This is a genomic window from Herbaspirillum sp. WKF16, from assembly GCF_028993615.1.
GTDB lineage: Bacteria > Pseudomonadota > Gammaproteobacteria > Burkholderiales > Burkholderiaceae_D > Herbaspirillum.
The window spans coordinates 4,929,588-4,986,464 of record NZ_CP118632.1 but is presented as its reverse complement, the minus strand read 5'-3'; the positions used below and the strand labels follow the sequence as shown (position 1 = coordinate 4,986,464).

Genomic DNA, 56,877 nt, shown 5'->3' with positions numbered 1-56,877 from the left:
GAAGCTTTCTTATTGAATGGGGCGCGGCGCCATTGGAGCGGATCCGGAGCCGGCGGCCCGGCCGTCGAACCGCGGCACAAATGAGGGACGCATTTTACCTTGGCGCAGCCAAGTTATCCACAGGCGGCGAGTCAATTTGCCAGAGTAAAAAATAATATCCACAGGCGGTAAACGCCGGATCGGGGCATTAGCTTTTTGACAAGCGACGGCGGGGCGCACGTCGCAGGGGGACAGAGTGTTTTGCTTGCTCCCGGAGCAAGTATTTTTATGGGGACAGTGTTTTTTGTAACTGTCTTGCCGCCTTTGGGGAGACCTGGCGGCTTTGTCCCTTTTAGCTGTCCGTTTACTGACAAAGGCCGAAAATCCCGGCCTTTGAACGCACGCGCGCGACAATCGTGCGACGCGCCTCAGTCCACCACGCTGCCGTCGACGAAGACCTTGAGCTCGCCGGGCTGGTATTGCGTCCACACTTCGTTCTCGGTCAGCGGCTGGGTGACGATGACGGCCACGCGGTCGTTGACGGTGGTGACTTCGGCGAAGTCGACCGAGAGGTCGTCGTCGGAGAGCTTGGCGGTGGCGAAGGGGTGCTGGCGGACGATGTAGTAGAGGTTGGTGGAGCAGTGGGTGTAGAGCGCCGAGCCGTCCGAGAGCAGCATGTTGAAGGTGCCGTGGCCGGCGATGTAGTCGGCGATCTCTCGCAGCGCGGCGCGCAGGTCGGCCAGGAGCGGCAGCGCGTCGCCGAAGCGCTTGCGGATCTCCTGCAGGATGTAGCAGAAGGCCAGCTCGCTGTCGGTGGTGCCGACCGGACGGAACGGGCCGTCGAGCTGCGGGGTGAAGTTCTTGAGGTCGCCGTTGTGGGCGAACACCCAGTAGCGGCCCCACAGCTCGCGCACGAAGGGGTGGCAGTTGGCCAGCGTGACGCGGCCCTGGGTGGCCTTGCGGATGTGGGCGATGACGTGCTGCGACTTGATCGGGTAGCGCTTGATCAGCTCGGCCACCGGCGACTCGACGGCGGCCTGGTGGTCGACGAAGGTGCGCACGCCCGAGCCTTCGAAGAAGGCGATGCCCCAGCCGTCGCTGTGGTGGTCGGTGAGTCCTCCGCGGGTGGCGAAACCGGTAAAGCTGAAGACGATATCGGTCGGGGTGTTGCAGTTCATCCCAAGGAGCTGGCACATGGTGGTCTTACGCGTGAATAGGTGTTGCGGAGGCGCCAACGTTATCACGATTGCCGTCGGCGCAAACGCCGGATCCCGCGCGCGGACAAAAAAAGCCCCGCGAGCTTGCGCTGGCGGGGCTAATCCTTCCTAAAGAGGGAGGAGGAGACACAGTACGTACTACTAAACTCAAGACTACGACTAGAAGCCGGCGGGGCCTCGAACGGCGGTGGGGCGCTTAATCGCGCGCGGCCATGTTGCGCAGTTCGGCGGCGAAACTCGGTTGGGTCATGCTGTATTCGTTGGCCATGCGGTTCAACATGCGCTTGCCGCTGAACTTGTGCGCCAGGATGCGCTGTTCCAGCGACTTGCGGGGCTTGACCAGCAGCATGGCGGCTTGCGCCAGACCCATGATCAGCGGCTTGAACACCATCAGGAAGGTCACCAGCACTCCCAGACCCAGGGCCGGGCGCAGGTAGGCGGCCAGCAAGCCGACCAGCGTTTGCGCGAAGGGAATCGCGGTTTCTGCGGGGAAGGCCAGGTTCAGGAAGGACATGATATTTCTACCTTTGATAAGTCTGCCGCGATCTCTTGCGCGACGTTCAATCTCACTGTTGTTGCATCGCAGTATGCGGTTTTGTCGTTTGTATGACTACTTTAGAGTTCTCATATCAGATATAGCGTTTGTGAATGAGATCATGAGAATTGCGCCGCCCGGCCGGCTGCGGCCCGCAAAGGCAGTGTGGCAGCGGGATTGAGGCGTGCCGCCCGTATCAGTTTTGGCGGCGGGCAAACAGCGTGTCGGTCGGCGACGACAAAAAACAACGTCGCCTTGGCGATTTCCCGCGCGGTGGTGAATATCACTCACAATGCTGGTGGCGCGACCGGCTGCGGGGCCAATCCCAGGCCAACGCGCAGGCGCATAAAAAAACCCCACAGGCCGAGGCCTGCGGGGTTAATCCTTCCTAAAGAGGGAGGAGGAGACAACGGATCGGTGTCCAGACGCGTTGATCGAATCAGCGTCAACACAAGCGCCGTACGCGCCGGAACAACCGAAATCCTTTACTACCAGCGGGCGGCCAGTTGGGCCTTCCGCATAGTTGCGCAGCGAATGGCGCGCAACCGGTAAAAACTTGAATCCTGTACAGCTTGCCAACTTGCCGGCGCCTCAAGTCGCCGGCCGGTCGGTGCGGAGAATCAGCCGCGGGAAGCGATGAAGCGCAGTTCGGCGGCCAAGTTCGGCTGGGTGGCTTCGAACTTGTCGGCCATGCGGTTCAGTTGGCGCGAGCCGGAAGCGCGATCCTGTTCGGCGGCGACCAGAGCGACTGCTTGCAGCTCATGGGCCTTCACGAAGTGGATGAAGATGTTGCGCATGACGGCGGCGAACTTGCTCTTGAAAGTGCTGTTGGTGCTTTGTGCGATGGTTGCCATGATTCGATCCTTGACGTTGTGTGTTATGTTGCATTGCAGTGTAGTGAACTCACATTTGTTTGACCAATTTCCTTTTCGGATATCAGTTATATAATTCGTGAATAGCTATCGACGAACTCTGTTCGCGATTCATTTTCAGCCGCAAAGGCCCTCCCTATGAGCTTCCTGACCCTGGACCTGAACCTGCTGCGCGTATTCGACGCGGTCATGACCGAGCAAAACCTGACCCGCGCCGCCAATTTGCTGGCGATGACCCAGCCGGCTGTCTCCAATGCGCTACGCCGCCTGCGCGACACGCTCAACGACGACCTGGTGATCCGTACCGCCCACGGCGTCAAGCCGACCCCGCGCGCCGAGGAGCTGTGGCCGACCGTGCGCCGCGCGCTGTCCGAGCTGGAAGCGGTGATCGCGCCGGAGAGCTTCGACATCTCGCGCGCCCAGAACACCTTCCGCATGGCCATGGTCGACGCCACCGCCGCCCTGTGGCTGCCCTCGCTGGTGCGCACCATCATGCGCGACGCGCCCCGCATCAAGATCCGCATGATGCCGCTGACCACGCGCGACCCGCGCGCCATGCTGCTGCGCGGCGACATCGACCTGGCGGTGGGCTTCTTCCCCGGCGTGACGGCGCAGCTGGCCGACGGCCAGGGCATGGCCAAGACCCAGATCAGCCACGCGCGGCTCTATACCGGCCAGTACGTGTGCGTGATGAACAAGAACCACCCGCTGGCCGGACAACCGCTGACGCTGGACACCTACTGCGCCGCCGACCACTTGCTGGTGAGCCTGTCGGGCAAGCCGCACGCGGTGATCGACGACGTGCTGGCGGGCATGAACCGCGAGCGCAAGATCCTGCTGACGGTGAACCAGTTCTTCACGGCCGGGCGCATCGTCGCCAGTTCGGAACTGCTGACCGTACTGCCGCGCCACCTGGTGGCGGCGACCGGCATGGCCGATGTGCTGGTAGTCAAGGAATTGCCTTTCCAGACCCCGGAAGAGCACGTGGACATGCTCTGGCACGAGCGCGACGCCCGCAATCCGGCGCATAAATGGCTGCGCGCCCACCTTTCTGCAACAACTCACGATGAATTCGGTCGTATCAACATGAAGCGCTGATGCGGCGCACGCAGGCATAACATCCGTCGATCTTCCACCGCCCTGCGGAGACTGGGGCGGGCGGATGGGCCTGCCCCGGAAGTCTTCGGCGGCCGCGGCATCGGCGCATGTTGATCACCCCTTACGGGAAGACCGAGCCTATGCCGCGCCCATTAAAAATATTCCTGTGGCTGCTTGCCAGCCTTGTCCTCGTGATCGCCGCGGCGGTCATCTTCATCCTTACCTTCGACTGGAACCGGGCCAAGCCCTGGATCAATCACCGCGTCTCGGAGTCGATCGGGCGCGAGTTCGCCATCAACGGCGACCTGTCGCTGAACTGGCAGCGCGCCGAGCCCACCACGCCGCCGATGACCGGCTGGTCGCGCTGGGTCCCTTGGCCGCGCCTGCAGGCCGAGGACATCACGCTGGCCAACCCCGAGGCCTTCAGCCAGTCCGGCAAGATGGCCACCGTCAAGCAGATCACCTTCACGCTCAACCCGGTGCCGCTGCTGGTGCATGACATCTCGGTGCCGACGCTGGAAATCAGGAACCCCGACGTCTCGCTCCTGCGCAACAAGGACAGCGTCAACAACTGGACCTTCAAGAGCAGCGACGACGGGCCTTCGCCCTGGAACCTGAAGCTGGGCCGGCTGATCCTGCGCAGCGGCACGCTGGCGCTCAACGATGCGACACAGAAGATCGACATCAAGGCCGAGGTCGACACCCTCGATCCGGACAAGGAGAAGGTCTACGGCCTGGGCTGGAAGCTCAAGGGCAGCTTCAACGGCGCGCCAGTCTCGGGCGAAGGCAAGGCCGGCGGCGTGCTGTCGCTGCAAGACCAGCAGCAACCTTATCCGCTGCAGGCCAACGTCAAGGTCGGCAAGACCGCCATCGGCGTGCGCGGCACGCTGACCAAGCCGGCCGAGCTGGCGGCGCTGGACCTGCGGCTGTCGGTCTCGGGCGCCAGCATGGGCAACCTTTATCCGCTGACCGGCGTGCTGCTGCCGGAAACCCCGCCGTTCGCAACAGAAGGCCACCTGGTAGGCAAGATCGACGCCAAGCACAGCGAATGGAGCTATGAAGAGTTCACCGGCAAGGTCGGCGCCAGCGACATCGGCGGCAGCCTGTTCTACAACACGGCCGGCGCGCGACCGCGGCTGGACGGCGCAATTACCTCGAACCTGCTGCGCTTCGACGACCTGGCGCCGCTGATCGGCGCCGATTCCAATGAAGAGAAGGCCCACCGCGGCGCCGAGGAGCGCCAGCCGGCAGACAAGGTATTGCCGGTCAAGCCCTTCAGCACCGAGGCCTGGGGTGCGCTGGACGCCGACGTCAAGCTGGTGGCCAAGCGCATCCTGAAGCAGAAGGACCTGCCCATCAGCGACCTGCAGGCGCACCTGCTGCTGAAGGACAAGGTGCTGACGCTGGATCCGCTGAACTTCGGCGTGGCCGGCGGCAACTTGCGCTCGGCCATCCGCCTCGATGGGCAGGACAAGCAGATGAAGTCCGACATCAAGATGTCGGCGCGGCGCCTCAAGATCCAGCAGTTGTATCCAGAGCTGGCCTCGTCCAAGACCAGCTTCGGCGAGATCAACGGCGACGCCAGGCTCTCGGCCACGGGGAACTCCATCGCGGCCATGCTGGGCTCGGCCAACGGTGAGGTGAAGACACTGGTGAGCCAGGGCGCGATCAGCAAGTTCCTGCTGGAGGCGGCCGGCCTGAACGTGGGCAATGTGGTGATCAGCAAGCTGTTCGGCGACAAGGAGGTGAAACTAAATTGCCTGGCCGGCGACCTGCCGGTCAACAACGGCGTGATGCAGGCCAAGACCCTGATCCTGGATACCGAGGACGCCTTGATCGTGGTGGACGGCACGGTGGACATGAAGCAGGAACAGCTGGACCTGAAGGTGCATCCCAAGAGCAAGGGCCTGCGCATCATTTCGCTGCGTTCGCCGCTGTACGTGAAGGGCACTTTCAAGAATCCGGACGTGGGCGTGAATGCCGGCGTGCTGGCCTTGCGCGCCGGCGGCGCGGTGGCGCTGGGCCTGCTGGCCCCGGTCACGGCGATCCTGCCGCTGATCAATGTCGATGGCGAACAGAAAGCCGATTGCGCCAACCTGCTGGAAGAAGTGAAGAAGGCGCCGCAGGCCCCGCCGCCGGGCAAGAGCGCCGGTAACAATGCCGGCGCAAAGAGCGCGCCTAAAAAATAGGCATACGGAAAGTTACTGTTTCAGCCATGCGAGGCCGGGGGATAACTCTTCCGGCCTCGTCGTTTTTCGATCGACATTTCGATCGAATTAAATACTCACAAATATCCTGTTGCGGCCGGAATCGCCTGAAAATGCCGCCCAAATACCCCTGCAGGCGGGAAAACGGCAAGAAAACCGGGCGCAAACCGCCAGAAATGCGGTGTTTCGCAAAGTTGCCCCTGAGCCCACGTTTTCCGCATATCCAAGCTCAGCCTGTGGATAAAGGTCTGGATAACTTTGTTATGGATTGGGGACAAGCCTGAAAGTTATCCAAGGCGAATTTTTTATCCCCGAACTGTTAGCCGGTCATACACGCCTTGCCAAGCGTTTATCCTTTTCCCAACTGACTGATTCTTTTCCGGTAAACCGGGTTATCCACAGAAAAGGGCCTGTGTTAACTATTACCTACTATTTATATATACAAACTTATCCTAAAAGACAGAAAACCCGGAACGCGCACATCGGCGCTTCGCTGCGCTCTGGAAAGCCGGCTCCGTTCCCTGTTCGTCAGGATGGAAAACATGGGAGGCAAGCCCTCCCGATTGACCGTGGATGCCAGGCAGAGGGCTCAGGCTTCATTTCTTGAGGTCGACCGCATCAGGCACCTCGATCACCAGGTCGGAACGCGCCTCGGCCACGCAGGGAAGGATCCAGCCTTCCTGTTTTTCTTCCCGGGTCAATCCCGGCCATTCGATCTGGTAATCCACGTTTCCTGAAACCAACTTGCACATGCAGGTGCGGCAGGCGCCGTTACGGCAGGAATTGGGCAAACGGATCCCCTGCGCCAGCGCCGATTGCAGCAGGGACAAACCGGGACGCTGCTCGAAATGGAGTCCGGCAGGTTCGACCAGGATGGAAAACGGCGGCGTGGAGCTCATGGATGCAGGGGCTTGGGTCGGGATGCCTGTTTATTTGGTCTTTTCGGCGGTTTCAGGCCCGCCTGTGGATAAGTCTTTGCATATCTGCTGCGTGAATTGGGTATATCTCATCGAGTTATCCCAAGCCGAAAATTTATCCAATATTTGTTCTTCAGCAATCCAGAAGCTTACCAAGCGTTTATCAACGGCGTAAATAATTGATTCGATTCGGGTTAACCGGGTTATCCACAGAAAATCGCTGCGTTAACAATCATTACTATCTTTATATATACCTCTTTAATTTAAAGAACAGAAAAAGCGGAACAGCGGGGACAAGTCAAAAAACAGCAAAAACGGCAAAGGCAGAAGGAATGAAAAAAGGACTTGGCCAACACAAGTGTTGAAACGCAAGTCCTTTGGGTTCGGCAATGGGGAAGCTGGAAACAGAACTGCCAGAGGGTTCAGGCAGCTGTGCCTGATCGTGAAGCAAGGAGCATCAATTTTTCCAGACCTCTTGCAAGACCTGGAACACTGCTTTCAACCCGTCTTCGTTCTGGCGTTTCTCCAGGGTAATGAAACTGAGTTCCGTGGAGAGCTCGACCGCGTCGGCAATGACCAGGCCATGGGCGTGCGCCTGGCTCAGCGCGATGGATTCACGCGCCAGCGACAGGCCGACGCCGGATTTCACCAGGTCCAGCATGGAAGATTCCTGGTCCACCAGGGCCACGGTGTTGGGCTGCACCTTGTGCTGGGCGAAGACCTTGGAGAGCAGGCGGTGGTGGGCCGACTCCGGCGGCGTCCAGATCCAGGGCAGGCGCGACAACTCCTTCCAGCCGCGGCCGGCGACCCTGCTCTTCCAGCCGGCCGGGGCGATCACGTTGTAGGTGAAGGGCGTGAGCGTCATGGCGTGGAAGCCCTTGCCCGGGTCGCCCAGGAAAAAGCCGACATCGAGCCGGCCGTCGCGGATCTCGTTGAGCACCGAGCCGGACATGTGGTGCGCCAGCTTGGTGGAGAGCTGCGGATGGCGTTCGACCAGCAGCTTGAGGAAGGCGCCCAGGCGGATGAATTCGGGATCGAGGATGGTGCCGATGGCCAGCGAGCCGGAGAGGTGGGCGGCGCTGGCCTGCAGGGCGGCCGCGTGGCGCCGCAGTTCCTGCAGCTCGGCCAGGATGCGCTCGGCCATCGGCAGCAGCTTGTTGCCTGCCACCGTCAGCACCATGCCGCCGGCGCCGCGATTGAACAGCTGCAGGCCCAGGCTTTCCTGCAGCGCCTTGATCTGCAGGCTGACGGCGGGCTGGGTGACGTGCAGCTTCTCGGCCGCCCGGGTCAGGTTGCCTTCACGGGCGACTGTAATAAATGCGCGTAACTGTACGATATCCATCGTCAATTTCGGTTAATGTGTTCTTTTTGGCGATCAGCGTGAAATAGCCGGGAAGCCAGTCTTATAAATATTGCTTATATTACTGCTGATAATAACTCATTGGATCGTGCCGCTCCGGCGCGATATTCTCCTAACGTCTGTCTTTTTTAGCATCGTTGGCAACCATCACGCCGGGGCGTATGGATCAGGAGACGGATCCGCCCCGGTCTTACGGCAATCACCAAAGGAATACTTATATGAGCCTCCCGCACATCGACCATTTCATCAACGGCAAGCTGTCCCGCTCCGAGAGCGGCCGCAGCCAGGACGTGTTCAATCCGGCCACCGGCGCCGCCGCAGCCAAGGTGTCGCTGGCGTCGGTGGCGGAGGTCAATGCCGCGGTGGCGGCCGCCAGCGCCGCTGCGCCGGCCTGGGCCGAGACTGCGCCGTTGAAGCGTGCGCGGGTGCTGTTCAAGTTCAAGGAACTGATCGAGCAGAACCACGATGCGCTGGCCAAGGCCATCACGCTGGAGCACGGCAAGGTGTTCTCCGACGCCAAGGGCGAGGTCACGCGCGGCCTGGAGATCGTCGAGTTCGCCACCGGCATTCCGCAATTGCTCAAGACCCAGTTCACCGACAACATCGGCGGCGGCATCGACAACTGGAACCTGCGCCAGCCGCTGGGCGTGACCGCCGGCATCACGCCGTTCAACTTCCCAGTGATGGTGCCGCTGTGGATGGCGCCCATTGCGATCGCCACCGGCAACAGCTTCGTGCTGAAGCCTTCCGAGCGCGATCCCTCGCCTTCGCTGATGCTGGCCGAACTGTTCAAGCGCGCCGGCCTGCCGGATGGCGTCTTCAATGTGGTCCAGGGCGACAAGGTGGCGGTCGACGCGCTGCTGGAGCATCCCGAGGTGCAGGCGGTGTCCTTCGTCGGCTCGACGCCGATCGCCGAGTACATCTATCGCAAGGCGACCGAACGCGCCGGCACCTTCCCGCTGCGCGCGCAGGCCCTGGGCGGCGCCAAGAACCACCTGGTGGTGATGCCCGACGCCAACCTGGACCAGGCGGTCGACGCCCTGATCGGCGCCGCCTACGGTTCGGCTGGCGAGCGCTGCATGGCGATCTCGGTGGCGGTGGCGGTCGGCAGCGTGGCCGACAAGCTGGTGGAGGCGCTGATCCCGCGCGTGAAGGCGCTCAAGGTCAAGAACGGCATGGAAGACGACGCCGAGATGGGCCCGCTGGTGACCGCCGCCCACAAGGCCAAGGTCGAGGGCTACATCCAGAGCGGCGAGGATGCCGACGCCAAGCTGCTGGTCGACGGCCGCGGACTGAAGGTGCCGGGCCATGAAAACGGCTTCTTCATCGGCGGCACGCTGTTCGACCACGTGACCACCGAGATGAAGATCTACCAGGAAGAAATCTTCGGCCCGGTGCTGTGCGTGGTGCGCGTGCCGGACTTCGCATCGGCCGTGCAGCTGATCAATGCGCACGAGTACGGCAACGGCGTCTCGCTGTTCACCGCCGACGGCAACACCGCGCATGAGTTCTCGCGCCGCATCCAGGTGGGCATGGTGGGCATCAACGTGCCGATCCCGGTGCCGATGGCCTGGCACTCCTTCGGCGGCTGGAAGCGCTCGCTGTTCGGCGATACGCATGCCTATGGCGAAGAGGGCATCCGCTTCTACACGCGCTACAAGTCGATCATGCAGCGCTGGTCGGCTACTATCGGCAAGGGGGCGGAATTTACGATGCCGGTGGCGAAGTAAGTCCGGCTGGAAAACACTTCCACAGACCACCGTTCGCACAGGGCAGCGCCGCGGGCGCGTATCGAAGGCGCTCATCCCTTGCGTCTTCGATACGCCGCTGTGCGGCTGCTCAGTCCGAACGGGAGGATCAAAATCAAAAACGAAAATCCGGAGACACCATGCAATCGGCAGGGCAATACGACTACATCATCATCGGCGCCGGCACTGCCGGTTGCGTGCTGGCCAACCGTCTTTCCAAGCAGCCCGGGGTGAAGGTGCTGCTGCTGGAGGCGGGCGCCAAGGACGACTACATCTGGATCCACATCCCGGTCGGCTATCTCTACTGCATCAACAATCCCCGCACCGACTGGCTGTTCCGCACCGAGGCCGATCCCGGACTGAACGGCCGCAGCCTGATCTATCCGCGCGGCAAGGTGCTGGGCGGCAGCTCCTCGATCAACGGCATGATCTACATGCGCGGGCAGGCGCGCGACTACGACGAGTGGGCCCGCGTCAGCGGCGACGACAGCTGGCGTTGGGACAATGTATTGCCCCTGTTCAAGAAGAGCGAGGACTACCACCTGGGCGGCGACGAGTTCCACGGCTCCGGCGGCGAATGGCGGGTGGAGAAGCAGCGCCTGCGCTGGGACATCCTGGACGCCTTCCGCGAAGCGGCGGCGCAGACCGGCATTCCCAAGACCGACGATTTCAACCGCGGCGACAACGAGGGCTGCGGTTACTTCGACGTCAACCAGAAGCGCGGCATTCGCTGGAATGCCTCCAAGGCCTTCCTGCGGCCGGCGATGAAGAGCGGCAACCTCGACATCATGACCGGATCGCATGTAAAGAAGCTGCGATTCTCCCAGGGTGAGAACGGACCGGTCTGCACCGGCGTGGAATTCACCGGCGGCGGCGGCGAGTGGTTCGCCGAGTCGAAGCGGGAAACCATCCTGGCGGCCGGCGCCATCGGTTCGCCGCATATCCTGCAGATGTCCGGCATCGGCTCGTCCGAGCTGCTGGGCCGCCACCAGATCCCGGTCGTGCATGAGCTGGCCGGCGTGGGCGAAAACCTGCAGGATCACTTGCAGATCCGCACCGCCTTCAAGGTTTCCGGCGCCAAGACGCTCAACGCCATGGCTTCCACGCTGGTGGGCAAGATGATGATCGGCCTGGAGTACGTGCTCAGGCAGAGCGGGCCGATGTCGATGGCGCCCTCGCAGCTGGGCGCCTTCGCCAAGTCCGATCCCACTCAGGCCAGCGCCAACCTCGAATACCACGTGCAGCCGCTGTCGCTGGAGAAGTTCGGCGATCCGCTGCATGCCTTCCCCGCCTTCACCGCCAGCGTGTGCAACCTGCGGCCGACCTCGCGCGGCCATGTGCGGCTCGCGTCCGTGGACCATGCGCTGGCGCCCAGGATCACCACCAATTATCTCGCCACGCAGGAAGACCTGAAGGTGGCGGCCGACTCGTTGCGGCTGACGCGCCGCATCGCCGCCGCGCCGGCGCTGGCCAAATACCAACCGGAAGAGTTCAAGCCCGGCCTTCATTACGAAACCGAGGAAGACCTGCACCGCGCCGCCGGCGAGGTGGGCACCACGATCTTCCATCCCGTGGGCACTTGCCGCATGGGACGCGGCGACGACGCGCAGGCCGTGGTCGACTCGCAATGCCGCGTGCGCGGGGTGCGCGGGCTGCGGGTGGCAGACGCTTCCGTGATGCCTTCCATCACATCCGGTAATACCAACTCGCCGACCATCATGATCGCCGAGAAAGTCGCTGCCCACGTGCTTTCCGGGCGTTGAGGGCAAATTCCCGGAGCGCCGGCCGATACGGTATATATACGTATTGTAGGAATGGTACGACTCGGCTACTATGCGCCAAATATTAAAACGAGCTTCTCGATTCGCCAGATAAAAACGACGGTCCCTCATGTCACAAGCATCAGGAGATTCGCGGTAGGGCAGGCCTTGATGACCGGATCACCGGCGCGGGCATAAAAGGGAAAGATGAGACCATGACAGACGTCATTCTGGAGACAAAGAACCTGACGAAGGAATTCAAAGGGTTCACGGCGGTAAGCGCAGTCAATTTGCAAATTGAACGCGGCCACATTCATGCATTGATCGGCCCCAACGGCGCCGGCAAGACTACCTGTTTCAACCTGCTGACCAAGTTCCTGGTGCCGACCTCGGGCCAGATCCTGTTCAACGGCAAAGACATCACGATGGACGCTCCCGCGCAGATCGCGCGCCAGGGCATCATCCGTTCCTTCCAGATTTCCGCGGTCTTCCCGCACATGAGCGTGCTGGAAAACGTGCGCATCGGCCTGCAGCGCAAGCTCGGCACGTCCTTCCATTTCTGGAAGAACGGCGAGAGCTTGAAGCAGCTCGACGAGCGCGCCATGGAACTGCTGGAAGAGGTCGACCTGACCGGCTTCGCCAGGACCACCACGGTGGACCTGCCCTACGGCCGCAAGCGCGCGCTGGAGATCGCCACCACGCTGGCGATGGAGCCCGAGCTGATGCTGCTGGATGAACCGACCCAAGGCATGGGCCACGAAGACGTGGACCGCGTCACCGCGCTGATCAAGAAGGTCTCGGCCGGCCGCACCATCCTGATGGTGGAGCACAACATGAGCGTGATCTCCGGCATCTGCGACCGCATCAGCGTGCTGCAGCGCGGCGCGGTGCTGGCCGAAGGCTCCTACGCAGAAGTCTCGCGCAACCCGCAGGTGATGGAAGCCTACATGGGCACCGCCGCCACCGAACTGCAGGGAGCGCACTGATGTCGACCGCAACCATGAACAGCCCCGTGAGCCAATCCACTTCCACCGCGCCGCTGGCGCTGCAGATCAGCGACCTGCAATCCTGGTACGGCGAGTCGCACATCCTGCACAACGTCAACCTGAACGTGCACCAGGGCGAAGTCGTCACGCTCCTGGGCCGCAACGGCGCCGGCCGCACCACCACGCTGCGTTCGATCATGGGCCTGGTCGGCACCCGTAAGGGCTCGATCAAGATCAACGGCCAGGAAACCATCAACCTGGCCACCCACAAGATCGCCCACCACGGCGTGGGCTACTGCCCGGAAGAACGCGCCATCTTCTCGTCGCTGTCGGCCGAGGAAAACCTGCTGCTGCCGCCCTTCGTGTCGAAGACCGACAAGGGCATGTCGGTCGATGAGATCTACGACATGTTCCCCAACCTCAAGGAGCGCCGCAACAGCCAGGGCACCCGCCTGTCGGGCGGCGAGCAGCAGATGCTGGCGGTGGCGCGCATCCTGCGCACCGGCGCGCGCCTGTTGCTGCTGGACGAGATCTCCGAAGGCCTGGCGCCGGTCATCGTGCAAGCCCTGGCGCGCATGATCACCACGCTCAAGGCCAAGGGCTACACCATCGTGATGGTCGAGCAGAACTTCCGCTTCGCCGCGCCCCTGGCCGATCGCTTCTACGTGATGGAGCATGGCCAGATCGTCGAGTCCTTCGAGTCCTCGCAGCTGGAAGCGAAGATGCAGACGCTGAACGAACTGCTGGGCGTGTAAGCGTCCCGGCGTGTCATCGGCGCGGCAATCCGCGGGCAACAGATCCACACCACAAGAACACCAGCATCACCATAAGAAGAAGTACGGCCGACAGGTACGTTCAAGTACGTTCGCGGGGGGAGCGATCCTTCCTCCGCCCTATAAAAAGCTGTCTCGCATCAACACCCATTAGCGGGCTTCAACACTGAGGAGATGAAAATGAAACTTAAGGCAATGGCACTCGCCGTCACAGCTGCGGCTGCGGCTTTCTCGATGGCGCCGGCTTCGGCCCAGATCTCGGGTGACGTGATCAAGATCGGTTTCATCACCGATATTTCGGGCGTGTACTCGGACATCGACGGCCAAGGCGGCGCTGAAGCCATCAAGATGGCGATCGCCGACATGGGCGGCTCGATCAACGGCAAGAAGGTCGAACTGCTGGTGGCGGACCACCAGAACAAGGCAGACGTCGCCGCCAGCAAGGCGCGCGAATGGTTCGACCAGCAGGGCGTGGACATGCTGATCGGCGGCACCAACTCCGGCACCGCGCTGGCTTCGGCCAAGGTTGCGGCCGAGAAGAAGCGCGTCTACATGCAGATCGGCGCCGGCTCGGCCCGCCTGACCAATGAAGAGTGCTCGCCGTACACCGTGCACTATGCCTACGACACCGTGGCGCTGGCCAAGGGCACCGGTTCGGCGGTGGTCAAGCAGGGCGGCAAGAGCTGGTTCTTCCTGACCGCCGACTATGCCTTCGGCCACTCGCTGGAAGCCGACACGGCCACCGTGGTGAAGGCCTCGGGCGGCACCGTGGTCGGTTCCGTGAAGCACCCGCTGGGCGCATCGGACTTCTCGTCCTTCCTGCTGCAGGCGCAGAGCTCCAAGGCCCAGATCGTCGGCCTGGCCAATGCCGGCGGCGACTTCATCAACGCGGTGAAGGCAGCCAACGAGTTCGGCATCACCAAGACCGCCAAGCTGGCCGGCCTGCTGGTGTTCATCAACGACGTGCACTCGCTGACCCTGAAGACCACGGAAGGCCTGTACCTGACCGACAGCTGGTACTGGGACGCCAATGAAGAAACCCGCGCCTGGGCCAAGCGTTACTTCGCCGTGCGCAAGAAAATGCCGTCCTCGCTGCAAGCCGCCGACTACTCGGCAGCGCTGCAGTACCTGAAGGTGGTCAAGGAAATCGGCACCGACGATTCGGACAAGGTCATGGCCGCACTGCGCAAGGCCAAGTTCAACGACGTGTACCAGAAGGGCGGTTACCTGCGCGCCGACGGCCGCGTGATGCACGACATGTACCTGTACCAGGTCAAGGCGCAATCGGAATCGAAGTATCCGTGGGACTACTACAAGCTGGTGCAAACCATCCCTGCCGAGCAGGCATGGACCACCAAGGCTGAGTCCAAGTGCGCGGCGTGGAAGTAAGCAGTCGGTTCTAGGCAGTAAAGGCAATCCGCGAAATCTGCCATTTCCGTCCAAGCGGGAATGGCAGATTTTTGCTGTAGGAAGCGAGGCCCGGAAGAGGGCGGTTTCCGTCGGTTGCGTTCTTCACCCATCTGGATGAACGGGTTTTTATGGATATATTCGGCATTCCCCTGCAAGCCTTGCTGAGCCAGCTGCTGCTGGGCCTGGTCAACGGCTCCTTCTACGCCATGCTGTCGCTCGGCCTGGCTGTGATCTTCGGCTTGCTCAACGTGATCAACTTCGCGCACGGCACGCTTTACATGCTCGGCGCTTTCCTGGCCTGGATGGGCTTGAGCTATTTCGAGCTCAACTACTGGGTGATGCTGGCCCTGGCGCCGCTCATCGTGGGCGTCTTCGGCATCATCATCGAGAAGACCATGCTGCGCTGGCTCTACAAGCTGGACCACCTGTACGGCCTGCTGCTGACCTTCGGCATCACGCTGATGGTGGAAGGCGTGTTCCGCTCCATCTACGGCGTCTCCGGCCAGCCTTATTCGGTGCCGGACCTGCTGCAGGGCGCGACCAACCTGGGCTTCATGGTGCTGCCCAACTATCGCGCGTGGGTGGTGGTGGCCTCGCTGGTGGTCTGCTTCGCAACCTGGTTCGTAATCGAGAAGACGCGCCTGGGCGCCTACCTGCGCGCCGGCACCGAGAACCCCAAGATGGTCGAGGCCTTCGGCATCAACGTGCCGCTGATGGTCACCCTGACCTACGGCTTCGGCGTGGCCCTGGCGGCCTTTGCCGGCGTGCTGGCGGCGCCGGTGATCCAGGTGTCGCCGCTGATGGGTTCGAACCTGATCATCACCGTGTTCGCAGTGGTGGTGATCGGCGGCATGGGCTCCATCCTGGGCTCCATCCTGACCGGCCTGATGCTGGGCCTGATCGAGGGCCTGACCCGGGTGTTCTACCCGGAGCTGTCGGCCACGGTGGTGTTCATCATCATGGCCATCGTCCTGATGGTGCGTCCGGCCGGCCTGTTCGGCAAAGAGAAATGAGAGTGAGACCGGCATGAACAAGAAACTTATAGTTGTCATTCTGTTAATACTTGCGCTGGCTGCTCCGTTCGGCATCTATCCGGTGTTCCTGATGAAGATGCTGTGCTTCGCACTCTTCGCCTGCGCCTTCAACCTGCTGATCGGCTATACCGGCCTGCTGTCCTTCGGCCATGCCGCTTTCCTCGGCTGGGCCGGCTACATGTGCGGCCAGGCGCTGAAGGTGTGGGGCTTGCCGACCGAGCTGGGCCTGGTGGTCGGCACCGCGACGGCGGCGCTGATCGGGTTGGTGATGGGCTTGCTGGCGATTCGCCGGCAGGGCATCTACTTCACCATGATCACGCTGGCGCTGGCGCAGATGCTGTTCTTCGTCGCCCTGCAGGCGCCGTTCACCGGTGGCGAGGACGGCCTGCAAGGCGTGCCGCGCGGCAAGCTGCTGGGCTTCATCGACCTCAGCAGCGACCTGACCCTGTACTACGTGGTGCTGGCCATCGCGGTGTTCGGTTTCGCCCTGATCGTGCGCACCATCAGCTCGCCCTTCGGCCAGGTGCTCAAGGCGATCAAGGAGAACGAGCCGCGCGCCATCTCGCTGGGCTATGACGTGGCGCGCTACAAGCTGCTGGCCTTTGTGCTATCGGCGGCGCTGTCGGGCCTGGCCGGTTCCACCAAGACCCTGGTGCTCGGCTTCGAGACCCTGACCGACGTGCACTGGAGCATGTCCGGCCTGGTGGTGCTGATGACCCTGGTCGGCGGCCTGGGCACCATCGTCGGCCCGATCGTCGGCGCGGTGATCATCATCATGCTGGAGAACAAGCTGGGCGATATCGGCAATTGGTTGGCCAACGTGACGCACATCGAGTGGTTCAACACCCTGGGCGACTCGGTCACCATCGTCACCGGTTTCATCTTCATCGTCTGCGTGCTGCTGTTCCGCAAGGGCATCGTCGGCGAGATCCTGGCGCTGGTGGGCAAGGGGCAGAAGGCCAGCCAGGGTCACTGAGTTCGAGAGAGAACGACGCCATCGTCCGCGATGGTGTCCTTGCCGCCGGCAAGTCACCGCAAGGTGATTTCCCGGCGGTAATTTTTTGTCCGTACGGTTGGCGAGCCATAACAGCGGGCGCTGTTGCGAAACAGCCGACGCACGCATTGATCTGTTGCCAATATGCCTGGGCCGGGCGGGGTAGAATATCGCTCCCGCAGCCGGTGGGGCCGGCCGCAGGTCATCCTTCCTTTCGCTCATCCACTTTCGAAAGTCCTGTAATGCAATCTCGTATTTCCGCTCAGGTGGTCCGCCATGCTTGATTACCTGATCCTGTGCGCCGGCGCGTTTGTCGCCGGCTTGATCGATGCCGTGGTGGGAGGAGGGGGGCTGGTGCTGGTGCCGACCCTGTTCTCGGTCTTCCCCAATACGGCGCCGGCCACGCTGCTGGGCACCAACAAGGTGGCCGGGGTGATGGGCACCAGTGCGGCGGCCATCAATTTCGCGCGCAAGGTGGCGGTGCGCTGGAGCACGGTGACGCCGGCGGCGATCGCGGCCTTCGCCTTGTCCTTCTTCGGCGCCTATGTGGTCACGCACGTGCCGACCGACCTGATCCGCAAGGCCTTGCCCTTCGTGTTGATCGCGGTGGCGCTGTACACCCTGAAGAAGAAGGACTTCGGCACCACCCACGCGCCGACGCTGACCGGCGCGAAGGAGATGTTCTATGCCGCATTGATCGGCGCCGGGGTTGGGTTCTATGACGGCGTGTTCGGTCCCGGTACCGGCAGCTTCCTGGTGTTCCTGTTCGTACGGGTATTCAGCTACGACTTCCTGTCGGCCTCGGCCGTCTCCAAGTTCGTCAACATTGCCACCAACCTGGCGGCCCTGTGCTGGTTCGGTTACAGCGGTCACGTCATCTGGCAGCTCGGCTTGTTGATGGCCGTGTTCAATATTGGCGGCTCCCTTGTAGGTACCCGGTTGGCCATGAAACACGGCAGTGTTTTCGTGCGCAAGCTCTTCCTCGTAGTGGTGGGCGCCTTGATTGTGAAGAGCGCCTACGATGCCTTCCTGAAATAGCGAATGTGGCGCGTACTGTTTCACGTGAAACAGCGCCGCTAACATCGTCATGAAAACGGAGCTTCGGCTCCGTTTTTATTTTTGAACGTGATTGACCGAGGCACATTGGTCATCGCTGTTTCACGTGAAACAACGGCGAAAATGTTTCATTGATCAGTTTCGGCTATCGTCCCGAACCGGTAATAGCGTCGAGCGAGGGGAGGGGGATGAGGCAAACCAGCATCACCCCAGGCTATATTCGCCTTAATCCGATCCGGCCCCCGACCCCTCCCGGCAAAAGACTTTATAATCTCGCCTCTGCTCCCACCACCGTTCCTACCTCTCCAAGAGGCGATCCATGCTATACCCCACACAATTTGACGTCATTGTCGTCGGCGGCGGACATGCCGGCACCGAAGCCGCACTGGCCGCGGCGCGCATGGGCCAGAAGACCCTGCTGCTGACGCACAACATCGAAACCCTGGGCCAGATGTCCTGCAATCCGTCCATCGGCGGCATCGGCAAAGGCCACCTGGTCAAGGAAGTCGATGCCATGGGCGGGGCGATGGCGATCGCCACCGACGAGGCGGGCATCCAGTTCCGCATCCTGAATTCCTCCAAGGGCCCGGCCGTGCGTGCCACCCGGGCCCAGGCGGATCGTGTGCTGTACAAGGCGGCGATCCGTTCGCGCCTGGAGAACCAGCCCAACCTGTGGCTGTTCCAGCAGGCAGTGGACGACCTGATGATCGAGGGCGACCGCGTGGTCGGCGCCGTGACCCAGGCCGGTATCCGCTTCCAGGGCAGGGCGGTGGTGCTGACCGCCGGCACCTTCCTGGACGGGAAGATCCACGTGGGCCTGAACAACTACGCCGGCGGCCGCGCCGGCGACCCGCCGGCAGTGTCCCTGTCGGCGCGCCTGAAGGAGCTGAAGCTGCCGCAGGGCCGCCTCAAGACCGGCACGCCGCCGCGCATCGACGGCCGCAGCATCAACCTCGCCATCCTCGAAGAACAGCCGGGCGACCTCGATCCGGTGCCGGTATTCTCGGTCATGGGCAACGCCGCCATGCACCCGCGCCAGATGCCGTGCTGGATCACCCATACCAACAGCCGCACCCATGACATCATCCGCGGCGGCCTCGACCGCAGCCCGATGTACACCGGCGTGATCGAAGGCGTGGGCCCGCGCTATTGCCCGTCCATCGAGGACAAGATCCACCGCTTCGCGGGCAAGGATTCGCATCAGATCTACCTGGAGCCCGAGGGCCTGACGACCCACGAGTTCTACCCCAACGGCATCTCCACCAGCCTGCCGTTCGACGTGCAGCTGGAGCTGGTGCGCTCGATGAAGGGCATGGAGAACGCCCACATCCTGCGTCCCGGCTATGCCATCGAATACGACTACTACGATCCACGCGGCCTGAAGTCCTCGCTGGAAACCCGCCAGATCGGCGGCCTGTTCTTCGCGGGCCAGATCAACGGCACCACCGGCTACGAGGAAGCCGCGGCGCAGGGCATGCTGGCCGGCATCAACGCCGCGCTGCAGACCCAGGGCCGCGAAGCCTGGACGCCGCGTCGCGACGAGGCCTACCTCGGCGTGCTGGTCGATGACCTGGTCACCCAGGGCGTGCAGGAGCCGTACCGCATGTTCACCAGCCGCGCCGAATACCGCCTGTCGCTGCGCGAGGACAATGCCGACCTGCGCCTGACCGAGATCGGCCGCGAGCTCGGCTGCATCGGCGATGCCCAGTGGGCCGCCTTCGACAAGAAGCGCGAAGCGGTCGCCCGCGAGATGGAACGGCTGAAGAGCACCTGGGTGAACCCGCGCATCCTGCAAGCGGCCGAAGCCGAGCGCGTGCTGGGCAAGGCCATCGAGCGCGAGTACAACCTGCTGGACCTGCTGCGCCGGCCCAACGTCAGCTACGATAGCCTGATGAGCCTGACCGGCGCCGAAGGCGAAGCCCTGGCCGGCCCCGGCATCGAGGATGGCCCGGTGCGCGAGCAGGTCGAGATCCAGGTCAAGTACGCCGGCTACATCGCGCGCCAGGCCAGCGAGATCAGTCGCCAGGACCACAATGAAAACCTCAAGCTGCCGGCCGACCTCGACTACATGGAGGTCCAGGCCCTGTCCATCGAAGTGCGCCAGAAGCTCAACAAGCACAAGCCCGAAACCCTGGGCCAGGCCTCGCGCATTTCCGGCGTGACGCCGGCGGCGCTGTCGCTGCTGCTGGTGCACCTGAAGAAGGGCGGCCTGAAGCAGGGCGTGCGCAACGCCACCAATGAAGCGGCCTGAGCGGCCGCGATCCAACGCAACAAGACGGAATACGGATGAGCATCACGGCTGACCAGAATACCCTGACCCAAACGCTGAAGGAAGGCGCCGCCGCACTTGGACTGGCGCTGGGCGAGCGCCAGCTGGCGCGGCTGATGGCCTACCAGGCGCTGATGATCAAGTGGAACAAGGTCTACAACCTGACCGCGCTGCGCGACCCGGCGCAGATGGTGACCCACCACCTGCTGGACTCGCTGGCCGCGGTCGGCGCCTTCGCCGGCGCCCGCCGCGTGCTGGACGTAGGCGCCGGCGGCGGCTTGCCGGGCATCGTGCTGGCCATCTGGGCGGCCGACGCCGAGCCGCAGATGCAGATCAGCCTGGTCGACACGGTGCAGAAGAAGACCGCCTTCCTGACCCAGGTGAAAGCAGAGTTGCAATTGGGCAATGTCTCGGTCTTCCATGCACGCGTCGAACAATTGCCGACGGAGCAACAATACGACGTCATCACCTCGCGCGCCTTCGCGGAACTCAACGACTTCATCGACTGGTCGAACCACCTGTTGCAGCAAGGCGGCAAGTACATCGCCTTGAAAGGCGTGATGCCGCAGCAGGAAATCGACCGGTTGCCGCCGGGCTGGAAGGTGGAGAAGGTACAGCCCTTGCATGTGCCCGGACTGGATGCCGAACGGCATCTCATCTTTATTGAAAGAGCGTCCTGATGAATATCCCCGCCCGGGCCGTCGCGGCCACACTGATGTCGTTCGCAGTCACCGCCGCCGCCTGTGCGCAGGAAGTCAAGACCGTCCCCGCGGTCGACCTCAAGCGCTACGCCGGCAAGTGGTACGAGATCGCCAAGATCCCCAACGGCTTCCAGAAGAAGTGCGTCTCCGGCACCACCGCCGAATACCGCGCGCGCGAGGATGGCGAAATCGGCGTCACCAACCGCTGCAAGACCGCCGACGGCAGCGACGAGGCCGAGGGTGTGGCGCGCGTCGTCCCGGGCAGCAACAACAGCAAGCTGCAGGTGCGCTTCGCGCCGGCCTGGCTGTCCTGGGTGCCGATGGTGTGGGGCGATTACTGGATCATGGCCCTGGACGAGCAGTACACGCTGGCCACCGTCGGCAGCCCCTCGCGCGAGTACCTGTGGATACTCTCGCGCACGCCCGCCATCAGCGACGAGCAATACGAGAACGCCGTCAACGACGCCACCAAGCAGGGCTTCGACACCGCGCGGCTGGTGAAGAGCAAGCAGTAACAAAGCACACGAAAGCACGCGCGCGCCGGCGCGCCACGGACCGACAAGACAAAGGGAGACGGCAACATGCAGGCACTGTTTCATTCCATCGGCATCACCGACGTCTGGCAACTCATCGCCGCCACCATGGTGTTCCTGCTGTTGCCGGGCCCCGGCACCTTCTGCGTGCTGACCTGCTCGGCCAAGCACGGCCTGCGCGGCGGCTTCTCGGCGATCGCCGGGCTCATGCTGGGCGACATCGTGCTGATGTTCCTGGCCGCCGTCGGCGTGGCGGCGCTGTTGCACGCCAACCCGCTGCTGTTCCGCGGCCTGCAGTACCTGGGCGCGGCCTACCTGGCCTACCTCGGCGTGCGCCTGCTGTTTGCAAGAGGCGAGGGCGGTGGTACAGTCGTACCCTTTTCCAACGCGGCGGATTTCCGGCGCGGCTTTCTGGTGACGCTGATCAACCCGAAGGCCATCGTGTTCTACATGGCGTTCTTCCCGCTGTTCCTGGACCCCGCCACGCAACAGGGCGCGCTCACCTTCGTCACGATGGGCGCGGTGATCTGCTGCTGCACGCTCTTCTACGGCAGCCTGCTGGTCCTGGTGGGCAACATCGCGGCGCGGCGCCTGGCGCGCAACCGCACCATCGCCAGCCTGGCCTCGCGCGCGGCCGGCATTTTCCTGATCGGCTTCGGCATCAAGTTGACGACACAATAAGCGAGTAATCACAACAACATGGCTAAAATTTTTTGCGTCGCCAACCAGAAGGGCGGCGTCGGTAAGACCACTACCGCAGTCAACCTCGCCGCCGGCCTGGCCCAGCTGAACCAGCGCGTCCTGCTGGCCGACCTCGATCCGCAGGGCAACGCCACCATGGGCGCCGGCATCAACAAGGCCACGCTGCAGGGCTCGATCTATGAAGTGCTGCTGGGCATGTCCGACATCCGCAGCGTGCGCATCACCTCCGAGGCCGGCAAGTTCGACGTGCTGCCCGCCAACCGCGAGCTGGCCGGCGCCGAGGTCGAGATGGTCGAACTGGAGCAGCGCGAGGCGCGCCTGAAGAACGCCTTCGCCACCGTCGCCGACGACTACGATTTCATCCTGATCGACTGCCCGCCGGCGCTGTCGATGCTGACCCTCAACGGCCTGTGCTCGGCGCACGGCGTGATCATCCCGATGCAGTGCGAGTACTACGCGCTGGAAGGCCTGTCCGATCTGGTCAACACCATCAAGAAGGTGCACGCCAAGCTGAACCCGGAGCTCAAGGTGATCGGCCTCTTGCGCGTGATGTTCGACCCGCGCATGACGCTGTCGCAGCAGGTCTCCGACCAGCTGGAGCAGCACTTCGGCGACAAGGTCTTCAAGACCGTCATCCCGCGCAACGTACGCCTGGCCGAAGCGCCGTCCTACGGCGTACCGGGCGTGAACTTCGATCCCCAATCCAAGGGTGCGCAAGCCTATATCGCGTTCGGCGCGGAAATGGTCGAGCGCATCAAGACGCTGTAAGCGTCGTTTTTCACCAGGCAATCCAATGGCAACATCACTGAAAAAATCCAAGGGCCTGGGACGCGGCTTAGACGCGCTCCTGGGCGGCTCCTCTGACATCACCGAAGAGGCGCAAGCCCAGGCCGCCCAGGCCGGCTTGCCCAGCGTGATGCCCGTGACCGAACTGCAGGCCGGCAAGTACCAGCCGCGCAGCCGCATGGACGAAGGCGCGTTGAACGAGCTGGCGGCATCGATCAAGGAACAGGGCCTGCTGCAGCCCATCCTGATCCGCGCCATCGGCCAGAAGAACGGCCGCGACATCTACGAGATCATCGCCGGCGAGCGCCGCTTCCGCGCGGCCAAGATCGCCGGCCTGACCGAGGTGCCGGTGCTGGTCAAGAATGTCGACGACCAGACCACCGCCGCCATGGCGCTGATCGAGAACATGCAGCGCGAGGACTTGAATCCGCTGGAAGAAGCGCAGGGCATCCACCGCCTGATCACCGACTTCGCCTTCACCCACGAGCAGGCCGCCGTTGCGGTGGGCCGTTCGCGCAGCGCGGTGTCCAACCTGCTGCGCCTGCTGAACCTGGCCAAGCCGGTGCAGACCATGCTCATGGCCGGCGACATCGACATGGGTCACGCCCGCGCGCTGCTGGTGGTGGACGCCGCCACCCAGATCCAGCTGGCCAACCAGATCGTCGCCAAGCGCATGTCGGTGCGCGACGCCGAGAAGCTGGTCACGCGCGCCTCCGCCGAGCAGGCCGCCAAGCCGCGCGAGGGCCGCGAGAAGTCGCGCGACATCGCGCGCCTGGAAGAGGAGCTGTCCGACCTGCTGGCCACGCAAGTGAGCATCAAGACCGGCGCCCGCAACAAGGGCCAGCTGGTGATCAGCTTCAGCGACCTGGATGCGCTGGACGGCGTGATCACGCGCTTGCGGGGGGAGTCGGTGGAGTCTTGATTGCGTTGCGATCCTGCTCTGGGTAAGGCGCCATTCGGTAGTAACCGGATGGCGTTTTTGTTTGGGCAGCGGCGACGATCGACGAACGACACTGGGTCCCGGCCGTCGCCGGGAGGACGCTGAGGAAAATACTTGAACCCTGGACTGTTCGAGCCTATCCCCTCCCTGTCGTCCCGGCGAAGGCCGGGACCCAGCGGCGTTAACGAACCGTAAAAACAAAAAGGGCCGTCCCTGAAGACAGCCCTCAAATTAATCATATAAACAATTTCAGCGCATCAGAACGTCCGCTGCACATCCGACCTTGGCGGCAGCTGGTAGCTCCAGGTCTCGGTCAGCACCTTGGCGCCCGACACCAGCGCCGCCCGCAGCTCGGTGGCCTGCGCGATGTTCCTGATCTTCACGCGCAGCGTCAGGCGCCAGCCGTTGATGGCGGGGTTGGGCTGCAGCTGGGCGTCGATCAGTTCGCCGTTGTTGGATACGCTTACCTGCGGCTGCACCGGCGCGCCGGCCGGCAGCTTGCCCAGCGCCGGGCCGGTGAAGTCCACCAGCAGGGCGGTGGTGCCGTCGAAGGCGCGGATCAGGTTGGCCTGGGTCAGCTCGCCGTCGGTGTGGAAGGTCTGCTTGACCCAGCCCACTTCATTGTTCAGGATCGCGGGCTCGTCCATGGTCCAGTGGATGCGGTAGTCGAAGGCCAGCGGCACGCCCTTGGCCGGGCGCTGCTCCGGCAGCCAGTAGGCCACGATGTTGTCGTTGGTTTCATCCGCGGTAGGAATCTCCACCAGCTGCACGGAGCCTTTTCCCCAGTCGCCGCGCGGTTCGATCCAGGCGCTGGGGCGCAGGTCGTAGCGATCCTTCAGGTCCTCGAAGTTGGAGAACGCGCGGCCGCGCTGCAACAGGCCGAAGCCCTTGGGATTGGTCACCTCGAAGGAGCTCACTTCCACGTTCTGCGGATCGTTCAGCGGGCGCCACAGCCACTCGCCGCTGCCGGTGTGGATGGCCAGGCCGTTGGAGTCGTGGATGGCCGGGCGGAAGTTGCGCCGCGAGGATTGCTGGTTGGGGCCGAACAGGAACATGCTGGTCAGCGGCGCCACGCCCAGGCGGCCCACCTCGCCGCGCAGGAACACGCGCGCCTGCACGTCCAGCACGGAATCCTCGCCGGGCTTGAGCGTGAACCTGTAGGCGCCGGTGGCGCGCGGCGAGTCGAGCAGGGCGTAGAAGGTCAGCTGCTTGTCGCCGGGCTTGGGACGCTCGATCCAGAACTCGCGGAAATTGGGAAACTCCTCGCCGCTCATCATCGCCGTGTCGATCGCCAGGCCGCGCGCCGAGAGGCCATAGATCTGGCCCTTCCCGATCACGCGGAAGTAGCTTGCGCCCAGCACGCTCATGACCTCGTCTTCCTTGTCCGGGCGGTTGACCGGATAGACCACGCGGAAGCCCGCATAGCCCAGGCGCGAGGTGCTCTCCTTGTCGAAATGCAGGTCCCCGAAATCGAAGCGGTCGGTGCTGTAGCCCACCTCCTGCACACGGCCGTCGACGATCTCGTGGATCAGCACCGGCGAATTGAATTGCATGCCCTGATGGTAGAAGGCCAGCTTGAAGGGCGTCTTCTGGTCGCGCCATTCGAACTTCTCGCTCCTGGGCTGGATCTTCATGTAGTCGGCGAACTGCATGCCTGAGAACACCGGCGGCAGGTTGCTCGCCGGCTTCTGGTAAGGCTGGTCGGCCAGGGTCCTGGCGCGGGCGGTGGCTTGTTCCAGCGAGAAACCCTGCTGCGCCTGGGCCGATGCCGCCGCCAGGACGGCCGCCAGCAGCAGCAGGCTGCGCAGGGGGGAAATTTTCAGCATGTTGGCAATCACTCATCTCTCCACAAAGGTGCGGCGCCCTCTCGGCGCCGCATGCGGCTTGCCATGCCGGCAAGCATCAAAACAGAATAATATAGCGAACCGTCAAGGCGTCGGCGCGTCATAGAGAACAAGCACACATTGCGCCACGCCTGCCCAGCAGTCTTCGGGCCGCTGCTGCGGTATGAAAGCAGCGCGCCGCCAAAGTTTAGAAAAAAGAGAGGAATCCCGTGTCCCACAAGCTTTCCGAGAGGCAGGCCGCGCCTGCGCGTCGCCCCCGTGCGCGCCATGTCCTGGCATTGAGCGCGCTGGCCTGCGCCGCCGCCTTGCTGGCGCCGCCGGCCTGGTCGCAGGCCAACATGGCCTTGCTGGGCGACAAGACCGCCTTCATCGACGACCTGATGCGCCAGATGACGGTCGATGAAAAGATCGGCCAGCTGCGCCTGGTCAGCATCGGCCCCGACATGCCGGCCAAGAAGCTGGCAGAGGAGTTCGCCGCCGGTCGCGTCGGCGGCACCTTCAACTCCGTCACCCGCAAGGACAACCGCCCGCTGCAGGATGGCGCCATGCGCTCGCGCCTGAAGATCCCGATGTTCTTCGCCTACGACGTGATCCATGGCCACCGCACCACCTTCCCGATCGGCCTGGGCCTGGCCTCCAGCTGGGACCTCGACGTGGTCGCGCGCGCCATGCGCGTCTCCGCCGAGGAGGCCGCGGCCGACGGCATCGACATGACCTTCGCGCCGATGGTCGACATCAGCCGCGATCCGCGCTGGGGCCGCACCTCGGAAGGCTTCGGCGAGGATCCGCACCTGGTCTCGCGCATCGCCGAGGTCTCGGTGCGCGCGCTGCAAGGCGAGAGCAAGCCGATCGCCGCCGATCGCGTGATGGCCAGCGTCAAGCACTTCGCGCTGTATGGCGCGGTCGAGGGCGGGCGCGACTACAACGTGGTCAACATGGATCCGCAGCGCATGTACAACGATTACCTGCCGCCCTACCGCGCCGCCATCGACGCCGGCGCCGGCGCGGTGATGGTGGCGCTGAACTCGATCAACGGCGCGCCCGCCACCTCCAACACCTGGCTGCTGCAAGACCTGCTGCGTAAGGAGTGGGGCTTCAAGGGCCTGACGGTCAGCGACCATGGCGCCATCACCGAGCTGGTCAATCACGGCGTGGCGCAGAACGAGAGTGAAGCGGCGCGCCTGTCGATGAAGGCCGGCACCGACATGAGCATGGCCGACCAGGTCTACATCAGCCAGCTGCCCGGCCTGCTCAAGTCCGGCAAGGTGTCGCAGCAGGAGCTGGACAACGCCGTGCGCGAGATCCTGGGCGCCAAGTACGATCTCGGCCTGTTCAAGGATCCCTACCTGCGCATCGGTCAAGCGTCCGGCGACCCGGCCGAGGTCAACGCCGAGAGCCGCCTGCACCGCGCCGACGCGCGCGCGGTCGCACAGCAGTCCATGGTGCTGCTGGAGAACCGCAACGGCGCGCTGCCGCTGAAGAAGAACGCGCGCATCGCCCTGGTCGGCCCGCTGGCCGATTCGCACCTCGACATGCTGGGCAGCTGGTCCGGCGCCGGCGTGGACAAGCAGACCGTGACTGTAAAGCAGGGGCTCGAAGCGGCCCTGGCCGGCGGCAAGCTGAGCTATGCCCGCGGCGCCAACATCACCGAAGACAAGCATATCGTCGACTACTTGAACTTCCTCAACTGGGACGATCCGGAAGTGGTGCAGGACAAGCGCAGCCCGCAGGCCATGATCGCCGAGGCGGTCAGGGCGGCGCGCAACGCCGACGTGGTGGTGGCCGCCGTGGGCGAGTCGCGCGGCATGTCGCATGAGTCCTCCAGCCGCACCCAGCTGACGCTGCCGGAGAGCCAGCAGGTGCTGCTCAAGGCCTTGAAGGCCACCGGCAAGCCGCTGGTGCTGGTGCTGATGAACGGCCGCCCGCTGGACCTGAACTGGGCGCGCGAGAACGCCTCGGCGATCCTTGAAACCTGGTACACCGGCACCGAGGGCGGGCACGCCATCGCCGACGTCCTGTTCGGCGACGTCAACCCCTCCGGCAAGCTGCCCATCACCTTCCCGCGCTCGGTGGGCCAGATCCCGACCTACTACAACCACGCGCGCCTGGGCCGCCCGTTCACCGAAGGCAAGCCGGGCAACTACACCTCGCAGTACTTCGAGGAGCCCAACGGCCCGCTGTATCCGTTCGGTTACGGCCTGAGCTATACCGAGTTCAGCGTCTCGGACGTGCGCATCTCGCAGCCGACGATGCAGGCCGACGGCCGCGTCGAGGCCAGCGTGACGGTGAAGAACACCGGCCGCCGCGCCGGCGCCACCGTGGTACAGCTCTACATCCGCGACGTCGCCGCCTCGGTGGTGCGCCCGGTCAAGGAGTTGAAGGACTTCCGCAAGGTGATGCTGCAGCCGGGCGAAGAGAAGGAAGTGCGCTTCAGCATCGACCGCAAGGCCCTGAGCTTCTATAACGCCAAGCTGGAATACGTGGCCGAGCCCGGGGAGTTCCAGGTGCAGGTGGGGCTGGATTCGAAGGCGGTGAAGACGGCTTCGTTCGTGTTGGAGTGAGCAGGGTATTGAACGTGAGCTAACGTCGCTGGGTCCCTGCTTTCGCAGGAACGACAGGAAAGGGATGGCCTCGAACGCACAGAGGTTCAAGTTACTTCCTTCGTGTCGTCCCTGCGAAAGCAGGGACCCAGTGTCGTTCGTCGCGAACCGGTATAAAAAAAGGGCGTACCCCACGGTGCGCCCTCAGTTATTTATCCGTCGCCAAAAAATGATATAAACAATTATTCCGGCGACGTCATCCCTCAACCTGCTCCTTCTCCCGCAAGCTCGCCGGCATTGCAAACATCAGCAGCAGCATGCACAGGATGGTCATGCCGCCGATCGCATACAGCGCCGGCGTGGTGCTGCCGGTGACGTCGCGGATGCGGCCCACCATCACCGGGCTGACGATGCCCCCGAGCTGGCCCAGCGTATTGATCAGCGCGATGCCGGCCGCCGCGCCGGCGCCAGTCACCAGCTTGGGCGGCAGCGCCCAGAATGCGGGGATGGCAGCCACCACGCCGGCGCCCATCACGCCCAGCGCCGCGATCAGCAGCGCGGTCTGCCTCTCGAAGACGCCGGCGGCGAAGAAGCCGATGGCGGCCAGCGTCAGCAGGCCGATCACGAAGCGGCGGCGCTCGCCGCGCGCATCCGACAGGCGGCCCACGATGATCATGGCGGTGGCGCCGCACAGGTAGGGCACCGCCGTCAGCAGGCCGATCACGGTCGGGTTCTGGGTGCCGGCGCTGCGGATCAGGTGCGGCGCCCAGAAGTTCAGGCCATAGGAGGCAACCTGGATCAGGAAATACACCAGGCCCAGCATCAGGAAGCCCGGGGTCTTGATCGCCGAGAGCAGCGAGTGGCCGCGCTCATGGCGCGCAGGCGAAGAGACATGCGCCGACAGCGTCTGCTGCTCGGCCGGCGAGAGCCAGTGCGCGTCCTCGATGCGATCCTTCAGCTGGCGCAGCACCACCAGGCCCAGCAGGATGCAGGGGAGGCCGCCCAGCATGAACAGCCAGTGCCAGCCGCGGATGCCCATCACGCCTTCCAGGTGGCCCAGGATCATGCCCGACACCGGCGCCCCGATCAGGCCGGCGAAGGCCGACGCCAGGAACAGCATGGAGGTGATGCGGCCGCGGTGGCTGTCGGGGAACCACAGCGTCAGGTAATACAGCACGCCGGGCGCGAAGCCGGCTTCCATCGCGCCGATGATGAAGCGCAAGCCGTAGAACTGCCACTCGCTGGTGACGAACACCATGGCCGCCGTGGCCAGGCCCCAGGAGATCATGATGCGGGCGATCCAGCGCCGCGCGCCGACCTTGTAGAGGAACATGTTGCTGGGCACCTCGAACAGCACGTAACCCACCACGAACAGGCTGGCGCCCAGGCCGTAGGCGGTGTCGGACAGGCCCAGGTCGCCCTGCAGCTGGAACTTGGCGAAGCTGATGTTGATGCGGTCGAAGAAGGCGAACAGGTAGCAGATCATGATCAGCGGCATGATGCGCCAGGTGGCGCGGCGCACGATGGCGCCGATGTCGGAAGCCGCGGCTTGCGCGGTGGTGGGGCGCGGCAGGTCCGCGGCGGCGTGGGTGCTCATGTTGCTTGTCTCCTGGTTGAAATTGACGGCGTAAGGACGGCTTGCCGGCGCGCGCGGGGCGCGGCCGGTGAGCTTCTCTTCTTGTTGTGATGCGTCGGTTCTAGGCGGCAGCCTGCAGCGCCGCCGGTATCGGGTGCAGGTCGCAGTTGCGTCCCGCCTTGGCCACCTGGCCCGGCACGTCATGCCCCAGCAGGGCCGGCAACCCGCGCGACATGGCGAGCAGGCGCGGCAGGTCGATGCCGGTCGGGATACCGATCTCCTCGCACATGTTCACCAGGTCTTCGGTGCAGATGTTGCCGGAGGCGCCCGGCGCGAACGGGCAGCCGCCCAATCCCCCCAGGGCGGCATCGAAGCGGCGCGCGCCGGCCTCGTAGGCGGCCAGCACGTTGACCAGCCCCAGCCCGCGCGTGTTGTGGAAGTGCAGCGTCAGCGCGGCGGCCGGCAGCAGCGTGAGCGCGCGCGCGACGATGCGCCTGACCTGCGCCGGATTGGCCATGCCGGTGGTGTCGGCCAGCGTGACGTTGGGAATGCCCAGCGCCAGGTAATGCGCGACGATGTCCAGCACGCGATCCTCATCGATGCCGCCCTCGAACGGGCAGCCGAAGCTCGTCGCCACGGTGGCGTTGAGCGACACCGGATGATCCTTCGCAAAGGAGACGATCTCGCCGAAGCCCGCCAGCGAAGCCTCGCAGCTCATGCGCATGTTGGCGCGGTTGTGCGTCTGGCTGGCCGACATCACCAGGTTCAGTTCATCGGCGCCGGCCGCGATGGCGCGTTGCGCCCCCTTCAGGTTGGGGATCAGGGCGACATAGGTCACGCCCTCGCGGCGGACGATGCCGCGAAACACTTCCTCGCCGTCGCGCAGCGCCGGGATGGCCTTGGGCGAGACGAAGGAGCCGGCCTCGATGCGGCTGAAGCCGGCCTGCGAGAGGCCGTCGATCAAGGCGATCTTGTCGGCGGTGCCGACCCAGGTGGGTTCGATCTGCAAGCCGTCGCGCGGCGCGACTTCCTGCACGATCAGGCGCTCGGGATGGGGGGCGTTCATTGCACCACTCCCTGCGCGCGCAGGCGCGCGATATCGGCCTCGTCCAGGCCCAGGCCGGCCAGGATCTCGCCGGTGTGCTGGCCCAGCGCCGGACCCTGCCAGCGCACCTGGCCCGGGGTGTCGGAGAGCTTGGGCACGATGCCCGGCATCTTCACTTCCACGCCATCGGGCAGGCGCGACTGGAGGATCATGTCGCGCGCCTGGTAGTGCGGATCGGCGACGATGTCGGCCACCGAGTAGATGCGGCCGGCCGGCACGCCGGCCTGCTCCAGCGCCGCCAGCACCTCGGCGATGGGGTGCGCCGATGTCCAGCCGGCGATCGCCGCGTCCAGCAGCGCGACCTGTCGCACGCGGCCGTCGTTATGCTCCAGCGCCGGATCGTCGGCCAGGTCGGCGCGGCCGATGGCGTGCATCAGGCGCTTGAAGATGGGATTGCTGTTGCCGGCGATGACCACATAGCTGCCGTCGCGGGTGGGATAGGTGTTGGACGGCGCGATGCCGGGCAGGGCGCCGCCGCTGCGTTCGCGCACGTGGCCCAGCAGGTCGTACTCGGGCACGGTGCTTTCCATCAGGTTGAACACGCTCTCCACCAGCGAGACGTCGACCACCTGGCCTTCGCCCTGGCCGGTCTTCACGCGCAACAGCGACATCAGCGCGCCGATCACGCCATGCAGCGAGGCCAGCGAATCGCCCAGGCTCACCCCGGCGCGCGCCGGCACGCCGTCCGGCTCGCCGGTGGTGTGGCGGATGCCGCCCATGGCCTCGCCGATGGCGCCGAAGCCCGGGCGATCCTTGTAGGGGCCGGTCTGGCCGTAGCCCGAGATGCGCACCAGCGTCAGCCTGGGGTTCAGCGCGTGCAGCACGTCCCAGCCCAGGCCCAGGCTCTCCAGCGCGCCCGGTTTCATGTTCTCGATCAGCACGTCGGCGTCGGCCGCCAGCCGGCCGATCAGGGCGATGCCCTCGGCCGACTTCAGGTTCACCGACAGCGATTTCTTGTTGCGCGACTGCAGGTACCACCACAGCGAGGTGCCCTCGTGCAGCTTGCGCCATTTGCGGATGGGATCCCCGTGCACCGGGGCTTCGATCTTGATCACTTCCGCGCCGAACTCGGCCATCATGCGCGCCGCGAACGGGGCGGCGATGAGGGTGCCGATTTCGATGACGCGGATACCGTTGAGCGGTCCACTCATCTTTGTCTCCTTCTTCCTGTCACGGCAGGATAGGAAAAGACGGTGGCGAACGTCCAACCGCATTTCGGCAAGCAGCGTTCGCGGCTGGCGAACGCTGCGGCCTATCTGCGCGAGCGCGTCTTGCGTGGCGGCGCGGCGCGCGCCTCGGCCCCGCGCAGGAAGTCGAACAGCGCGCGCGAGACCGGCGAGAGCGCGTCGGCATGGCGCACCACGATGCGCAGTTCGCGGCTGGCCCAGGCGTCGTCGATCTCCAGTGCGGCCAGTCCCAGCGGACGGCCGATCGCCTCGAACACGCCGGCCGGGATCACGCCCAGGCCCATGCCGGCCTGCGCCATCCGGCACACGGCGTCGAAGCCGGGCACGTGGATGCGCATCTTCAGGGGCTTGCCGGAGCTGCGCGCGGCCAGGTGGGTGCGCTGGTTGATCGAGCTGTCGGCATGCAGGCCGACGTGGTCGTAGTCCAGCGTTTCTTCGAAGGCGATGCGTCGCCTGCCGGCCAGCGGATGCGTCGCGGCCATCACCAGCACCACGCGGTCGCGCCGGTAGAGCTCGGTGTGCAGGCCGCCAGTGTCGGCCTCGCCGGAGCAGATGCCGAGGTCGGCCCAGCCATCGGCCACGCCCTTGACCACGCTGGCGCTGGGACGCTCTTCCAGGTCGAGCTTGACCTGCTCGTGCAGCTGCGCGAACAGCATCAGGTCTTCCGGCAGGAACTCGACGATGGCCGACAGGTTGGCCACCATGCGCACGTAGCCGCGCACGCCCTGGGCATGCTCGGCCAGCTCATGGCCGATCGCCTCCACCGACAGCAGCACGCGCCGCGCATGCGCGAACAGGGTCTCGCCGGCGGCCGTGAGCTGCATGCCGCGCGCATGGCGCACGAACAGCGGCATGCCGATCGCTTCCTCCAGTTCCACCAGGCGCTTGCTGGCGGCCGACACCGCGATCGCCTCGCGCGCGGCGGCGCGGGTGAGGGTGCCTTCCTCCTGCACCGCGGCGAACAGGCGCAGCGTGGTGAGGTCGAGTTTGCGGGCGAGGTTGTTGAGCATCATCGTGGGCGTGCGGGTGGCCGATGGCGGCAAGCTTAACAGGCTCACGCCGCGGGCGGGTTGGCCGAGAAGCTGTCGCGGTATTGCTGGGCGCTGGTGCCCAGGCGCTTCTGGAATACCCGCCGCAGGTGGCCGGCGTCGCGAAAGCCGCAGTCGATGGCGATGCTTTTCAACGGCAGGGCGGAGCGTTCCAGCATGGCGCGCGCGGCATCGACCCGGGCCCGCTCGATGAACTCGGCCGGGGTCATTTGCGCATCGCGCGCAAACATGCGGGCGAAGTTGCGCGGGCTGGCGGCCACCAGCGCGGCCAGCCGGCCCACCGTCAATTTCTCGCCCAGGTGCGCCAGCACGTATTGCTGCACGCGGCCCACCAGCGAACCTTCTTCTGCATACGGCGTGAGGTAGGGGCTGAACTGCGACTGCCCGCCGCTGCGCTGCATGAACACCACCAGCCGCTTGGCGACATTGAGCGCCACCTCGGCGCCGGCTTCTTCGGCCAGCAGCGCCAGCGACAGGTCGATGCCGGCGGTCACCCCGGCCGAGGTCACCAGCTTGCCGTCGCGCAGCCAGATACGGTCGGGCTCCAGCCTGATGTGCGGGAACTGCTGCTGCAGCGCCGCGGCGTCGTCCCAGTGGGTCGTGGCGCGCTTGCCGTCGAGCAGGCCGGCGCGCGCCAGCAGGAAGGCGCCGTTGCAGATCGAGCCATAGCACTTCGCCGCCTGCGCCTGGCGCCGCAGCCAGGCGCCGAGCGCGTCGTCCGGCGCCTGTTTCACCAGCACCGGGCCGCCGGCCACCAGCAGCAGGTCGGCGGCTTCGTCGGTCCGGCTGTAATGGCTGTGGGGAGTGAGCAGCATGCCGTTGGAACATTCCAGCGCGCCATCGCCGGCGCCGATCACCCGCAGCCGGTAATGCGCCTGCGGCAGCAGGAAGCGGTTGGCCTCGGCGAACACGTCGAGCGGGCCGGAAACGTCCAGCGATTGCACGCCGGGAAAAACCAGCAGATGGACCGTAGGCATGGTGTGGAGGTTGGGCAGGTTCAGGGATGCGCGGCAATGGCAGCGATCATACGCCAGCCGCGCGTGCGTGCCGGGGCTGGCAGGATTTGCCGCCAGCCTGTCCGCAATCGGCCCCATGCATCGCTGGCCGGCGCATGGCGCGCTTCCGATAATGGACGCATCCATCAACGCTACAGGAGCCAGCCATGCAGCAAGCAGCACGAACCGACGCGCAATCGGCGCAACCATTGGAACAGGCCCAGCGCGTCGGCCCCGCCTTCTCGGTGGACGGCATGCTGGCCGTGCGCCAGGCCACCCGCCGCGCGATCGCGCAGATCGCCGCCGGGGTGCGCCCCGGCATGATCGAGGAAGACGCGGTGGAGATGGCCAAGGGCGTGCTGCGCGACGCCGGCCTGGCGCTGTCGTGGCATCCGACCCGGGTGCGCTTCGGGCGCAACACCACCAAGCCGATGCGGCTGGCGTCGGAACCCGGCGTCGTGCTGGGCGAGAACGATATCTTCTTCATCGACATCGCGCCGCGCATGGACGCCTTCGAGGGCGACGGCGGCGCTGCCTTCGTGGTCGGCGAACAGCCCGAGTACGCGCGTTGCGCGGCCGACGCCGAGGCGTTGTTCCACGCGCTGCGCCGCTTGTGGTTGAGCGAGGGACTGACCGGCCGCCAGCTCTACGAGCATGGCCGGCAATGGGCATCGGCGCGGGGCTGGGTGCTCAACTTCGACTTGCCGGGGCATCGCGTGTCGGACTTTCCGCATGCCGCCATCCACACCGGTTCGCTGGCCGAGTTCGATGCGGCGCCGCTGCCGCTGCGCTGGATCCTGGAGATTCATTTGCGGCATCCGTCGGAGCCGTTCGGCGCATTTTTTGAGGATATGTTGCTGGAGGATGCGTTCTTTGCTTGATGGCGGTTGTTGATGCCGCTGGGTCCTGACCTTCGTCGGGACGACAAGTAGTAACTATCTTGAACATGAAAAGGTGTTATCCACTCCTTCACTGTCGTCCCGGCGAAGGCCGGGACCCAGCGTCGTTCACCGCGCCCAAAAAAACACGCAAGCAAAAAAAAGCCCCGTCATTCAACGGGGCCTTTTCCTCTTCTCATTTCACGCCGCGGCCGCTTCCGGCTCGTCGTCCTCCTCGCCCAGGAAGCCTCCGCTCTGGTGCGCCCACAGCCGCGCATACAGGCCATTGGCCGCCAGCAGCTCGCTGTGCGAACCCTGCTCGACGATGCGGCCCTGGTCCAGCACGATCAGGCGGTCCATCGCCGCGATGGTCGACAGGCGGTGGGCGATGGCGACCACGGTCTTGCCTTCCATCAGCTTGTACAGGCTGGTCTGGATCGCCGCTTCGACTTCCGAGTCCAGCGCGCTGGTGGCTTCGTCCAGCAGCAGGATGGGCGCGTCCTTCAACATCACGCGGGCGATTGCGATGCGCTGGCGCTGGCCGCCGGAGAGCTTCACGCCGCGCTCGCCGACGTGGGCGTCGTAGCCGGTGCGGTTCCTGGCGTCGGCCAGGGTGCCGATGAAATCGTGCGCTTCGGCGCGCCGGGCGGCATGCATCATGTCGGCGTCGCCGGCGTCGGGACGGCCGTAGAGGATGTTGTCGCGCACCGAGCGGTGCAGCAGCGAGGTGTCCTGCGTGACCATGCCGATCTGCGCGCGCAGGCTGTCCTGCGTGACGTGGGCGATGTCCTGGCCGTCGATCAGGATGCGGCCGCCTTCGATGTCGTAGAAGCGCAGCAGCAGGTTGACGATGGTCGACTTGCCGGCGCCGGAGCGGCCCACCAGGCCGATCTTCTCGCCCGGGCGAATGGCCAGGTCGAGCTTGTCCACCACCGGGCGCGGCGCGGCGCCGCCGTAGCTGAAGCTGACGCCCTCGAAGCGCAGTTCGCCCTGCGCCACCTTCAGGGGCCGCGCGTCCGGCGCGTCCTTGACATCATGCGCGCGCGCCAGGGTGTTGATGCCGTCCTGCACCGTGCCCACGTGCTCGAACAGCGCCGACATTTCCCACATCACCCAGTGCGCGATGCCGTTCAGGCGCAGCGCCATGGCGGTGGCGGCGGCCACCGCGCCGATGCCGACCTTGCCCTGGGTCCACAGGTACAGCGAGACGCCGGCGGTGCCGGCGATGAGGATCATGTTCAAGCCATGGTTGACGATCTCGAAGCCCGACACCAGGCGCATCTGGCGGTTCACGGTGCCGAGGAACTCGCGCATGGCGCTGCGCGCGTAGTCGGCCTCGCGGCCGGCGTGCGAGAACAGCTTGACGGTGGCGATGTTGGTGTAGGCGTCGGTGATGCGGCCGGTCATCAGCGAGCGGGCGTCGGCCTGGTTGCGCGCCACCTTGGACAGGCGCGGCACGAAGTAGCGCAGCGCCAGCGCGAAGGCGCCCAGCCAGACGAAGAAGGGCGCCAGCATCAGCAGGTCGAAGCTGCCCACCACGCCCACCAGCGTGGCGAAGTAGATGGTGATGAACACCAGGATGTCGCCCACGATCATGCAGAAGTCGCGCACCGCCAGCGCCGTCTGCATCACCTTGGTGGCGACGCGGCCGGCGAACTCGTTCTGGTAGAAGCTCATGCTCTGGCTGAGCATCAGGCGATGGAAATTCCAGCGCAGCAGCATCGGGAAATTGCCGGCCAGGGTCTGGTGCTTGTAGAGCGTCTGCAGCGCAATCAGCAGCGGGCTGGCGGCCAGCACGACGGCCAGCCACAGCAGCGTGTGCTTTTCCTGCGCCCACAGTTGCGACGGCTCGACCTTGGCCAGCCAGTCGACGATGCGACCCATCATGGCGAACAGCATCGCCTCGAACACGCCGATGATGGCCGTCATCAGCGTCATGGCGGCGATGTAGGGCCGCACGCCCCTGGTACAGGACCAGATGAAGCGCATGAAGCCGCGCGGCGGCGGCAGGGGATGCGAATCGGGATAAGGATGAACCAGTTTTTCAAACCAGCTGAACATGCATGCTCCAAAAAAACAGTCGGCGGCGACGGCGCCGCACCGGCGCTTGGCGCGGGTGCTCGGCGGCCGGGCCGCGTCGGGGTGTCAGTTTCTGTCGTGCGCGCCGGAAAGAACAGGCCGGCGGGATGACCGGTGCGCGGACCAAGGGCCGCCAGGCGGCCCGGTGTCGCGTCGGCGGCGCGGGTGCGGTTGAGGTTTCCGCTATCGTCGTCCGGCCGGCGAGGCAAAAGCTCTGCCGGTGTCGCGGGCCGCTGCGGCCCGGAGCTTCGCCGGTGAGAAGATGAAGCCGAATGATCTCACATCGGCCGCCGGCGCGCGCGGCGCGTTGCCGAAAAACACTTGTCGGGAAATCCGAACGGTGCGCCGGGCCGGGGTTTGCGGGCGATCGTCATACGCCGCGGGGTATATCGTATCCAATCGAGGGGGCGGGCTTGAGGCATACTGCCGGGCCATTGACTCCAGCGCGCCGAGGGTGTTGCCATTGATGAACGTTCCCGATATTTCACGCGCCGCCGCCGGTTTCGCTCCCTTGGAGCAACTGGCGCAGGCCTTGCTGCCGTATGTCGCCGACGACGCCGGCGATGGTTCGCACGACCTCGCGCACCTGCTGCGGGTGTGGCGCAACGCGCTGCGGCTGCTGGAGCAGGAGGGCGGCGAGCCGCGCATCCTGCTGGCGGCGGTGCTGCTGCACGACTGCGTGCGGGTGGAGAAGAATTCGCCGCTGCGCAGCCAGGCGTCCGCGCTGTCGGCGCGGCGTTCGCTGGAGATCTTGAGGGAGCAGGGCTGGCCGGCGCATGAGGCCGATGCGGTGGCGCATGCGGTCGAGGCGCACAGTTTTTCAGCCGGCATCGCGCCGCGGTCGGTCGAGGCCAAAATCATGCAGGACGCCGACCGCCTCGATGCGATCGGCGCCATCGGTGTGGCGCGCTGCTTCTATACGGCAGGGCGCATGGGCTCGCAGCTGTACGACGCGGCCGACCCGCAGGCCAGGGCGCGCGCGCTGGATGATCGCCGCTACGCGCTGGACCATTTCCCGGCCAAGCTGTTCACGCTGTCGGCCGGCTTCCAGACCGCCGCCGGCGCGGCCATGGCAAGGGAGCGGGAAGAACGGATGCGGCGCTTCGTTGGCGAGATGATGGCCGAACTGCAGGCGCCGCGCGACTGAGCCCCGGCTATTGCAGCATCGAGGCGGCCGCGCCGCGCACGTGCGTGGCGAAGGCGGCCGGCGCCAGCGGGCGCGCCAGGTAATAGCCTTGCGCCTCGTCGACGCCCCAGTCGCGGATCAGCTGCAGCGTCTGCGCGGTTTCCACGCCTTCGGCCACGATGCGGTATTCCAGTTCCTTGGCCAGCGCGATGAGCGACTGCACGATGCGGCGGTCGCGCGGGCTGGTGTCGAGATTGCGGATCAGCGACTGGTCGATCTTCACCACCGAGGCCGGCACCTGCTGCAGGTAGGCGAAGTTGCTGTAGCCGGTGCCGAAGTCGTCCAGCGCCAGGCCCATGCCCAGGGCGCGGATCTCGTGCAGCATCTTCAGCACCGCCGGGCTTTGCATCCACAGGCCCTCGGTGCATTCGATCTCCACCATGGCCGGATCGATATCGGCTTCGCGGCAGGCTTGCGCCAGGCGTTTGACGATGTCGGCTTCCTCGAAGTTGGGCGCCGACAGGTTGATCGCCAGCTTCAGGTGCATGCCATCGCGGCGCCATGCGGCCATTTGCTTTAACGCCGCCGTGATCACCCAGTCCGACACCGGGCGGATCAGCGCGGTGCGCTCCACCAGGGGAATGAATTCGGCCGGCGAGATCGCGCCCAGTTCGTGGTGCTGCCAGCGCAGCAGCGCCTCGGCGCCGTGGTAGGCGTCGGTCTTGAGATCCAGCTTGGGCTGGTAGGCCAGCCGGAAACCGCTGTCGGACTGGATGGCGTCGGGAATGTCGTTCAAGAGCCGGAAGCTGCGCTGGTGGCGCACGTCGGCCTCGGCATCGTAGTCGGCCCAGCGGCGTTGGTGGGTGAAGGCCTCGTGCAACGCCGCCACCGCCTTGCGCGGCGCATCCAGCAGGGCTTCGCGCTGCGGTTCGACGCGCACGATGCCGCCGTAGCTGGGCAGGTTCAGCGGCAGCGTCATGCTGTGCACCGGCTGCTCGAGCGCCGCGGTCATGGCGCGCAGCTCCTGCGCGAAATCGCCGGCCGGCGCGGCGTGCGACAGCAGCGCGAAGCGCGCGTCGGTGACGTGGTAGACGTCGGCCCGGCCCAGCGCCAGTTGCTGCAGCCGTGCGCCGACGTTGCGCACCAGGTCGTCGTAGACGCCGATGCCCAGCACGCTGGCGATCTCGAAGGCGGTGTTGGCGTCCGGCATATCGATGTAGGCCAGCGTGCGCGGGCCGGACGGCTGCGCATCGTCCTCCGCGCGCACCCGCGAGAGCGACTCCAGGTCTTCCTGCAGCTGGTATTTGTTGGGCATGCCGGTCAACGGGTCGACCCGGCCCACCGCGCGCCGCAGCAGCATCTGCGACATCGCCAGCGCGGCCAGCTGCTGCAGCTGCTTGCGCTGTGCCGGCGAGAAGCTGCGCGCCTCGGTGGCGGTCACGCACAGCGCGCCGATGGCGTGGCCGTCGGGCGTGAGCAGCGGGGCGCCGGCATAGAAACGGATGTGCGGCGGCCCGGCCACCATCGGGCTGGCGGCGAAACGCTGGTCGGCCAGCGCGTCTTCCACCACCATCACCGCGCGCTGCGCCACCGTGTAGTGGCAGAACGATTGCTCGCGCGAGGGCGCGCACATGTCGGGGCCGCTTTGCGACTTGACCCACTGGCGGTCGGCATCGATCAGCGAGACGTAGGCGCCGGTGACGCCGAACAGGCCGGCGCACAGCCGGGTGATGTTATCCAGGTCTTCGGAGGCGCCGGTGTCGAGCAGGTGCAGGGAATGCAGCGCCGCCAGGCGCTGCAGTTCTTCCTCGGCGGCGCCGTCCGCGCGCACGGCCGCATCAGCCATATGCGCGCTCCCTGGAGGCCGGGGCCAGGGCCAGGGCCGGCGCCGGGTTGACGTCCACCGGACGCAGCGGCAGCACGTTGGAGGCCGACGGCGCCATCGCGCCCGAGGGCGACTCCAGCTGGAACACGCCGACCGCGTGGTTCAGGTTGATCGCCTGGTCCTGCAGCGTGCCCACCGCGGCGCTGGCCTGCTCGACCAGGGCGGCGTTGTGCTGGGTGACCTGGTCCATCAGGGCGATCGCCTTGTGCACTTCCTCGATGCCCAGGCTCTGCTCGTGGCTGGCGGCGGAGATCTCGCCCATCACGTCGGTCACGTGCTGCACGCTCTTGACGATCTGTTCCATGGTGCTGCCGGCCTGCTCGACCAGCTGGGTGCCGGCCTCGACGTTTTCCACCGAGGTGTCGATCAACTGCTTGACCTCCTTGGCGGCGGCCGAGCTGCGCTGCGCCAGGTTGCGCACTTCAGTGGCGACCACGGCGAAGCCGCGGCCCTGTTCGCCGGCGCGGGCGGCTTCCACCGCCGCGTTGAGCGCCAGGATATTGGTCTGGAAGGCGATGCCGTCGATCACGCTGATGATGTCCACGATCTTGCGCGCGGAGTCGTTGATGGCGGCCATGGTGTCGACCACTTCGCTGACGATGGCGCCGCCCTTCTTGGCGATGTCGGAGGCGTTGTGCGCCAGCTGGTTGGCCTGGCGGGCGTTGGCGTCGTTCTGCTTCACGGTGGCGGTCAGCTGCTCCATGGCCGAGGCGGTTTCTTCCAGCGAGGCGGCCTGGTCTTCGGTGCGCGCCGAGAGGTCGCTGTTGCCGGCGGCGATCTGGGCGCTGATGGTGGCCACGCCGGCGGCGGCGTCGCGCACTTCGGTGACGGTGGCGCGCAGGTTGCCGCTCATCTCGGAGAGCGCGGCCATGATGCTCAAGCGGTCGCCGCCGTCGTTCTTGCGCAGCGCCACTTCGTGATACAGCTCGCCGCGGTCGACCGCCAGCGCCAGTTCCTTGACGTCGTCAGGCTCGGCGCCCAGCGCGCGGCGGATCGAGCGGGTGATCAGCGTGGCCAGCACCGCGCCGGCCACCAGGGAGGCCGCCAGCAGCACCAGCATGAAGGCCTGGAAGCCGTGCGCGACGGCGCGCGCCTTGGACGATTCGGCCTGGCTCATGCTCTCCTGCAGGTCGATGAACTTGTTGATCGCCGCCAGCCACTCGGTGAAGGCCGGCTTGACCTGGGTCAGCATCATCTGGCGCGCGCCTTCGATGTCGCCGGCGTTGCGCGAGGCGATGATGGTGGCCGCCAGCGGCATGGCGCGGGCTTCGATGGCCTTGATCTTCTCCAGGTCGGCGCGCTCTTCCGGACGTACCTGGCGGCCGCGCTCGCCGGCGAAGATCGCGTCGAGCGGCTTGGCCGATTGCTGGTAGTCGGCGTCGAGCTTGTTGAGCTGGGCCACCACGTCCTTCACCTCGGCGTCGTTCACCAGGGTCAGGTCGCGCAGGGCGATGGCGCGGTCGTGCACGCTGCCGCGGAAGTTGATGGCGTAGCGCTGCTTGACGTTGTTGTCCTCGCTCACCGTGGTCAGGCTGCCTTCGATGGAATTGACCTTGGAGATGCTGACGATGGTCAGCACCAGCATCATCGCCAGCACCAGTGCGAAACTCAGTGCCAGCCTTGCCGCGACGCTTAACGAGGCGCGCTGTTGGGTTACGGCGTTCATGTTCTTGTACTCCCTCTCTTGAAATGGATGCCCTGCGAATGGTCTTGTACGGCCGGTTGCCGATGCTGCGGGTTCGCGTGGATTATTGTCCCGCCCGCCAAGGCCGCCAACTATACGGAAGTATTAGGAAGCTCGCCTTTGGGCGTAGCGGATGAGCTCGACACATGCCCACATGCGCGCCGAAGTTCCCGATCCCAAGGGGCGGCGGCGATTGATTGTTTCGATGGAAGCGATAGGTCGGCACGGTACAGGCGCTCGCATCCCGCGCGGCGAGAAAGGGGCGGCAGGAGACGGGCCGGACATGGCCGGCGGCGGTTAAGTCTGGCTTAAGTCTGGATCGGCAAGCTGGACGGCAATCAATGCCCCGGGATTTCGCCATGACCGCCGTCAGCACTTCGTCAGCCTCCGCCCCGCCAGCCGCCCGCGCCAGCCGCGCCGACGTCTGGCGCCTGATCAAGCCGTTCTGGACCTCCGACCAGAAGTGGCGGGCGTTCGCCTTGCTGGGCGCCATCCTCGCGCTCAACCTGGGCATGGTCTACATCAACGTGCGGCTCAACTCCTGGAACCGCGACATGTACAACGTGCTGCAGTCGCGCGACTACCCGCAGTTCAAGTCGCTGCTGCTGCAGTTCTCCGGGCTGGCCTTCGTGTTCGTCGCGGTGGCCATCTACAGCGTGTACCTGAAGCAGGCGTTGCAGATCCGCTGGCGCTACTGGATGAGCGAGCGCTACATGCAGCGCTGGCTGGCGCACCGCGCCTACTACCGCATCGAGCAGGGCCAGCAGGGCCGGCTCTCAGACAACCCCGACCAGCGCATCGCCGAGGACCTGCACGCGCTCACTTCCGACACGCTCACGCTGGTGCTGGGCTTCATCTCCAGCAGCGTCACGCTGTTTTCCTTCGTGCACATCCTCTGGGCGGTGAGCGGCCCGCTGTCGTTCCCGGCGCTGGGCCGGGACTGGAACATCCCCGGCTACATGGTGTGGTTCGTGATCGCCTACGCGCTGGTGGGCTCGGGCATCGTCTGGCGCATCGGCCGGCCGCTGGTCGGGCTGTCCTTCAACCAGGAGCGCTTCGAGGCCAACTACCGCTTCGGCCTGATCCGCGTGCGCGAACACGCGGAGGCGGTGGCGCTGTACCGCGGCGAGGCGCAGGAGCGGGCGCAGCTCGGCGCGCGCCTGGACGACATCCGCGACAACTGGTGGGACATCATGCGCCTGACCAAGAAGCTCAATGTCGCCGTCAATTTCTACGGCCAGTTCGCGATCATCTTCCCGATGCTGGTGTCGGCGCCGCGCTACTTCTCCGGCGCCATCACGCTGGGCGTGCTGATGCAGATCAGCGACGCCTTCGGCCAGGTGCAGGACGCGCTGTCCTGGTTCATCAACGCCTTCACCACCCTGGCAGGCTGGAAGGCCAGCGTGAACCGCCTGGCCGGCTTCAACGCCGACATCGAGCGCGCCGCCGGCCTGGCGCGCACCATCGAGGTCGAGCGCCACGCCGGCAGCGCGCTGGTGATCGAGGGGTTGCAGCTGTCGCTGCCGGAGGGGCCCTTGCTGCTGCGCGGCCTGGATGCGCGCGTGGAGTCGGGCGAGCACGTGCTCATCAGCGGACCGTCGGGCTGCGGCAAATCGACCCTGATCCGCGCGGTGGCCGACATCTGGCCCTACGGCCGCGGCCGCATCGGCCTGCCGACGGACGCCGCCGCGATGTTCCTGCCGCAGCGCAGCTACCTGCCCATCGGCACGCTGCGCGCGGCGCTGTCCTATCCGGCCGCCGAGGGCGCTTTCGAGGATGCGGTCATCGTGCGCTACCTCGGCCTGTGCCGCCTGCCGCACCTGGCGGGACGGCTGGACCAGGCCGCCAACTGGAGCCAGGCGCTGTCGCCCGGCGAGCAGCAGCGGTTGGCCTTCGTACGGGTGTTCCTGAACCGCCCGCAATGGCTGTTCCTGGACGAGGCCAGCAGCGCCATGGACGGCGACGCCGAAGAAGCGCTGTACACCGCGCTGCCGCGCGAGCTGCCGGGCGTGACGGTGATCAGCATCGCCCACCGCGAAACGCTGGCGCGCTTCCACGGCGTGCGCTGGGCTTTCGTGGCGGCCGGTGAGGGCGAAGCAGAGGGCTGCCGGGTGGAGGTCTCGGCGCTGTGAGCGCGGCGGGCGCGGGAGGGACAATCGCGGAAAACGCAATACCGTTTTTGCATAACCCCTTACACTGGCGCATGTGAAAATCGTTGAGTGGCGGCCTCAGGCCGGCCTCCTTCCCTCCATTCCCGCACACTGGAAAATCATCATGAACGATCCCATCGTCTATCTCAACGGCGAGCTCACGCCCCTGTCGGAAGCCCGCGTGCCGGTGCTGGACCGCGGCTTCATCTTCGGCGACGGCATCTATGAAGTGATCCCGATGTACCGGCGCAAGGCCTTCCGCGGCGCCCAACACATGGCGCGCCTGTTCCGCAGCCTGGCCAGCATCGGTATTCCAAATCCGCATAGCGAGGCCGAGTGGCAGGCGTTGATTGAGCGCGTGGTGCAGGCCAACGGCCTGGACGACCAGATGATCTACCTGCAGGTCACCCGCGGCGTGGCCAAGCGCGCCCACGCCTTCCCCAAGGAAATGGTGCCCACGGTGCTGATCATGACCAATCCGATGGTGCTGCCATCGGCATCGAGCATCGAAAACGGCGTGGCCTGCGTGACCATGGAAGACCGCCGCTGGCTGAACTGCCAGATCAAGTCGACCTCGCTGCTGGGCAACGTGCTGGCGGCGCAGTTCGCGGCCGAGAACGAAGTGACCGAGGCGATCCAGTTCCGCGACGGCCTGCTGTCGGAAGCCTCGTCCTCCAACGTGTGGGTGGTGAAGGACGGCAAGATCTCGGCGCCGCCCAAGGACAACCTGATCCTGGAAGGCATCCGCTACGGCCTGATGGAGGAGCTGTGCGCCGCCCAGGGCATCGTGCTGGAAGCGCGCCGCATCCCGCGCGAGGAAGTGTTCGCGGCCGACGAGCTGATCATTTCCTCGGCCAGCAAGGAAGTGCTGCCGGTGGTCGCGCTGGACGGCAAGCCGGTCGGCGCCGGCCGTCCCGGTCCGGTGTTCGCCCGCATCCATGCCGCCTACCAGGCGGCCAAGGCGCGCCTGTAAGGCGATCGGCGCAGGCCTCGCGCATGGGCCGCCGGGTGCGGCCCATGCGCGTTTTTGGCGGATGCGCGGGCGGCATGGCGTACAATGCGCCATCCCCCAACCGCATCAACCCGTCCGCTTGAAGCCCGGCGTTTCATCCCCATTTGGATGCATTGAAACCGGAGCGGACCATGCTACAGACCAACGCCATGACTATTCCAACCGAAGAATCCCTGATCGAATACCCGAGCGACTTCCCCATCAAGGTGGTCGGGATCATGCGCGACGAATTCGCCCAGACCATCGTCGAGCTGGTGGTCGAGCACGACCCCGAATTCCACGCCGGCAAGATCGAGATGCGGCCGTCCTCGCAGGGCAAGTACCTGTCGCTGACGCTGACCATCCGCGCCACCAGCCGCGTGCAGCTGGACAACCTGTACCGCGCGCTGTCCTCGCACGAGCTGGTGAAGTTCGTGCTGTAAGGCCTCCCGCCGCCAACGAAAACCCGGCGCAGCCGCCATGGCGCGCCGGGTTTTTGTTTTCTCCGCCGGCGCGGTTCAGCCCGGCCAGCCGCTGCTGTCGCGAAACAGTTTCATCTCCCCGAAGATCCACTTCTTGAAGGCGGCGATGGCCGGCTTCTCCACGCCCTCCGGCAAGTGCACCAGGTAATACGATTCGTCGGCCTTGAGCGCCACGTCGAACAGCCGCACCACTTCGCCGGCGGCGATTTCCTGCGAGGCGATGATATGGCGCGACAGCGCCACGCCGCCGCCGTCGGCCGCCTGGCGCAGCGTGAGCGAGGAGTCCTCGATCACCAGGCCGCCGGTGGGCTCGGGCAGGTCCAGCCCGGCGCGCTTGAGCCAGGGTTGCCAGGACTCGCGGGTATCCATGCGCAGCAGCGCGCATTGCGCCAGGTCGGCCGGCCTGGCCGGCTTCTTGCCGCGTTTGGTGCGATAGGCCGGGGAGGCCACCGGATAGTAGTAGTCGTCGGTCAGCTTCTCGGTCACCACGCCGGGGTAGTGGCCGCGCCCGAAGCGCAGGCCGATGTCGACGCCGTCCAGCCGCAGGTCCGAGAGGTGGCTGCCGGACTGCAGCACCACCTCGATCTCCGGATTGGCGTCGATGAATTTCCACAGCCGCGGCGCCAGCCAGCGTGAAGAGAACGAGGGCGTGCTGGAGATCACCAGCCGCTGCTGGCGGTTCAGGCTGCGCAGGTGCTCGGCCGCCAGCGCGATCTCGCCCAGCGACTTGCGGATGGTGGCGGCGAAGCGCTGGCCGGTTTCGGTCACGGCGATGCGCTTGCCGTGACGGACGAACAGCTGCAGGCCCAGCTCTTCTTCCAGCGCGCGCACCTGGTGGCTGACCGCGCCCGGCGTGACGTGGATCTCCTCGGCCGCGCGCGAGAAGCCGCCGTGGCGGACGGCGGCGTCGAAGGCGCGCAAGGCCGCGAGGTTGGGCAACTTCCGGAGGTCGGTCATGGCGCTTCCCTTGTGAATTTCATTTGCAAGAAGGGGGAATATATATCGTTTTGCCGCAGGCGGGGCGCTGCCTACAATGCAATCCGGTTCAACACATTTCCGGTCATTCTCCTCTGAAGCCCGCTCGCCGCAAGGCCTCGCGGCCGGGAGGCGGCTTGCCCGGCGCCACGCGAGGGAGTCGCATCATGCAAATTCCATTATCAAGAGAAAACGCCAGGCTGAGCCTGCGGGAAGGCCAGACCATGGCGCGCCGCCTGCGCTCGCCGGTGCGTGTGCGGGTGCGCTGCGGGCTGCTGTGGCTGACAGTGGAGCGGGGCGGCGCCGACGTCTGGCTGAGGCCGGGCTGCGACTTCGATTTCCATGGCCGCGGACTGGCGGTGTTCGAGGCGGTCAAGGGTTGCGCCGAGTTCGAGATCCTGCCCTTGCCGGCGCGCCAGCCCTGCGCTGCCGCCGACTGCCGGCCGCAGCCGGACGCCGGGGCGCCGCGCATCAGCCAGTTGTTGCCGCACGGGCTGATCCGCTGGTTCTAGGGCGGGCCGGCCGGTCGCGGCAAGTTGCCGGAAAGGAAATTTCCCCGCCAAAGCGCCGCCGCGGCGACGCACGCGGCCGAAGTTCGCTACACTGGCGGGCATGCAGACAGCAACACACATCGCCGCCGCGCCGGCCGCCGCTGCGCCGCCGGCCCCCGGCCTGCCGCAGATCGTGCGGCGCGGGGTCGAACCCTACGAGGCCAGCTTCGCGGCGATGCGCGCCTACACCGACGCGCGCGACGCCGACACGCCCGACCAGCTGTGGATCGTCGAGCATCCCCCGGTCTACACGCTGGGCCTGGGCGCCGACCGCGCCCACGTCTTGAATCCCCATGACATCCCGGTGGTGCAGACCGACCGCGGCGGCGAGGTTACCTTCCACGGCCCCGGCCAGGCGGTGATCTACCTGCTCATGGACCTGCGCCGCAACCGCGCCGGCGCCCGCTTGTTCGCGCGCGAATTCGTGCACAACATCGAGCAGGCGGTGATCGACGTGCTGGCGGCGTATAATCTCGCCGGTGAACGCAAGCAGGGCGCGCCGGGCATCTATGCCGCCGACGGGCCGTGGCAGGGCGCCAAGGTAGCCGCGCTGGGCTTGAAAATCCGCGGCAACGGGTGCACTTACCATGGGGTGTCGCTCAACGTCGACATGGACCTCGCGCCGTTTTCGGGGATCAATCCCTGCGGCTACGAGGGACTGGCCACGGTCGACATGAAGACCCTGGGCGCCGAGAATGCCCGCCTGGCCGACGTCCAGGCGCTGCTTGCCGAGAAACTGATCGCCCGCTTCGCGGGCATGGCTTGAGCCCGCCGGGGCCGGAAATACCGACATGACTACCGAAATCACTCCCGCAGCAGATCCTTCCAGCAACGCCGCCGCCAACGCCGCGCGCACCAACCCGCTGGACAAGCAGAAAGGCGCCGGCAAGACGGCCTGGATCCCGATCAAGATCGTTTCCGGCGAGAAGCTGAAGAAACCCGACTGGATCCGCGTCAAGGCCGGCTCGCCGACCACCCGCTTCTACGAGATCAAGGACATCCTGCGCGCCAACAACCTGGTGACGGTGTGCGAGGAAGCCTCCTGCCCCAACATCGGCGAATGCTTCGGCAAGGGCACCGCGACCTTCATGATCATGGGCGACAAGTGCACCCGCCGCTGCCCGTTCTGCGACGTCGGCCACGGCCGTCCCGATCCGCTGGATCCCAATGAGCCGGAAAACCTGGCCAAGACCATCGCCCAGCTGAAGCTGTCGTACGTGGTCATCACCAGCGTCGACCGCGACGACCTGCGCGACGGCGGCGCCGCCCACTTCGCCGAGTGCATCCGCCGCGTGCGCGAGCTCTCGCCCGAGACCCGCATCGAGATCCTGACCCCGGACTTCCGCGGCCGCATGGACCGCGCGCTGGAAATCCTCAAGATGGCCCCGCCGGACGTCATGAACCACAACCTGGAAACTGCGCCGCGCCTGTACAAGGAAGCGCGCCCGGGCTCCGACTACGAGTATTCGCTGAACCTGTTGAAGCGCTTCAAGGACCTGCATCCGGAAGTGCCGACCAAGTCCGGCATCATGGTCGGCCTGGGCGAGACCGACGAGGAGGTGCTGCAGGTCATGCGCGACATGCGCGCCCACAACGTCGACATGCTGACCATCGGCCAGTACCTGATGCCCAGCGGCGACCACCTGCCGGTGCGCCGCTACGTGCACCCCGACACCTTCAAGATGTATGAAGAGGAAGCCTACAAGATGGGCTTCGTGCACGCCGCCGTGGGCGCCATGGTGCGTTCGAGCTACCACGCCGACCAGCAGGCGCATGGATTGGTGTAATCCGGTTTTCGCCTGAATCCGCGCTCAGCCCCGCCCATGGCGGGGCTGAGTCGTTTTGGGGGCGGCCCGGCGCGGGCCGGCCGGCTTGCAAAAGCGGCTTGCGGCTTCATCTGCAGCAGCGTCGCCGCGCATCCCGCGCGCTGAAATAAACCCGGCCGCAAGGTAAGATACGCGGTTCTACGCATTCGTATTGAAAGCAGGTTGTCATGTCGTCACCGATCGCACCGGCCGCAGCGGCGCCGGAAGAAAAACTCGAATTCGTCAGCTCGTGCAAGCTGCCCATGCCGTGGGCTACCTTCGAGCTGCATGCCTTTTACGACGAGGTTTCCGGCAAGGAACACCTGGCCCTGACGCTGGGCGACGTCGGCGACGGCCAGCCCGTGCTGGGCCGCGTGCATTCCGAGTGCCTCACCGGCGACGCGCTGTTCTCGCAGCGCTGCGATTGCGGCGCGCAGCTGGAAGCGGCGTTGAAGAAGATCGCGAAGGAAGGCCGCGGCGTGCTGTTCTACCTGCGCCAGGAAGGCCGCGGCATCGGCCTGCTCAACAAGATCCGCGCCTACCACCTGCAGGACCAGGGCGCCGACACGGTGGAAGCCAACGAACGCCTGGGCTTCCCGGCCGACATGCGCCGCTATACCATCGTGCTGCCGATGCTGGCGCACCTGAAGGTGACCAGCCTGCGCCTGATGACCAACAATCCGCGCAAGGTGAAGGCGCTGGAAGAGAACGGCATCCCGGTGGCCGAGCGCATCCCGCTTATCGCCAACCACAATCCGTTCAACATCGGCTACCTCGGCACCAAGGCGCGCAAGCTGGGACACCTGCTGCCGGGCATGGGCCATGCCAATGCCGGCGGGCAACCCGAGAAGGTGCCGCTGGACGCCCACGACAACGAGTAAGCCATCCCGGAGACGGACCGCGCGCGGTCCGTTTTTCATGGCGTCTTCGTCGCTTGACGCATGGAGTAGCATGCGAGGTGACGCCCCTCTTTCCTTTCCGCAGTCGAGCATTCCATCATGAACCCATCCGTACCCGCCGGCGACGCGCCGATCCCCGTTTCGCTGCTGACCGGTTTCCTCGGCAGCGGCAAGACCACGCTGCTGAACCACCTGATCGCCCAGCCCGAGATGAAGGACACCCTGGTCATCATCAACGAGTTCGGCGAGATCGGCCTGGACCACCTGCTGGTGGCGCATAGCCAGGAAGACACCGTGGTCGAGATGAGCAGCGGCTGCCTGTGCTGCACCATCCGCGGCGACCTGAAGAAGACCTTGAAGGACATCACCTGGCGCTTCGCCGAGGGCGGCCAGCGCAGGTTCAACCGGGTGGTCATCGAGACCACCGGCCTGGCCTCGCCGGTGCCCATCCTGCACACGCTGATGACGGACGCCTTCATCGCCGCGCGCTACCGCCTGGACGGCGTGATCGTGACGGTGGATGCGGTCAACGGCATGTCGACCCTGGATCATCACGTCGAGGCCGTGCAACAGGCCGCGGTGGCCGACCGCCTGCTGCTGACCAAGACCGACCTGGCCGAACCCGCCGCCCTGGACGTCTTGCGCGAGCGCCTGCGCACCCTGAACCCGACGGCCCGCCAGCTGCAGCCGCAGCAGGGGAAGATTGCGCCGGCCGAGCTGCTCGACGCAGGTTTGTTCAAGCCGGGCGAGAAGATGCCGGACGTGGCGCGCTGGCTCAACGAGGAAGCCTTCGCCGAGAAGAAGGCGCACGCGCATCACGATCACCATCACGGCCATGACCACGGCCATCATCATCACCATGATCATGGCCACGGCCACGACGACCACGCGCACGACATCAACCGCCACGACGACCACATCCGCGCCTTCTGCTTCAGCTTCGACGAACCGATCGATCCGGCGCTGTTCGACGAATGGCTGAGCCTGCTGGTGGGCTTCAAGGGGCCCAACATCCTGCGCATCAAGGGCATCCTCAACCTCAAGGGCGAGGACAGGCCGACCGTGATCCACGGCGTGCAGCACATCTTCCACCCGACCGTGACCCTGCCCGAGTGGCCCTCGGAGGATCGCCGCAGCCGCATCGTCTTCATCACCCGCGACATCGAGCGCGCCACCATCGAGCGCTCCTTCGATGCCTTCATGCAAGCCCAGAGCATCGAGCGCGAAGCGCGCGAGAAGCGGCAATCGTCGCCCTACAGTTATTGATGAGTCGTCAAGGCGAGCTGCAAGGCGGGAAGATTGCCGGGCAGAAATGAAGAAGGCAGCCAAATGGCTGCCTTTTTGTTGTCTCATCACTAAAAATATATCGAACTAGTTCGATATAGTGAGGGAGAGCAGATTATTATCAGTGGAATATCAGATGGCGATTCACTTATGCAGCGTGTGATCAACAAGCTGGGGGCAACGTTGTCGGCATCACTCACGCTGATGTTGGGCCTGTGCGCAACCACGGCAGTCTTTGTCGCCACCAGCCACCTGGAAGATGATGCGGTCAACCTGGACTTCGAGCGCCGGGCGGCCCTGCGCGCCTTCACCGTCCAGCGTGGGCTGGAAGAAGCGGTCCAGGTGTTGTCGGTCATCAACCATTTCCACGCCACCGTCGGCGATCCTTCCCGCGAGCAATTCCAGGCCTTCACCCGTCCGCTGCTGGAACGCTATCCTTATGTGCGCGCCTTCGGCGTGCAGCGCTTCGTTTCCGACGAGGACCGCCTGGTGTTCGAAGCCCTGCGCCAGGGCGCGGTGCCCGGCTTCCAGATCACCACGCTGGCCGACGGCAAGCCGGTGCGCGCGCCGGAGCGGCCCTCCTACCTGGTGGTCGACTACGTCGAGCCGGTGGCCGGCAACGAGGCCGCGCTCGGGCTGGACCAGACCGGCAATCCCATCGTGATGCAGACGCTGGACATCGCGCTCAACAGCGGCCGGCCGGCTTCCACGCTGCCGATGCGGCTGGCGCAATCCGACGTTAGCCAGCGCGGCCTGCTGGTGATGCAGCCGGTCTACCGCGGCGGCGTGCAGCCCAGCAGCGTCGAGGCGCGTCGCGCGGCGCTGGTGGGCGACACCTCCGCCGTGCTGCAGGTCACCGAGCTGGTGCAGAAGATCCTGGAGGGCGCCGGCCTGATGGAGGACCGCGAGATCGGCCTGCGCGTCTATGTCGGCCCGCAGGCCAACGATGCCAGCCTGGTCTTCCATCACGACAGCACACCGTCGCAAGGCCACTGGCTGGACCAGGCGCTGGCGCTGGGGCGCCTGTTCCAGCAGCCCTCCAGCACCATGACCAGCTTCGACATTGCCGGCCAGACCTGGCACATGGAGATCAGCATCCCGCCGCGCTCGGTGTTCGCCGACCACTACGGCTCGCTGCTGATCCTGCTGGCCGGCGTGATCGCCTCCCTGCTGGGCGCGGCCTACATGCGCGCGCTGTCGATGCGTTCGCACCGGGTGCAGCAACTGGTGGAGGACAAGACCGCCGAGCTGCGCCACACCAACGCGCTGCTGTCGGACGACATCAAGGCGCGCCGCTCGGCCGAGAGCGCCTTGCTGTTGCGCAACCAGGCCATCGAGGCCAGCGCCAACGCTATCCTGATCCTCTCGGCGCAGGGGCCGGACTACACCATCGAGTACGTCAATCCCGCCTTCGCCCGCATCACCGGCTACAGCCCGGCCGAGGCGATGGGGCAGAGCATCCGTTTCCTGGAAGGGCGCGACAGCGACCCGGAAGGCTTCGAGACCGTGTGGATCGCCATGCGCGAGCAGCGCGAGCACAACGTCATCCTGCGCAACTACCACAAGGACGGCTCGGAGCTGTGGAACGACTTCTACATCGCCCCGGTGAAGGATGAGAACGGCGCCGTGACCCACTTCGTGGCGGCCCTCTACGACATCACCTCGATGAAGCGCTACGAAGCCGAACTGGAATTCCAGGCCAGCCGCGACACGCTCACCGGCCTGATCAACCGCCACATGCTGCGCCACCACCTGGAGCAGGCCATCGGCGTGGCCGAGCGGCAGAAGCAGGCGCTCTGGCTGGTGTTCGTCGACCTCGACCGCTTCAAGTTCGTCAACGACACGCTGGGCCACAAGGCCGGCGACACGCTCCTGCGCACCGTGGCCGGCCGCCTGCGCGCGGCGGTGCGCGAGGCCGACACCGTGGCGCGCCTGGGCGGCGACGAATTCATCATGATCCTGCCCGAGCAGGACGAGCTCACGCTCGACACCCGCAGCCTGCAGCGCATCATGGATGCGGTGGCCGCGCCCATCACGCTGGGCGGCCACACGCTGTTCATGACCTGCAGCATCGGCGTGGCCTGCTACCCGGCCGACGGCACCGACGGCGAGACGCTGATCAAGCACGCCGACATCGCCATGTACCGCGGCAAGCAGACCGGCCGCAACAATTTCCAGTTCTATACGCCGGCCATGAACGAGCAGGCGCTGGAGCGCCTGCGCATCGAAGGCGACCTGCGCAGCGCGCTCGACAACGGCGAGTTCCTGTTGCACTACCAGCCCAAGGTGGACCTGGCCAGCGGCCAGGTGATCGGCAGCGAAGCCTTGATCCGCTGGCAGCATCCGCAGCTGGGCATGGTGTCGCCGGCGCGCTTCATCGGCCTGGCCGAAGAGACCGGCCTGATCCTGCCGATCGGCGCCTGGGTGCTGCGCACGGCCTGCGCCCAATGCCGCCAATGGCAGCTCGACGGCCATGACGGCATCAGCGTCTCGGTCAACCTGTCGGTGGGGCAGTTCCTGCAGAAGGACCTGGTGTCGTCGATTGCCGATGTGCTGGAAGACACCGGCCTGCCGCCCGCCTCGCTGGAGCTGGAGCTCACCGAGAGCCTGATGATGACCGACGTCGAACATGCCATCGGCATCCTGAACGGCCTGAAGGAATTGGGCGTGCGCCTGTCCATCGACGACTTCGGCACCGGCTATTCCTCGCTGGCCTACCTCAAGCGCTTCCCCATCGACGTGCTCAAGATCGATCGCTCCTTCGTGCGCGACATCACCATCGACGCCGACGACGCCGCCATCACCGCCTCCATCATCTCGCTGGCGCGCCACTTGAAGCTGCGCGTGATCGCCGAGGGCGTGGAAACCGACGAGCAGCTGGATTACCTGCGCCACTACGGTTGCGACGAGATCCAGGGTTACCTGTTCAGCCCCCCGGTGCCGGCCGACAAGTTCGAGCAGATCCTGCGCCAGGAACGGGTGATGAGCTGAAGGGCGGGAAGGGTGAAGATCGGGAAAGGCCGGACGGCGTCGCCGCTCCGGCCTTTTCGTTTTTGGCGAATCCGCGTCAGCGGTGGGCGATCCAGGCCAGGATCAGCGCGATGGTCGGCAGCGACAGTGTGGTCGAGATCAGGATCGCGCGCGACATACCCGCCACCTCCCGCTGGTAAAGCTCGGCCAGCATGAAGGGGCCGGTGCCGATCGGCATGGCCGCCAGCAGCACCGCGCTGTCGGCCCACAGGCGCGGCAGCGGCAGGATCCAGTAAGCCAGCAGCGCCGTCACCGCCGGTTGCAGCAGCAGCTTGAAGGCTACCAGCAGCGACACCGGCGCGCCCTGGCCGTGCTTCACCGGCAGCGCCAGGAACAGGCCCAGCGAGACCAGCGCGCAGGGGCTGGCGGCGCCGCCCAGGATCTTGAACAGCTGCTGCACGCCGCTGGGAACCTGCAGCCCGGTCAGCGCCACCGCGATGCCGGCCACCGGCGCGATCATGATCGGGTTGCGCAGCAGCGAGCGGCCCACCTTGGAGATGGTCTGGCCCAGCCCGGCATGGGCGTGGATGCAGGTTTCCAGCAGCACGATGGCGATCGCGAACAGCAGGCAGGCCGTCATCACCATGGCGATCACCGACGGCGGCAGGCCGTCGTGGCCGAAGGCCAGGTAGCACAGCGGGATGCCGATGAAGCCGACGTTGGCGTAGGAGGTGCCCAGGCTGTCGATGATCACGTCGGGCGCCGCGGCGCGCTGGCGCACCCGGATCCAGGCGGTCAACAGGAACACGATGGCCACGCCGGCGGCGAACACGCCGATGAAGCGCAGGTTGGCGAAGTCGGCCGGGGTCAGGCGCGACATCGAATCGAACAGCAGCGCCGGCAGCCCGAGCCAGATCACGAAGCGGTTCAGCTCGCTGGCGGCGCCGGCCGAGAGGATGTTGCGCTTGCGGCAGATCCAGCCGAGGAAGATCAGCGAGAAGATCGGGAAGACGATGTTGAAGATGGCGAGCATCGAGCAGGGCATGCGCAGCCGTGCTGCGCCTGGGAAGTGGGTGCGGAACGGGAGCCGGCGCGGGAGGCGTCAGGCCTGCTTTCTCTTGCCGGCGTATTGCTCGCCGGTGAGCACGCGCGCCAGGTGCTCGGCGGCGCTCTCGGCATGCTGGCGCGCCAGCTTGTCGGCCACCGCCGGCTTGCCCTCGGCGATGGCCTGCAGGATGGCCGCGTGTTCATCCCACACCGCGATGTGCGAGCGCACGTCGGAGGAGAGGATGGCGCCCATGGCGCGGCGGATGTGGTGCCAGTGGATGGCGGTGGTTTCGCCGACCATGGGGTTGCCGCAGCTGCGGTAGATGAACTGGTGGAAGTTCATGTCGGCCACGATGCGCGCCGACAGGTCGCTCATGTCGGCGAGCTTGCGGCCGGCCTCGATCAGCGCGCGGCCCTCGCGTTCGCCGGCGCCGCGCAGGTCGCCGTCGGCCTTCCAGCGCTCGGCGGTTTCGCGCGCGGCCAGGCCGTCCAGCACCGAGCGCACCTGGTAGAGCTGCATCAGCTTGCGCGGGTCGAGCGCGGTGACCGCCACGCCCTTGCGCCCGGCTTCCTCGATGAAACCCTGGCGCTTCAACAGCTGGAAGGCCTGCAGGATGGGCTGGCGCGATACGCCGAGCTGCTCGGCCAGGCCCTCCTGGGTGATCTTTTCATTGGGCGCCAGCGTGCCCGAGCAGATCGCATCCAGGATGGCGTGGTAGACCTGCTCGATCAGTTGCGCCGGGGCGTCGATTTTGTACATGGGTTGCGGGTAAAGAGTAGGAGGGCTGGAAAGCGCGTCAGGCCATGAAATCAGCTTTCGTGTTCTGTATGCAGATTATTGCTGCGCCGCAGCTTTGTCAAGGCGCAAGGCCGGCGCATGGGGGCGGCGTAGAATGGCGGCCGTTGCCTCCGGCCCCGATCCTCATCCGACTTTACCGCTTCTGTTCCTATGCCCGCTCGCCCCATCCATCCCGCTTCCGACGAACTGCTGGCCGCCTGGCGCACCGATCCGGCCGCGGGCGACGCCGCCTTCATGCGCGGTTTGCTGGCGGCGCCCGGCTCCGCCTTGCGCGCCTGCCTGCGCGAGCAGGAGAGGGCGGCGGTGCTGGACCTGCATTTCGGCGCCGGGCTGGCCTTCCTGCAGACCTGGACGCAATTCGAGGAGCAGCGCGGGCAGGGCGGCGCTCAGCGCCTGCATTACGTCGCCATCCAGCCGCATCCCTGCACCGTGCAACAGTTGGCGGCCGCGCATGCCGGCTGGCCCGGCCTGGACGCCCGCGCGGCGCAATTGCGGCAAGCCTGGCCGCCGCTGCTGCCGGGGACGCATCGCCTGCTGCTGGACGACGGGCGGGTCACGCTGACCGTGGTGTTCGGCGCGCTGGATGAAGAGCTGGCGAGGCTGGAAGCGCCGGCCGACCTGTTCTACCTGCACGGCCGCCAGCAGGATTTCGATGCGGCCGCTTCCGACTGGAACCCGCACGCGTGCAAGCGCCTGGCGCGCCTGGCCTGGACCGGCGCGCGCGCGCTGGTGTTCGACGGCGAAGCGACGATGGCGGCGCTGCGCCAGGTCGGGTTCGCCGGGCAAGCGGCGGCCGGCGCGCTGGCCATGCGCTACGCCCCCGGCTGGGGCCGTCCGCCCTCGCACGTGGCCGCGGCCGACACGCCGCTGGCGCGCCGCACGTCCCATGCGCGTCACGCGCTGGTGATCGGCGCCGGGCTGGCCGGCGCCGCCGTCGCCGAACGGTTGGCCGCGCGCGGCTGGCGCATCGACCTGATCGATGCCGGCCCCGAGGTCGCCACGCGCGCTTCGGGCAACCACGGCGGCCTGTTCATGCCGGCGCTGGCGCGCGACGACAGCCCGCTGGCGCGCCTGACGCGCGCCGCCTTCCTGTTCGCCG

At 65.7% G+C, this 56,877-nt stretch carries 46 protein-coding genes (1 of these 46 cut by a window edge); 29 read left to right on the top strand and 17 right to left on the bottom strand.

The annotated features are described in order from the left end of the window. Positions 1–407: 407 nt before the first annotated feature. From Herbaro_RS22460 to Herbaro_RS22450, 3 genes are all read right to left on the bottom strand, one after another. Positions 408–1,175 carry a class II glutamine amidotransferase gene (locus tag Herbaro_RS22460; RefSeq protein WP_275011817.1) on the bottom strand — a complete coding sequence of 256 codons (768 nt, stop codon included), beginning with the start codon at positions 1,173–1,175 and terminating at the stop codon, positions 408–410. A 217-nt stretch (positions 1,176–1,392) separates the two neighbouring features. Beyond that, entirely contained in the window at positions 1,393–1,710 is a 318-nt protein-coding gene (locus tag Herbaro_RS22455; RefSeq protein WP_275011816.1) for a hypothetical protein, read from the bottom strand. Between the two features lie 641 nt (positions 1,711–2,351). Then, the gene (locus Herbaro_RS22450; protein WP_275011815.1) at positions 2,352–2,585 is read right to left on the bottom strand and encodes a hypothetical protein; all 234 of its coding nucleotides are present in this window, start codon (positions 2,583–2,585) and stop codon (positions 2,352–2,354) included. 156 nt (positions 2,586–2,741) lie between these two features. Here Herbaro_RS22450 and Herbaro_RS22445 point away from each other — a divergent pair, with 156 nt between their 5' ends. Both Herbaro_RS22445 and Herbaro_RS22440 read left to right on the top strand, forming a co-directional pair. Further along, positions 2,742–3,701, top strand: a complete 960-nt coding sequence (locus tag Herbaro_RS22445) for a LysR family transcriptional regulator (protein WP_079217408.1) — start codon at positions 2,742–2,744, stop codon at positions 3,699–3,701. Positions 3,702–3,841: 140 nt separating this feature from the next. Next, a complete protein-coding gene (locus Herbaro_RS22440) occupies positions 3,842–5,890 on the top strand; it encodes an AsmA family protein (protein WP_275011814.1) in 2,049 nt (682 codons plus the stop codon). A gap of 614 nt (positions 5,891–6,504) precedes the next feature. On the opposite strand, the gene Herbaro_RS22435 is transcribed toward Herbaro_RS22440, so the two are convergent. Next, on the bottom strand, positions 6,505–6,807 hold the full coding sequence (locus Herbaro_RS22435; protein ID WP_275011813.1) for a 2Fe-2S iron-sulfur cluster-binding protein: 303 nt from the start codon (positions 6,805–6,807) through the stop codon (positions 6,505–6,507). A 475-nt stretch (positions 6,808–7,282) separates the two neighbouring features. Further along, positions 7,283–8,167 (bottom strand): LysR family transcriptional regulator, encoded by an 885-nt coding sequence (locus Herbaro_RS22430; RefSeq protein ID WP_275011812.1) that lies wholly within the window; start codon positions 8,165–8,167, stop codon positions 7,283–7,285. Positions 8,168–8,403: 236 nt separating this feature from the next. On the opposite strand from Herbaro_RS22430, the gene Herbaro_RS22425 reads away from it, so the two are divergent. The 14 genes from Herbaro_RS22425 to Herbaro_RS22360 all read left to right on the top strand — a co-directional run bounded on the left by Herbaro_RS22425 (position 8,404) and on the right by Herbaro_RS22360 (position 23,859). Beyond that, complete coding sequence (locus Herbaro_RS22425) at positions 8,404–9,915, top strand: CoA-acylating methylmalonate-semialdehyde dehydrogenase (protein WP_275011811.1); 1,512 nt, start codon at positions 8,404–8,406, stop codon at positions 9,913–9,915. A gap of 158 nt (positions 9,916–10,073) precedes the next feature. Continuing rightward, positions 10,074–11,696, top strand: coding sequence for a GMC family oxidoreductase (locus Herbaro_RS22420; protein ID WP_275011810.1), 1,623 nt, complete (start codon positions 10,074–10,076; stop codon positions 11,694–11,696). Between the two features lie 212 nt (positions 11,697–11,908). Then, complete coding sequence (locus Herbaro_RS22415; protein ID WP_275011809.1) at positions 11,909–12,679, top strand: ABC transporter ATP-binding protein; 771 nt, start codon at positions 11,909–11,911, stop codon at positions 12,677–12,679. Beyond that, positions 12,679–13,434: an ABC transporter ATP-binding protein gene (locus tag Herbaro_RS22410; protein ID WP_275011808.1), complete on the top strand. Its 756-nt coding sequence runs from the start codon at positions 12,679–12,681 to the stop codon at positions 13,432–13,434. Before Herbaro_RS22415 ends, Herbaro_RS22410 begins: the two co-directional genes overlap by 1 nt. A gap of 198 nt (positions 13,435–13,632) precedes the next feature. Next, positions 13,633–14,841 carry an ABC transporter substrate-binding protein gene (locus Herbaro_RS22405; RefSeq protein WP_275011807.1) on the top strand — a complete coding sequence of 403 codons (1,209 nt, stop codon included), beginning with the start codon at positions 13,633–13,635 and terminating at the stop codon, positions 14,839–14,841. 149 nt (positions 14,842–14,990) lie between these two features. Further along, positions 14,991–15,875, top strand: coding sequence for a branched-chain amino acid ABC transporter permease (locus tag Herbaro_RS22400; protein ID WP_275011806.1), 885 nt, complete (start codon positions 14,991–14,993; stop codon positions 15,873–15,875). A gap of 13 nt (positions 15,876–15,888) precedes the next feature. After that, positions 15,889–16,872, top strand: coding sequence for a branched-chain amino acid ABC transporter permease (locus Herbaro_RS22395; RefSeq protein ID WP_275011805.1), 984 nt, complete (start codon positions 15,889–15,891; stop codon positions 16,870–16,872). Between the two features lie 294 nt (positions 16,873–17,166). Continuing rightward, a complete protein-coding gene (locus tag Herbaro_RS22390) occupies positions 17,167–17,928 on the top strand; it encodes a sulfite exporter TauE/SafE family protein (RefSeq protein WP_275011804.1) in 762 nt (253 codons plus the stop codon). Positions 17,929–18,265: 337 nt separating this feature from the next. Then, positions 18,266–20,197: a tRNA uridine-5-carboxymethylaminomethyl(34) synthesis enzyme MnmG gene (gene mnmG / locus Herbaro_RS22385; RefSeq protein WP_275011803.1), complete on the top strand. Its 1,932-nt coding sequence runs from the start codon at positions 18,266–18,268 to the stop codon at positions 20,195–20,197. A gap of 35 nt (positions 20,198–20,232) precedes the next feature. Further along, complete coding sequence (rsmG, locus tag Herbaro_RS22380) at positions 20,233–20,895, top strand: 16S rRNA (guanine(527)-N(7))-methyltransferase RsmG (RefSeq protein ID WP_275011802.1); 663 nt, start codon at positions 20,233–20,235, stop codon at positions 20,893–20,895. Beyond that, positions 20,895–21,431, top strand: coding sequence for a lipocalin family protein (locus tag Herbaro_RS22375; RefSeq protein ID WP_275011801.1), 537 nt, complete (start codon positions 20,895–20,897; stop codon positions 21,429–21,431). Before rsmG ends, Herbaro_RS22375 begins: the two co-directional genes overlap by 1 nt. A gap of 66 nt (positions 21,432–21,497) precedes the next feature. Beyond that, positions 21,498–22,130, top strand: coding sequence for a leucine efflux protein LeuE (leuE, locus tag Herbaro_RS22370; protein ID WP_275011800.1), 633 nt, complete (start codon positions 21,498–21,500; stop codon positions 22,128–22,130). Between the two features lie 18 nt (positions 22,131–22,148). Further along, a complete protein-coding gene (locus Herbaro_RS22365; RefSeq protein ID WP_275011799.1) occupies positions 22,149–22,919 on the top strand; it encodes a ParA family protein in 771 nt (256 codons plus the stop codon). A 25-nt stretch (positions 22,920–22,944) separates the two neighbouring features. Then, a complete protein-coding gene (locus tag Herbaro_RS22360) occupies positions 22,945–23,859 on the top strand; it encodes a ParB/RepB/Spo0J family partition protein (protein WP_275011798.1) in 915 nt (304 codons plus the stop codon). A 275-nt stretch (positions 23,860–24,134) separates the two neighbouring features. Here Herbaro_RS22360 and Herbaro_RS22355 read toward each other — a convergent pair whose 3' ends face one another. Next, positions 24,135–25,703 carry a glucan biosynthesis protein G gene (locus tag Herbaro_RS22355; protein ID WP_275014078.1) on the bottom strand — a complete coding sequence of 523 codons (1,569 nt, stop codon included), beginning with the start codon at positions 25,701–25,703 and terminating at the stop codon, positions 24,135–24,137. A gap of 227 nt (positions 25,704–25,930) precedes the next feature. On the opposite strand from Herbaro_RS22355, the gene bglX reads away from it, so the two are divergent. Continuing rightward, positions 25,931–28,282, top strand: coding sequence for a beta-glucosidase BglX (bglX, locus tag Herbaro_RS22350; RefSeq protein WP_275011797.1), 2,352 nt, complete (start codon positions 25,931–25,933; stop codon positions 28,280–28,282). A 235-nt stretch (positions 28,283–28,517) separates the two neighbouring features. Here the strand turns inward: bglX and Herbaro_RS22345 are convergent, their stop codons facing one another. The 5 genes from Herbaro_RS22345 to Herbaro_RS22325 form a co-directional block, all read right to left on the bottom strand. After that, on the bottom strand, positions 28,518–29,858 hold the full coding sequence (locus tag Herbaro_RS22345; protein ID WP_275011796.1) for an MFS transporter: 1,341 nt from the start codon (positions 29,856–29,858) through the stop codon (positions 28,518–28,520). Positions 29,859–29,958: 100 nt separating this feature from the next. Then, positions 29,959–30,903, bottom strand: coding sequence for a hydroxymethylglutaryl-CoA lyase (locus Herbaro_RS22340; protein WP_275011795.1), 945 nt, complete (start codon positions 30,901–30,903; stop codon positions 29,959–29,961). Continuing rightward, complete coding sequence (locus tag Herbaro_RS22335) at positions 30,900–32,093, bottom strand: CaiB/BaiF CoA transferase family protein (protein WP_275011794.1); 1,194 nt, start codon at positions 32,091–32,093, stop codon at positions 30,900–30,902. The genes Herbaro_RS22340 and Herbaro_RS22335 overlap by 4 nt, the downstream gene beginning before the upstream one ends. Before the next feature lie 101 nt (positions 32,094–32,194). After that, positions 32,195–33,142 carry a LysR substrate-binding domain-containing protein gene (locus tag Herbaro_RS22330; RefSeq protein ID WP_275014077.1) on the bottom strand — a complete coding sequence of 316 codons (948 nt, stop codon included), beginning with the start codon at positions 33,140–33,142 and terminating at the stop codon, positions 32,195–32,197. A gap of 41 nt (positions 33,143–33,183) precedes the next feature. Beyond that, a complete protein-coding gene (locus Herbaro_RS22325) occupies positions 33,184–34,155 on the bottom strand; it encodes a GlxA family transcriptional regulator (protein ID WP_275011793.1) in 972 nt (323 codons plus the stop codon). Between the two features lie 185 nt (positions 34,156–34,340). Between Herbaro_RS22325 and Herbaro_RS22320 the strand changes: the two genes are divergently transcribed. Then, entirely contained in the window at positions 34,341–35,054 is a 714-nt protein-coding gene (locus tag Herbaro_RS22320; protein WP_275011792.1) for a M24 family metallopeptidase, read from the top strand. Positions 35,055–35,252: 198 nt separating this feature from the next. On the opposite strand, the gene Herbaro_RS22315 is transcribed toward Herbaro_RS22320, so the two are convergent. Beyond that, on the bottom strand, positions 35,253–37,112 hold the full coding sequence (locus Herbaro_RS22315; protein WP_275011791.1) for an ABC transporter ATP-binding protein: 1,860 nt from the start codon (positions 37,110–37,112) through the stop codon (positions 35,253–35,255). Between the two features lie 484 nt (positions 37,113–37,596). Between Herbaro_RS22315 and Herbaro_RS22310 the strand changes: the two genes are divergently transcribed. After that, positions 37,597–38,277, top strand: coding sequence for an HD domain-containing protein (locus Herbaro_RS22310; RefSeq protein WP_275011790.1), 681 nt, complete (start codon positions 37,597–37,599; stop codon positions 38,275–38,277). Between the two features lie 7 nt (positions 38,278–38,284). Here the strand turns inward: Herbaro_RS22310 and Herbaro_RS22305 are convergent, their stop codons facing one another. Both Herbaro_RS22305 and Herbaro_RS22300 read right to left on the bottom strand, forming a co-directional pair. Further along, a complete protein-coding gene (locus tag Herbaro_RS22305) occupies positions 38,285–40,102 on the bottom strand; it encodes a sensor domain-containing phosphodiesterase (RefSeq protein WP_275011789.1) in 1,818 nt (605 codons plus the stop codon). Further along, positions 40,095–41,807 carry a methyl-accepting chemotaxis protein gene (locus Herbaro_RS22300; protein WP_275011788.1) on the bottom strand — a complete coding sequence of 571 codons (1,713 nt, stop codon included), beginning with the start codon at positions 41,805–41,807 and terminating at the stop codon, positions 40,095–40,097. The genes Herbaro_RS22305 and Herbaro_RS22300 overlap by 8 nt, the downstream gene beginning before the upstream one ends. Before the next feature lie 377 nt (positions 41,808–42,184). On the opposite strand from Herbaro_RS22300, the gene Herbaro_RS22295 reads away from it, so the two are divergent. The 3 genes from Herbaro_RS22295 to Herbaro_RS22285 all read left to right on the top strand — a co-directional run bounded on the left by Herbaro_RS22295 (position 42,185) and on the right by Herbaro_RS22285 (position 45,409). After that, positions 42,185–43,957, top strand: coding sequence for an ABC transporter ATP-binding protein/permease (locus tag Herbaro_RS22295; protein WP_275011787.1), 1,773 nt, complete (start codon positions 42,185–42,187; stop codon positions 43,955–43,957). Between the two features lie 142 nt (positions 43,958–44,099). Beyond that, positions 44,100–44,948, top strand: coding sequence for a D-amino acid aminotransferase (locus Herbaro_RS22290; protein ID WP_275011786.1), 849 nt, complete (start codon positions 44,100–44,102; stop codon positions 44,946–44,948). 188 nt (positions 44,949–45,136) lie between these two features. Further along, complete coding sequence (locus tag Herbaro_RS22285) at positions 45,137–45,409, top strand: HP0495 family protein (protein WP_275014076.1); 273 nt, start codon at positions 45,137–45,139, stop codon at positions 45,407–45,409. Positions 45,410–45,484: 75 nt separating this feature from the next. Here the strand turns inward: Herbaro_RS22285 and gcvA are convergent, their stop codons facing one another. Continuing rightward, a complete protein-coding gene (gcvA, locus tag Herbaro_RS22280) occupies positions 45,485–46,405 on the bottom strand; it encodes a transcriptional regulator GcvA (RefSeq protein WP_275011785.1) in 921 nt (306 codons plus the stop codon). 185 nt (positions 46,406–46,590) lie between these two features. Between gcvA and Herbaro_RS22275 the strand changes: the two genes are divergently transcribed. The 6 genes from Herbaro_RS22275 to Herbaro_RS22250 all read left to right on the top strand — a co-directional run bounded on the left by Herbaro_RS22275 (position 46,591) and on the right by Herbaro_RS22250 (position 53,953). Continuing rightward, positions 46,591–46,935 carry a DUF2917 domain-containing protein gene (locus Herbaro_RS22275; protein ID WP_275011784.1) on the top strand — a complete coding sequence of 115 codons (345 nt, stop codon included), beginning with the start codon at positions 46,591–46,593 and terminating at the stop codon, positions 46,933–46,935. Between the two features lie 100 nt (positions 46,936–47,035). Continuing rightward, entirely contained in the window at positions 47,036–47,740 is a 705-nt protein-coding gene (lipB, locus tag Herbaro_RS22270) for a lipoyl(octanoyl) transferase LipB (RefSeq protein WP_275011783.1), read from the top strand. Positions 47,741–47,765: 25 nt separating this feature from the next. Continuing rightward, positions 47,766–48,761: a lipoyl synthase gene (gene lipA / locus Herbaro_RS22265; protein WP_275011782.1), complete on the top strand. Its 996-nt coding sequence runs from the start codon at positions 47,766–47,768 to the stop codon at positions 48,759–48,761. A gap of 206 nt (positions 48,762–48,967) precedes the next feature. Then, complete coding sequence (ribA, locus tag Herbaro_RS22260) at positions 48,968–49,660, top strand: GTP cyclohydrolase II (RefSeq protein WP_275011781.1); 693 nt, start codon at positions 48,968–48,970, stop codon at positions 49,658–49,660. A gap of 117 nt (positions 49,661–49,777) precedes the next feature. Then, complete coding sequence (locus Herbaro_RS22255; protein ID WP_275011780.1) at positions 49,778–50,944, top strand: CobW family GTP-binding protein; 1,167 nt, start codon at positions 49,778–49,780, stop codon at positions 50,942–50,944. A 168-nt stretch (positions 50,945–51,112) separates the two neighbouring features. Then, positions 51,113–53,953, top strand: a complete 2,841-nt coding sequence (locus tag Herbaro_RS22250) for a bifunctional diguanylate cyclase/phosphodiesterase (protein WP_275011779.1) — start codon at positions 51,113–51,115, stop codon at positions 53,951–53,953. A gap of 76 nt (positions 53,954–54,029) precedes the next feature. On the opposite strand, the gene Herbaro_RS22245 is transcribed toward Herbaro_RS22250, so the two are convergent. Together Herbaro_RS22245 and Herbaro_RS22240 are read right to left on the bottom strand one after the other, a co-directional pair. After that, complete coding sequence (locus Herbaro_RS22245; protein ID WP_342456515.1) at positions 54,030–54,965, bottom strand: AEC family transporter; 936 nt, start codon at positions 54,963–54,965, stop codon at positions 54,030–54,032. A gap of 69 nt (positions 54,966–55,034) precedes the next feature. Further along, positions 55,035–55,739 carry a GntR family transcriptional regulator gene (locus Herbaro_RS22240; protein ID WP_275011777.1) on the bottom strand — a complete coding sequence of 235 codons (705 nt, stop codon included), beginning with the start codon at positions 55,737–55,739 and terminating at the stop codon, positions 55,035–55,037. A 189-nt stretch (positions 55,740–55,928) separates the two neighbouring features. Between Herbaro_RS22240 and mnmC the strand changes: the two genes are divergently transcribed. Continuing rightward, positions 55,929–56,877: the 5' end (the start) of an FAD-dependent 5-carboxymethylaminomethyl-2-thiouridine(34) oxidoreductase MnmC1 gene (gene mnmC, locus Herbaro_RS22235; protein ID WP_275011776.1), read on the top strand. Its footprint extends 1,010 nt past the window's final position; the window shows 949 of its 1,959 coding nt (coding positions 1–949); its start codon is at positions 55,929–55,931; its stop codon lies off the right edge, out of view.

Excerpts from the sequence above, each read along its gene's own strand:
- Herbaro_RS22460 (WP_275011817.1), bottom strand. The coding sequence starts at position 1,175 with ATGTGCCAGCTCCTTGGGATGAACTGCAACACCCCGACCGATATCGTC.
- Herbaro_RS22455 (WP_275011816.1), bottom strand. The coding sequence starts at position 1,710 with ATGTCCTTCCTGAACCTGGCCTTCCCCGCAGAAACCGCGATTCCCTTC.
- Herbaro_RS22450 (WP_275011815.1), bottom strand. The coding sequence starts at position 2,585 with ATGGCAACCATCGCACAAAGCACCAACAGCACTTTCAAGAGCAAGTTC.
- Herbaro_RS22445 (WP_079217408.1), top strand. The coding sequence starts at position 2,742 with ATGAGCTTCCTGACCCTGGACCTGAACCTGCTGCGCGTATTCGACGCG.
- Herbaro_RS22440 (WP_275011814.1), top strand. The coding sequence starts at position 3,842 with ATGCCGCGCCCATTAAAAATATTCCTGTGGCTGCTTGCCAGCCTTGTC.
- Herbaro_RS22435 (WP_275011813.1), bottom strand. The coding sequence starts at position 6,807 with ATGAGCTCCACGCCGCCGTTTTCCATCCTGGTCGAACCTGCCGGACTC.
- Herbaro_RS22430 (WP_275011812.1), bottom strand. The coding sequence starts at position 8,167 with ATGGATATCGTACAGTTACGCGCATTTATTACAGTCGCCCGTGAAGGC.
- Herbaro_RS22425 (WP_275011811.1), top strand. The coding sequence starts at position 8,404 with ATGAGCCTCCCGCACATCGACCATTTCATCAACGGCAAGCTGTCCCGC.
- Herbaro_RS22420 (WP_275011810.1), top strand. The coding sequence starts at position 10,074 with ATGCAATCGGCAGGGCAATACGACTACATCATCATCGGCGCCGGCACT.
- Herbaro_RS22415 (WP_275011809.1), top strand. The coding sequence starts at position 11,909 with ATGACAGACGTCATTCTGGAGACAAAGAACCTGACGAAGGAATTCAAA.
- Herbaro_RS22410 (WP_275011808.1), top strand. The coding sequence starts at position 12,679 with ATGTCGACCGCAACCATGAACAGCCCCGTGAGCCAATCCACTTCCACC.
- Herbaro_RS22405 (WP_275011807.1), top strand. The coding sequence starts at position 13,633 with ATGAAACTTAAGGCAATGGCACTCGCCGTCACAGCTGCGGCTGCGGCT.
- Herbaro_RS22400 (WP_275011806.1), top strand. The coding sequence starts at position 14,991 with ATGGATATATTCGGCATTCCCCTGCAAGCCTTGCTGAGCCAGCTGCTG.
- Herbaro_RS22395 (WP_275011805.1), top strand. The coding sequence starts at position 15,889 with ATGAACAAGAAACTTATAGTTGTCATTCTGTTAATACTTGCGCTGGCT.
- Herbaro_RS22390 (WP_275011804.1), top strand. The coding sequence starts at position 17,167 with ATGCTTGATTACCTGATCCTGTGCGCCGGCGCGTTTGTCGCCGGCTTG.
- mnmG (WP_275011803.1), top strand. The coding sequence starts at position 18,266 with ATGCTATACCCCACACAATTTGACGTCATTGTCGTCGGCGGCGGACAT.
- rsmG (WP_275011802.1), top strand. The coding sequence starts at position 20,233 with ATGAGCATCACGGCTGACCAGAATACCCTGACCCAAACGCTGAAGGAA.
- Herbaro_RS22375 (WP_275011801.1), top strand. The coding sequence starts at position 20,895 with ATGAATATCCCCGCCCGGGCCGTCGCGGCCACACTGATGTCGTTCGCA.
- leuE (WP_275011800.1), top strand. The coding sequence starts at position 21,498 with ATGCAGGCACTGTTTCATTCCATCGGCATCACCGACGTCTGGCAACTC.
- Herbaro_RS22365 (WP_275011799.1), top strand. The coding sequence starts at position 22,149 with ATGGCTAAAATTTTTTGCGTCGCCAACCAGAAGGGCGGCGTCGGTAAG.
- Herbaro_RS22360 (WP_275011798.1), top strand. The coding sequence starts at position 22,945 with ATGGCAACATCACTGAAAAAATCCAAGGGCCTGGGACGCGGCTTAGAC.
- Herbaro_RS22355 (WP_275014078.1), bottom strand. The coding sequence starts at position 25,703 with ATGCTGAAAATTTCCCCCCTGCGCAGCCTGCTGCTGCTGGCGGCCGTC.
- Herbaro_RS22345 (WP_275011796.1), bottom strand. The coding sequence starts at position 29,858 with ATGAGCACCCACGCCGCCGCGGACCTGCCGCGCCCCACCACCGCGCAA.
- Herbaro_RS22340 (WP_275011795.1), bottom strand. The coding sequence starts at position 30,903 with ATGAACGCCCCCCATCCCGAGCGCCTGATCGTGCAGGAAGTCGCGCCG.
- Herbaro_RS22335 (WP_275011794.1), bottom strand. The coding sequence starts at position 32,093 with ATGAGTGGACCGCTCAACGGTATCCGCGTCATCGAAATCGGCACCCTC.
- Herbaro_RS22330 (WP_275014077.1), bottom strand. The coding sequence starts at position 33,142 with ATGATGCTCAACAACCTCGCCCGCAAACTCGACCTCACCACGCTGCGC.
- Herbaro_RS22325 (WP_275011793.1), bottom strand. The coding sequence starts at position 34,155 with ATGCCTACGGTCCATCTGCTGGTTTTTCCCGGCGTGCAATCGCTGGAC.
- Herbaro_RS22320 (WP_275011792.1), top strand. The coding sequence starts at position 34,341 with ATGCAGCAAGCAGCACGAACCGACGCGCAATCGGCGCAACCATTGGAA.
- Herbaro_RS22315 (WP_275011791.1), bottom strand. The coding sequence starts at position 37,112 with ATGTTCAGCTGGTTTGAAAAACTGGTTCATCCTTATCCCGATTCGCAT.
- Herbaro_RS22310 (WP_275011790.1), top strand. The coding sequence starts at position 37,597 with ATGAACGTTCCCGATATTTCACGCGCCGCCGCCGGTTTCGCTCCCTTG.
- Herbaro_RS22305 (WP_275011789.1), bottom strand. The coding sequence starts at position 40,102 with ATGGCTGATGCGGCCGTGCGCGCGGACGGCGCCGCCGAGGAAGAACTG.
- Herbaro_RS22300 (WP_275011788.1), bottom strand. The coding sequence starts at position 41,807 with ATGAACGCCGTAACCCAACAGCGCGCCTCGTTAAGCGTCGCGGCAAGG.
- Herbaro_RS22295 (WP_275011787.1), top strand. The coding sequence starts at position 42,185 with ATGACCGCCGTCAGCACTTCGTCAGCCTCCGCCCCGCCAGCCGCCCGC.
- Herbaro_RS22290 (WP_275011786.1), top strand. The coding sequence starts at position 44,100 with ATGAACGATCCCATCGTCTATCTCAACGGCGAGCTCACGCCCCTGTCG.
- Herbaro_RS22285 (WP_275014076.1), top strand. The coding sequence starts at position 45,137 with ATGACTATTCCAACCGAAGAATCCCTGATCGAATACCCGAGCGACTTC.
- gcvA (WP_275011785.1), bottom strand. The coding sequence starts at position 46,405 with ATGACCGACCTCCGGAAGTTGCCCAACCTCGCGGCCTTGCGCGCCTTC.
- Herbaro_RS22275 (WP_275011784.1), top strand. The coding sequence starts at position 46,591 with ATGCAAATTCCATTATCAAGAGAAAACGCCAGGCTGAGCCTGCGGGAA.
- lipB (WP_275011783.1), top strand. The coding sequence starts at position 47,036 with ATGCAGACAGCAACACACATCGCCGCCGCGCCGGCCGCCGCTGCGCCG.
- lipA (WP_275011782.1), top strand. The coding sequence starts at position 47,766 with ATGACTACCGAAATCACTCCCGCAGCAGATCCTTCCAGCAACGCCGCC.
- ribA (WP_275011781.1), top strand. The coding sequence starts at position 48,968 with ATGTCGTCACCGATCGCACCGGCCGCAGCGGCGCCGGAAGAAAAACTC.
- Herbaro_RS22255 (WP_275011780.1), top strand. The coding sequence starts at position 49,778 with ATGAACCCATCCGTACCCGCCGGCGACGCGCCGATCCCCGTTTCGCTG.
- Herbaro_RS22250 (WP_275011779.1), top strand. The coding sequence starts at position 51,113 with ATGCAGCGTGTGATCAACAAGCTGGGGGCAACGTTGTCGGCATCACTC.
- Herbaro_RS22245 (WP_342456515.1), bottom strand. The coding sequence starts at position 54,965 with ATGCTCGCCATCTTCAACATCGTCTTCCCGATCTTCTCGCTGATCTTC.
- Herbaro_RS22240 (WP_275011777.1), bottom strand. The coding sequence starts at position 55,739 with ATGTACAAAATCGACGCCCCGGCGCAACTGATCGAGCAGGTCTACCAC.